Source organism: Bifidobacterium sp. LH_389 (genome assembly GCF_056357235.1).
Genome location: NZ_JBKEVR010000004.1, coordinates 1 through 57,671 on the forward strand (window position 1 = coordinate 1; position 57,671 = coordinate 57,671).

Annotated in this window: 35 protein-coding genes, 1 tRNA gene and 4 pseudogenes (1 of these 40 running past the window's edge); 26 read left to right on the forward strand and 14 right to left on the reverse strand. The window is 65.3% G+C overall.

Translation table 11 applies throughout. The annotated features are described in order from the left end of the window. The first annotated feature begins 150 nt into the window (after positions 1-150). The 9 genes from AC1AZA_RS05625 to AC1AZA_RS05665 all read left to right on the forward strand — a co-directional run bounded on the left by AC1AZA_RS05625 (position 151) and on the right by AC1AZA_RS05665 (position 8,672). Positions 151-1,149, forward strand: a complete 999-nt coding sequence (locus AC1AZA_RS05625; RefSeq protein ID WP_476513769.1) for an NAD(P)-dependent oxidoreductase — start codon at positions 151-153, stop codon at positions 1,147-1,149. A 2-nt stretch (positions 1,150-1,151) separates the two neighbouring features. Further along, positions 1,152-1,856, forward strand: a complete 705-nt coding sequence (locus AC1AZA_RS05630; RefSeq protein ID WP_476513770.1) for an IMPACT family protein — start codon at positions 1,152-1,154, stop codon at positions 1,854-1,856. 41 nt (positions 1,857-1,897) lie between these two features. Next, positions 1,898-2,560 (forward strand): AbrB family transcriptional regulator, encoded by a 663-nt coding sequence (locus AC1AZA_RS05635; RefSeq protein ID WP_476513771.1) that lies wholly within the window; start codon positions 1,898-1,900, stop codon positions 2,558-2,560. A gap of 71 nt (positions 2,561-2,631) precedes the next feature. Then, positions 2,632-4,797, forward strand: a complete 2,166-nt coding sequence (malQ, locus tag AC1AZA_RS05640; RefSeq protein WP_476513772.1) for a 4-alpha-glucanotransferase — start codon at positions 2,632-2,634, stop codon at positions 4,795-4,797. A 288-nt stretch (positions 4,798-5,085) separates the two neighbouring features. Next, positions 5,086-5,535: a 50S ribosomal protein L13 gene (gene rplM / locus AC1AZA_RS05645; protein ID WP_476513773.1), complete on the forward strand. Its 450-nt coding sequence runs from the start codon at positions 5,086-5,088 to the stop codon at positions 5,533-5,535. A 23-nt stretch (positions 5,536-5,558) separates the two neighbouring features. Further along, positions 5,559-6,050 carry a 30S ribosomal protein S9 gene (gene rpsI / locus AC1AZA_RS05650; RefSeq protein ID WP_476513774.1) on the forward strand — a complete coding sequence of 164 codons (492 nt, stop codon included), beginning with the start codon at positions 5,559-5,561 and terminating at the stop codon, positions 6,048-6,050. A gap of 323 nt (positions 6,051-6,373) precedes the next feature. Then, positions 6,374-6,805, forward strand: coding sequence for a 50S ribosomal protein L11 (gene rplK / locus AC1AZA_RS05655; RefSeq protein WP_152349708.1), 432 nt, complete (start codon positions 6,374-6,376; stop codon positions 6,803-6,805). Between the two features lie 16 nt (positions 6,806-6,821). Next, positions 6,822-7,514 (forward strand): 50S ribosomal protein L1, encoded by a 693-nt coding sequence (rplA, locus tag AC1AZA_RS05660; protein ID WP_476513775.1) that lies wholly within the window; start codon positions 6,822-6,824, stop codon positions 7,512-7,514. A gap of 141 nt (positions 7,515-7,655) precedes the next feature. Further along, complete coding sequence (locus AC1AZA_RS05665) at positions 7,656-8,672, forward strand: LacI family DNA-binding transcriptional regulator (RefSeq protein ID WP_476513776.1); 1,017 nt, start codon at positions 7,656-7,658, stop codon at positions 8,670-8,672. 6 nt (positions 8,673-8,678) lie between these two features. Here the strand turns inward: AC1AZA_RS05665 and AC1AZA_RS05670 are convergent, their stop codons facing one another. Next, complete coding sequence (locus AC1AZA_RS05670; protein ID WP_476513777.1) at positions 8,679-9,380, reverse strand: SGNH/GDSL hydrolase family protein; 702 nt, start codon at positions 9,378-9,380, stop codon at positions 8,679-8,681. A 339-nt stretch (positions 9,381-9,719) separates the two neighbouring features. Here AC1AZA_RS05670 and AC1AZA_RS05675 point away from each other — a divergent pair, with 339 nt between their 5' ends. The 3 genes from AC1AZA_RS05675 (at position 9,720) to AC1AZA_RS05685 (ending at position 14,416) form a co-directional block, all read left to right on the forward strand. After that, on the forward strand, positions 9,720-11,006 hold the full coding sequence (locus AC1AZA_RS05675) for an ABC transporter substrate-binding protein (protein WP_476513778.1): 1,287 nt from the start codon (positions 9,720-9,722) through the stop codon (positions 11,004-11,006). 50 nt (positions 11,007-11,056) lie between these two features. Continuing rightward, complete coding sequence (locus tag AC1AZA_RS05680; protein WP_476513779.1) at positions 11,057-13,267, forward strand: hypothetical protein; 2,211 nt, start codon at positions 11,057-11,059, stop codon at positions 13,265-13,267. A 108-nt stretch (positions 13,268-13,375) separates the two neighbouring features. Beyond that, positions 13,376-14,416, forward strand: coding sequence for a LacI family DNA-binding transcriptional regulator (locus AC1AZA_RS05685; RefSeq protein ID WP_476513780.1), 1,041 nt, complete (start codon positions 13,376-13,378; stop codon positions 14,414-14,416). A 4-nt stretch (positions 14,417-14,420) separates the two neighbouring features. On the opposite strand, the gene AC1AZA_RS05690 is transcribed toward AC1AZA_RS05685, so the two are convergent. The 7 genes and pseudogenes from AC1AZA_RS05690 to AC1AZA_RS05720 form a co-directional block, all read right to left on the reverse strand. Then, a complete protein-coding gene (locus tag AC1AZA_RS05690; protein WP_476513781.1) occupies positions 14,421-16,982 on the reverse strand; it encodes a family 78 glycoside hydrolase catalytic domain in 2,562 nt (853 codons plus the stop codon). 108 nt (positions 16,983-17,090) lie between these two features. Beyond that, positions 17,091-17,456 (reverse strand): hypothetical protein, encoded by a 366-nt coding sequence (locus AC1AZA_RS05695; protein WP_476513782.1) that lies wholly within the window; start codon positions 17,454-17,456, stop codon positions 17,091-17,093. Then, entirely contained in the window at positions 17,449-17,832 is a 384-nt protein-coding gene (locus tag AC1AZA_RS05700; RefSeq protein WP_476513783.1) for a hypothetical protein, read from the reverse strand. The genes AC1AZA_RS05695 and AC1AZA_RS05700 overlap by 8 nt, the downstream gene beginning before the upstream one ends. Further along, on the reverse strand, positions 17,832-17,990 hold the full coding sequence (locus AC1AZA_RS05705; RefSeq protein WP_476513784.1) for a hypothetical protein: 159 nt from the start codon (positions 17,988-17,990) through the stop codon (positions 17,832-17,834). Before AC1AZA_RS05705 ends, AC1AZA_RS05700 begins: the two co-directional genes overlap by 1 nt. Positions 17,991-18,498: 508 nt before the next feature. Continuing rightward, positions 18,499-18,906 (reverse strand): annotated as a pseudogene (locus AC1AZA_RS05710) (helix-turn-helix domain-containing protein); the annotation flags it as partial. Positions 18,907-18,954: 48 nt separating this feature from the next. Beyond that, positions 18,955-20,103, reverse strand: a pseudogene (locus tag AC1AZA_RS05715) (hypothetical protein); the annotation flags it as partial. A gap of 102 nt (positions 20,104-20,205) precedes the next feature. Next, positions 20,206-20,889 carry a biotin transporter BioY gene (locus AC1AZA_RS05720; protein WP_476513785.1) on the reverse strand — a complete coding sequence of 228 codons (684 nt, stop codon included), beginning with the start codon at positions 20,887-20,889 and terminating at the stop codon, positions 20,206-20,208. Positions 20,890-21,163: 274 nt separating this feature from the next. Between AC1AZA_RS05720 and AC1AZA_RS05725 the strand changes: the two genes are divergently transcribed. From AC1AZA_RS05725 to AC1AZA_RS05745, 5 genes and pseudogenes are all read left to right on the forward strand, one after another. Then, positions 21,164-22,384 carry a biotin--[acetyl-CoA-carboxylase] ligase gene (locus AC1AZA_RS05725; RefSeq protein ID WP_476513786.1) on the forward strand — a complete coding sequence of 407 codons (1,221 nt, stop codon included), beginning with the start codon at positions 21,164-21,166 and terminating at the stop codon, positions 22,382-22,384. Between the two features lie 38 nt (positions 22,385-22,422). Then, positions 22,423-24,303: an acetyl/propionyl/methylcrotonyl-CoA carboxylase subunit alpha gene (locus AC1AZA_RS05730; protein ID WP_476513787.1), complete on the forward strand. Its 1,881-nt coding sequence runs from the start codon at positions 22,423-22,425 to the stop codon at positions 24,301-24,303. Beyond that, on the forward strand, positions 24,300-25,961 hold the full coding sequence (locus AC1AZA_RS05735) for an acyl-CoA carboxylase subunit beta (protein WP_476513788.1): 1,662 nt from the start codon (positions 24,300-24,302) through the stop codon (positions 25,959-25,961). The genes AC1AZA_RS05730 and AC1AZA_RS05735 overlap by 4 nt, the downstream gene beginning before the upstream one ends. A gap of 95 nt (positions 25,962-26,056) precedes the next feature. Further along, positions 26,057-29,080 (forward strand): annotated as a pseudogene (locus AC1AZA_RS05740) (fatty acid synthase subunit beta domain-containing protein); the annotation flags it as partial. Positions 29,081-29,698: 618 nt separating this feature from the next. Then, positions 29,699-35,563 (forward strand): annotated as a pseudogene (locus AC1AZA_RS05745) (acyltransferase domain-containing protein); the annotation flags it as partial. 281 nt (positions 35,564-35,844) lie between these two features. Here AC1AZA_RS05745 and AC1AZA_RS05750 read toward each other — a convergent pair. The 5 genes from AC1AZA_RS05750 to AC1AZA_RS05770 form a co-directional block, all read right to left on the reverse strand. Beyond that, a complete protein-coding gene (locus AC1AZA_RS05750; RefSeq protein ID WP_476513789.1) occupies positions 35,845-37,776 on the reverse strand; it encodes a glycoside hydrolase family protein in 1,932 nt (643 codons plus the stop codon). Between the two features lie 330 nt (positions 37,777-38,106). Then, positions 38,107-39,045: a carbohydrate ABC transporter permease gene (locus tag AC1AZA_RS05755; RefSeq protein ID WP_476513790.1), complete on the reverse strand. Its 939-nt coding sequence runs from the start codon at positions 39,043-39,045 to the stop codon at positions 38,107-38,109. A 60-nt stretch (positions 39,046-39,105) separates the two neighbouring features. Next, positions 39,106-40,020, reverse strand: a complete 915-nt coding sequence (locus tag AC1AZA_RS05760; protein WP_476513791.1) for a carbohydrate ABC transporter permease — start codon at positions 40,018-40,020, stop codon at positions 39,106-39,108. A 12-nt stretch (positions 40,021-40,032) separates the two neighbouring features. Then, positions 40,033-41,358, reverse strand: a complete 1,326-nt coding sequence (locus AC1AZA_RS05765) for a sugar ABC transporter substrate-binding protein (protein WP_476513792.1) — start codon at positions 41,356-41,358, stop codon at positions 40,033-40,035. Between the two features lie 154 nt (positions 41,359-41,512). Then, positions 41,513-42,619 (reverse strand): LacI family DNA-binding transcriptional regulator, encoded by a 1,107-nt coding sequence (locus tag AC1AZA_RS05770; protein WP_476513793.1) that lies wholly within the window; start codon positions 42,617-42,619, stop codon positions 41,513-41,515. A 288-nt stretch (positions 42,620-42,907) separates the two neighbouring features. On the opposite strand from AC1AZA_RS05770, the gene AC1AZA_RS05775 reads away from it, so the two are divergent. Next, positions 42,908-43,423 (forward strand): holo-ACP synthase, encoded by a 516-nt coding sequence (locus AC1AZA_RS05775; protein WP_476513867.1) that lies wholly within the window; start codon positions 42,908-42,910, stop codon positions 43,421-43,423. A gap of 56 nt (positions 43,424-43,479) precedes the next feature. Here AC1AZA_RS05775 and AC1AZA_RS05780 read toward each other — a convergent pair whose 3' ends face one another. Further along, complete coding sequence (locus tag AC1AZA_RS05780) at positions 43,480-44,799, reverse strand: MalY/PatB family protein (protein ID WP_476513794.1); 1,320 nt, start codon at positions 44,797-44,799, stop codon at positions 43,480-43,482. A 207-nt stretch (positions 44,800-45,006) separates the two neighbouring features. Here AC1AZA_RS05780 and AC1AZA_RS05785 point away from each other — a divergent pair. From AC1AZA_RS05785 to AC1AZA_RS05820, 8 genes are all read left to right on the forward strand, one after another. Beyond that, positions 45,007-45,080: transfer RNA gene (locus AC1AZA_RS05785), tRNA-Gly, on the forward strand. Positions 45,081-45,450: 370 nt separating this feature from the next. Next, positions 45,451-49,512 carry a SpaA isopeptide-forming pilin-related protein gene (locus tag AC1AZA_RS05790; protein WP_476513795.1) on the forward strand — a complete coding sequence of 1,354 codons (4,062 nt, stop codon included), beginning with the start codon at positions 45,451-45,453 and terminating at the stop codon, positions 49,510-49,512. 116 nt (positions 49,513-49,628) lie between these two features. Next, on the forward strand, positions 49,629-51,500 hold the full coding sequence (locus AC1AZA_RS05795; RefSeq protein WP_476513796.1) for a SpaH/EbpB family LPXTG-anchored major pilin: 1,872 nt from the start codon (positions 49,629-49,631) through the stop codon (positions 51,498-51,500). A gap of 194 nt (positions 51,501-51,694) precedes the next feature. Continuing rightward, positions 51,695-53,116 carry a hypothetical protein gene (locus AC1AZA_RS05800; RefSeq protein WP_476513797.1) on the forward strand — a complete coding sequence of 474 codons (1,422 nt, stop codon included), beginning with the start codon at positions 51,695-51,697 and terminating at the stop codon, positions 53,114-53,116. Between the two features lie 315 nt (positions 53,117-53,431). Then, positions 53,432-53,989 (forward strand): HTH domain-containing protein, encoded by a 558-nt coding sequence (locus AC1AZA_RS05805; protein ID WP_476513798.1) that lies wholly within the window; start codon positions 53,432-53,434, stop codon positions 53,987-53,989. Between the two features lie 90 nt (positions 53,990-54,079). Further along, complete coding sequence (locus tag AC1AZA_RS05810) at positions 54,080-54,760, forward strand: hypothetical protein (protein ID WP_476513799.1); 681 nt, start codon at positions 54,080-54,082, stop codon at positions 54,758-54,760. Positions 54,761-54,888: 128 nt separating this feature from the next. Further along, on the forward strand, positions 54,889-55,158 hold the full coding sequence (rpsO, locus tag AC1AZA_RS05815; RefSeq protein ID WP_476513800.1) for a 30S ribosomal protein S15: 270 nt from the start codon (positions 54,889-54,891) through the stop codon (positions 55,156-55,158). A 235-nt stretch (positions 55,159-55,393) separates the two neighbouring features. After that, a protein-coding gene (locus tag AC1AZA_RS05820; RefSeq protein WP_476513801.1) for a polyribonucleotide nucleotidyltransferase crosses the window boundary here: on the forward strand, positions 55,394-57,671 show its 5' portion. The gene runs 449 nt beyond the window's last position; 2,278 of the gene's 2,727 nt are visible here — the first part of the coding sequence; the start codon lies at positions 55,394-55,396; its stop codon lies off the right edge, out of view.

Below are 57,671 nucleotides of genomic sequence, written 5' to 3' on the forward strand. Positions count from 1 at the left end.
TGCCGATCTTGCCTTCCATACGACAAGCCAAACAGGACCGGTACCGTTCGCGCTCATTCCCGATGAGGCACCACTAGCCATTACGCGCTCAAAAAACGTGAGTCACGTCGTGGGCCGGCAGGTTCGCCCGGCCCGACTAGGCTGGTGCGCATGAGCTTCATCGATCTGACTGCGGACCGCGCCGACCTGCCGTACGCCGTGCTGCCCAGCTGCGTGCCCGCCCTCGTGCCGGCCTACCGCAGGCGTCTGGTCAGTCTGCACGACGTATGCCGCGTGCGCATGTACGGCGATTCGATCACCGACGGCGAGGAATTTCTGCGCCGCATCGAGGGGGCGGACCTCGCGGTCATCGCCGGATTCCACATTGCCGACGACGTGCTGCGCCGGGCCGCCGACCATGTGCGCTGCATGGTGTTCAGCGGCACCGGCATCGCCAGTTTCGTTAACGTGCCGCTCGCCCGCGAGCTCGGCGTGACCCTGTGCAATGCGGAACGGTATGGGGATGCCTCCGTGGCCGAGCACACCGTGGCACTCCTGTTCGAGATCGCCCGGCGCGTGGGCCGGCAGAACGCGAGCCTGCACGCCGGCGACTGGTTCGACGAGGGCGGCATGCTCCAGCTCGAAGGACTGACGATCGGGCTGGCGGGCTTCGGCGGTGTGGCCCGGGCGGTGGCGCGCATCGCGCACGGGCTCGGCATGCAGGTGAAGGTCTGGTGCCGCCGGCCCGATCCGGCGCTGCTTGTGGCCTTCCATGCCGAGGCGGTGGATTCGCTCGACGACCTGTTTGCCGGCTGCGACGTGGTAAGTCTGCATCTGGCGCTCAACGAGCAGACGCGCGGCATGATCGGTCCGCGCGAGCTTGATCTGCTGCGTCCCGGGTCGATCCTCCTGAATACGGCCCGCGCGGAACTCATCGCCCCCGGAGCGCTCGTGGCGCGTCTGGAACGCGGCGACATTCAGGCCGGCGTGGACGTGTACGACCACGAGCCGCTTGACCCGCATGACCCGATCCTCGCGTTCGGCAACGTGGTCGCCACCCCGCACACCGCATGGAAGACGAGCCGTGCGCTGGACAACGTGGCCGCCCAGAACGCCGAGACGATCCGCGCGTTCTATGCCGGCGCGCCGAAGCACGTGGTGGTGGCCTGACCGTGGCGGCACAGAACAACGCCCAGAACGCCGCCGGTCAGGGTGCCGACCGGCAGGTCTTCACACTGCTCGACGATCCCGCCGCGCCCGCCCATGATGCGCTGGTGGAGAAGAAATCCGAATTCATCGGCGACGCCTGCCATGTCGATTCGCTGGACGAGGCGATCGCCTTCGTGCAGTCCGTGCGCGACCGGCATCCCAAGGCGCGGCACGTGGCGTACGCAGCGATCTGCGGCGGGGCGGACGGCCGGCAGTCCGAGCGCATGAGCGACGACGGCGAACCCTCCGGCACCGCGGGCAAGCCGATTCTCGACGTGCTGCGCCAGAGCGGGCTGACGGATACGGCCATCGCCGTCACGCGGTACTTCGGCGGCATTCTGCTCGGCTCGGGCGGGCTCATCCGCGCGTATTCGTCGGCCGCATCGCTGGCGGTGAAGGCTGGTCGGCTTGCGCGCATCGAGGCGTGCCGGCGCTACCGGGTGGCCGTCTCCTACCCGCAGCTCGGCGGACTGCAGCAGATTCTGGCCTCCGTGGACGCCCGTACCGCCGACGAGACCTACACGGACACGGTGAGCATGGTGGCTGAGGTGCCGGCCGGGCAGTGCGAACGGTTCGAGTTGCGCGTGCGGGAGGCGTTCAACGCGGCCGTGACGCCGGAGCCGCTCGACATGGTCAACCGGCCCGTGCCCTTGGAGTCTGCGGGCTGAGTCTGCGGGCTGAGCGGGCGGCGGGTGCTATGTTGGGTGGCATGACCGATTCCGATGCTTCCGCCAACGCAGCCCAGCCCGCTGCCGAGGACACCCTGCCGGACGACTTCGAGCCGCTGACCGCCACCTATGAGCGTCTGCGTCACTCCACCGACCCTGCCGAGCTGAGCGAATTCGCGCGTACGCCGCTGCCGGACCGCGCCGATCAGGCCGCGTTCTCCCGCGCCACGGCACTGCTGGAGGCGGTGGCCGGCAACGCCCACACCCCGGTGGAGGACCGCGTGTTCCTAGGCGAGACCATGCCGTTCCCGAACGTGCTCGTCAAGCTTTCGAGCGACCCGGAGGCGAGCGTGCGCCGGGCCGTGGCCGCCAACACGGCGGACAAGAACTGGCTGGTCGGCCGGCTCACCAAGGATCCGGTGCCCGAGGTGCGCGACGCGGCGCTGCTCAACCCGCGCACGTCGTGGAAGATGCGGCTCGAAGGGGCGCAGAATCCCGACGCGGACGAGCAGACCCTCGACTTCCTGTCCAAGCTGGGCGTGGAGCTGGAACCGGACGCCCCGGCCGTGCTCTCCTCCATGGTCCGCCGGGCCGTGGCCGCCAATCCGAACGCCTCCCGTGCCACGCGCGAGCGACTGGCCGGGGACGCCAGCGCCGAGGTGGCCCGTTGCGCCAGACGGCATCTGGGTGCCCAGGCGGCCTGAACGGGAATCGTTCTCGCGCTGTTCATCCTACGGGCTGGCCTGTCGCCCGCAGGTGGAGCTAGACTGGCGGTATGAGTGAACATCGTGAATCCCGCGAACGCCTGGAGCGTCCGCTCATCCGTCTCGCCAAAGCCGTCGGGGTGGCCACGTCCTATGTGGGCATGAGCAACGATTACCATGAGATCGCCGACGACGTGCTCGTCTCCGTGTTGTCCGCGCTGGGCATCGACGCCTCCAACGACATGGCCATCGACACGTCCCTCAAGACCCTGCTCGACGATCGTCACCGCCGTCTGGTCGCGCCCACCGTGCTGCACATCGAGGGCAGTGAGTCCAAGGTGCTCGTGCATGTGGGCGTGTTCGACATTCCGCACGCCACCATCACCCTGGAGGACGGCACCGAATATGCCGGCGCGATCGAACCGGACGCCGGCGACGGCTCCCCGGCCTACTGGATGGACGATACGTTCGTGACCACTGCGTCCGTAGTCATCCCCGCGGACCTGCCGATCGGCTACCACACGCTGCACGTGACCGTGGGGGAGCGCACCGAGGACGCCGTGCTCATCAGCGCGCCGAAGCGCATCGAGATGCCCGCCGCCATGAAGGAGCATCGCCTGTGGGGATGGATGGCGCAGATCTACTCCATCCGCTCGCACGAATCGTGGGGCGTGGGCGACTTCGCGGATCTGGCGACCATGCTCGCGGACGCGAAGACCAGAACCGGTGCCGACTTCATGCTCATCAACCCGGTGCACGCCGGCGAGCCGGTCACCCCGCTCACCCCCTCGCCGTACCTGCCGATCTCACGCACGTTCCTCAACTTCACGTACATCCGTCCCGAGGCGATCGCGGAATACGGCCTGCTCGGCGAGGAGTCCCGCACCCACGTGGCCCAGCTGCACGACTCGGTGCGTCCGCTCAACGAGAACGCCGACCACATCGACCGCGACGCTATGTGGGCCGCGAAGATGCAGGCCCTGTGGATCATCTTCAAGGCCGGCCGCTCGCCGGAGCGTCAGGCCGCGTTCGACGCCTACAAGCACAGCCGCGGCGAAGGGCTGGAAGCCTACGCCACGTGGTGCCTCGCCTACGACAAGTGGGGCGCTCCCGCCGACTCGCCGTCCTCGTGGTTCCGCACCACTGACCGCAATTCGCAGCAGGTGCAGGAACTGCGCGACCGCTACCCGGACACCCTGGACTTCTACCGCTGGCTCGAATGGATCGCCACCGAGCAGCTCGCCGCCGCGCAGCATGCCGCGGGCGAGGCCGGCATGGCGCTCGGCGTGATGGCGGACATGGCCGTGGGCGTGCACCCGCTCGGCGCGGACGTGTGGTGGAACCCCGACCGGTACGCCAAGGGTGCCACCGTGGGCGCCCCGCCGGACATGTTCAACCAGCAGGGGCAGGACTGGAGCCAGCCGCCGCTGAGCCCCATCTCGTTGGAGCGCACCGGCTACGAGGCGTACCGCGAGATGGTGCACGCCATGTTCGCCCAGGCCGGCGCACTGCGCATCGACCACATCCTCGGTCTGTTCCGCCTGTGGTGGGTTCCTGCCGGCAAGGGCGCCAAGAACGGCACCTACGTGACATACGATTCCGCCGTCATGCTGGGCATTCTGGCCCTCGAGGCCGCGCGCGCCCACGGCGTGGTGGTGGGCGAGGATCTGGGCGTGGTGCCCGAGCACGTGGCGTCCTCGCTCGCCTCGCACGGCGTGCTGGGCTGCGCGGTGGAATGGTTCGAGCAGCGGGACGGCTCGTTCCGCGACCCGCGCAAGTGGCGCGAGATGGCGCTCGCTTCGGTGGACGTGCACGACATGCCGCCGTGCGCCGGTTATCTGCAGTACGAGCACGTCAAGGTGCGCGCCGAGCTGAGCCTGCTGGAGGGGCCGGTCGAGGAGTTCCAGGCGTCCGCCGAACGCGAACAGAAGGCCATGCTGCGCATGCTCGTCAACGGCGGGTGGGCGTCCCCCGAATGTGCGCAGGACGTGCCGGGCCATCTGCGTGAGATCGTCGAGGGCATGTACCGCGCGCTCACGGCCTCGCCGTGCAAGCTGCTGGCCGCCGCGATCGTGGACGGCGTGGGGGAGACCCGCACGCAGAACCAGCCGGGCACCAACAACGAGTACCCGAACTGGCGAGTTCCGCTGGCGGACGGCGAAGGCAGACCGGTGCCGGTAGAGGGGCTGTTCGACCGCGAGGGCATGCAGTCGCTGGCCCGTGTGCTCAACGCGTAAGACTGGGATCGTAAGGCTCGGCCCGGACCCGTGGCTTTCCCATGCCGCGATCATGCCCATCGGCGTGTCGCGGCATGGGCCGTGTTTGCCCAATGTCAAGGGTGGCGATACAATAGACGATTGTTGTGTTTCCCTAAGGGGTCCTTCAAAGCGCTTTCCCACTCGCCATCGAGGACTTTCAGGGAGCCCACGGATAATGAGGCCGACGCCTCCCGGTCCGCACGTCCTAACCACACGTACGCCGGGCAGCCGAAGCCCGGAACACAATAGTCAAGAAAAGGTACAACAGTGAAGACTTTCACTCCGAAGCCAGCTGATCTGAGCCACGACTGGTACATCATCGACGCCACCGACGTGGTGCTGGGCCGTCTGGCCACCCAGGTCGCCACGCTGCTGCGCGGCAAGAACAAGCCGACCTTCGCCCCCCATGCCGATTCCGGCAACTTCGTCGTGGTCATCAACGCGGGCAAGATCGCGCTGACCGGCGACAAGATGGGCAAGGAACTCTACGCTCACTCCGGTCGTCCCGGCGGTCTGCGCCGCGACACCTATGCCGAGCTGCTCGCCAACAAGCCCGAGCGCATCATCATGAGCGCCGTCAAGGGCATGCTGCCGAAGAACCGCCTGTCCAAGGTCCAGCTTGGCCGCCTGCGTGTGTTCGCCGGCGAGGAGCACCCGCACACCCCGCAGAAGCCTCAGGTCTTCGAGATCGCCCAGGTCTCGCAGCAGGCCAAGTGAGAACCGAAGGGAGATAAGACATCATGGCTGAAAACACCAACGATTCCGCGGTTCTCGAGACCGAGGAGGAGCTCACCAGCTACTCCACCGAGACCAACGCCGGCGCCGGCACCGGCACCTCTGCGATCGCTCCGGGCTACGGCACCGGCCGTCGCAAGGAAGCCGTCGCCCGTGTCCGCCTGATCCCGGGCACCGGCAAGTGGACCGTCAACGGTCGCACCCTGGAAGAGTACTTCCCGTCCCGTCTGCACCAGCGCGAGGTCAACTCCCCGATCGTGCTCCTCAAGCTTGAGGGCAAGTTCGATGTGGTCGTCCTCGTTGACGGCGGCGGTGTGACCGGTCAGGCCGGCGCCATCCGCCTCGGCGTGGCCCGCGCTCTGAACCAGATCGACCGCGACGCCAACCGCGCCGCCCTGAAGAAGGCCGGCATGCTGACCCGTGACGCCCGCGTCGTCGAGCGCAAGAAGGCAGGTCTGCACAAGGCCCGTCGCGCCCCGCAGTTCTCCAAGCGTTAATGCTCGGAGCTGCACAGGCAGCAACGCATACGGCAGAACCCCGTGGAGCTTCGGCTCTGCGGGGTTCTCGTGTCTTCGGCGGCCATCCGGTGGCTCGGTGGCTCGGTGGCTCGGCGGACCGCGGCGCCATGGCCGTTGGCGGCATTGGCGTCGGCGTGTCGGGCGTGGCAATCCTGTCCGAGCGCAGGGGCATAATAGGAAAGCTTGTGTCTGGAGGGGTGACCCGCTAGCACAGCACCAGCAATGCACGTTGCGGGAGGAGCTCGCTCGCCCTTGGCGGGTGTTCGCCGTCTTACCGCTTCATAGAAAGAAGAACCAACAGCATGGCTCCCAAGAAGAAAGTCACCGCGCTGATCAAGCTGCAGATTCAGGCCGGCAAGGCCAACCCGGCCCCGCCGCTGGGTCCTGCGCTGGGTTCGCATGGCGTCAACATCATGGACTTCTGCAAGGCGTACAACGCCCAGACGCAGGACAAGATGGGCCAGGTGATCCCTGTTGAGATCACGGTGTACGAAGATCGTTCCTTCACCTTCATCCTCAAGACCCCGCCGGCAGCGGCTCTGCTGCTCAAGGCTGCGGGCATCCAGAAGGGCACCGAGAACCCGCTGACCCACAAGGTCGGCTCTGTCACCAAGGATCAGGTCCGCGAGATCGCGCAGATCAAGATGGAAGACCTGTCCGCCCGTGACATCGAGGCCGGCATGAAGATCATCGAGGGCACCGCCCGCTCCATGGGCATCACGGTTACCGACTGAGAGAGGAGAAGGACTGATGGTTAAGCGTTCCAAGAAGTACCGCGAGGCGGCCGAGAAGATCGACCGCAACAACCTGTACACCGCCTACGAGGCCATTGCCCTGCTCAAGAGCATGCCGGCCTACAACTTCGACCAGACCGTCGAAGCCGTGTACCGTCTGAACGTGGATCCGCGCAAGGCCGACCAGCTGGTCCGCGGCACGGTGAACCTGCCCCACGGCACCGGCAAGACCGTGCGCGTGGCCGTGTTCGCCCGTGGCCCGAAGGCCACCGAGGCCACCGAGGCCGGCGCCGACATCGTCGGTGATGACGACCTGATCGCCAAGGTGCAGGATGGCTTCCTCGACTTCGATGCCGTGGTCGCCACCCCGGACATGATGGGCAAGGTCGGCCGTCTGGGCCGTGTGCTCGGTCCCCGCGGCCTCATGCCGAACCCGAAGACCGGCACCGTGACCATGGACGTGGCCAAGGCCGTCGCCGACATCAAGGGCGGCAAGATCGAGTTCCGCGTGGACAAGCACGGCAACCTGAGCTTCCTCGTGGGCAAGATGTCCTTCGATGAGAAGGCTCTGGACGAGAACTTCAAGGCCGTGGCCGACGAGGTCAAGCGCCTCAAGCCCGCCACCGTGAAGGGCCGTTACATCACCAAGGTGACCGTCACCTCCACGATGAACCCCGGCGTTCCGGTCGACCCGAACACCCTCGCCTGAGTCTGATTCGCTCAGCATCTGATCTCGGCCGTTCATCGGCTTTGCAAGGAGCCCGGTTCCGCATTCCCGCGGGGCCGGGCTTTCCGCATATATGCCGGACCGTACAATGGGAAGGATGTCGGCAATGGAAAGGCGGATGGGATGGTGACGTCGGAGGAAGTGGCGCAGCGCGCCGGGGTGTCGCGTGCGACCGTATCGTACGTGATGAGCGGCAAGCGCACGATCTCCGAAAAAACGCGGCAGAGGGTGCTGCGCGCGATGGACGAGCTGGGCTACTATCCCAATGCGAACGCCCGCGCTTTGGCCGGCCATCGCTCCGGCGTGATCGGCGTGGTCTCGCGCTTCGACGAGGGCGTGCAGATGCCCGAATTCATGCCGTTCTTCTCCGCGATCCTGTCTACCGCGCGCAAACGCGGCTACGACGTGATTCTGGTGCCCGGCGACGAGGGCGTGGAGGGCATCCGGCGCATGGTCGGCCAATCGTTGGTGGACGGTGTGCTGCTGTTCGACATCCGTAAGCATGACGACCGTTTGGCACCGCTCGCCGCGATGAATGTGCCGGCCGTTCTCATCGGCACCACGGACGATGCACACGGATTGGCCTGCGTGGATGTGGATTACGTGCGGGTTGCTCGTCTGGCCGTCGACGAGGCGGCGGATTGCGGTGCCGATCGCGTGCTTCTGGTGGTCGATCGCCGCCCGATTGTCGACGAGTTCCCGTTCGCCGCCACCTTCGAGGAGGTGTGCGAGCAGCGTGCACATGAACGCGGTCTCTCGTGCGAGGTCTTCCGCCCACAGACGCTGGGATGGAAGGGCTTCCATCCGCTGGCCGGGGTGCTGAAGCGCTCCGCTGCGTCCTGTCGATGCGTCGTGGTGACGCGTACGCCGCGTCAACTGGATTGGACGTTGCAGCTTATGCTGGAGCAGGGCATCCGCCCGGGCGCGGACATGGCCGTGATCGGTGTGTCCGTGGATGCGTTCGCCACCTCGCTCAGGGTGGACGTGACCAATGTGAATCCGCATCACGAGTGTGTGGCCGCCCGGGCGACCGATGAACTGATCGACATCATCGACGGCAAGACTATCGCACAGCCAGTCGCGCTGATCGAACCGGAATTGCACCGCCGTGCCACGACGGTGGGGTTCGGGCGCCCGTAGCCCGCATCAGGCCAATGCGTTGGAGGGCGCGTCGACCGGGAACTCGGCGAACAGGTCGGGGCGACGGGCGATGGCCTCGTTGGTTAGCCGCTCAATTTCGTCGGCGATGGCGATGTACCCGTATGCGGAGAAATGACCGTTGAGCCGGTATCGCTGATCGTCGAGCGTGACTGCCGATTCGCGGGATACGTCGATGAGCACGCATCGGTCGTATGACCCGGCAATGGCTCGGATCGTGTCGCCATAGGCACCTTCGTCCGTGCGGGAGTACAGTGTGCAGCACATGATGACCGAATGCGGGGCGAAATCCCCCACGGTTTCGATGATCCGGCGGTAGTGACCGGCGAAGGTGCCGGCGGTCGGATCGTCGTCGGCGTCGCCCAGCGGGTAGCAGTCGCGGAACCGATCGTTGGTGCCGAGTGCAAGGTAGTAGCCGTCGCGCGGTATGGATTCGCCGGTAAGTTCGCCAAGGAACCGGTCAAGCCAATCGGCGCAAGTGAGTCCGCCGCTACTGAAGCATCGGTAATCAATGCCGTATTTGCGGGAAATGTGCGCCAGCCAGGAGAATCGAGGGCGATCAAGGTATGCCTTCGTGCCGTCTTCCCTGACGATTTCAATCTCGCCGGATGCGAGGCTGTCGCCGATCATACCGAGGGAGTTGAACATGCGGATCAGTCCGGAGTGAGGAATGTCGGTGGTGATAGTCATGTCGTTTCCTTGTGCTTCATGTCCCGGTCGCGTGCCTACGGGCGGATTCGGACGGTGGTCTCGTTTATGGTTCCGGCGCGCCAATGCCGATCCGGAAGTATTGGCAATTCAATAGTTTACGCGCGTCAATAATGTGTGCAATCGGACACGCCGTGCGAGGTGTTGCCCCCATTGGGTTTCGATACATCGTCGGCGTGCTGCAAAAAGGATAGTTTGTGTGACGAAAGCCTTTGTGTTACATTAGTTTACGCGCGTCAACGAAGACGTGTTCCAACAACGTAAGGAGAGACCATGAACTGCCATTCACTCCCGTCTATGTTCCGTACGGTTACCGCCGTCGTGGCTGCTGCAACGATGGTCGCCACAACGGCGGCCTGCGGCAACGCCGGTTCGGGTGGCACCGCCGCGGCATCCGACGTCAAGCCCTCGGACGGCGACGTGACCCTGCGCATCAACTGGTGGGGTTCCGACGCGCGCGTCAAGCTCACCGAACAGGCCATCGAAGGTTTCGAGAAGGCTCATCCGAATATCAAGGTGGAGACCGAATATACCGACTGGGGCGGCTACTGGGACAAGCTCGCCACCCATGCGGCCGGCGGCGACATGTCCGACGTGGTCCAGATGGACGAGATGTACCTCGCATCCTACGCCTCACAGGGGTCGCTGTACGACCTGGGCAAAGTGACCGATTACCTTGATCTGAACCAGATGTCGCCGTCGCTTAAGGGTACCGGCACGTACCAGGGCGCTCAGTATGCGGCCCCTATCTCCTCCGCGGCCTACGCGATCATCGTCAACAACGATGTGCTGGACAAGTACGGAGTCACCTTACCGGACACCAGCACGTGGACGTGGGACGACTTGGTCAAGGTATGCGAACAGATCGTGGAGCGCAGTGGCGGCGAAGTTACCGGGATCCCCGCCATGGTTGATAGCTCCGGACTGACGCAATGGGCGCGCCAGCACGGTGAGGAGCTGTTCAAGGACGGCAGAGTCGCCATCAGCGAAAAGACGCTGGCGGAGTTCCTGCAAATGGCCTACGACTGGACGCACGGCACCGAGATCTCCGGCAGTCCCGATCGCTGGTCCGAACCGGCCACGCAGGATCAAAGTGACTTCGCACAGAACAAGCAGGCCATGATTTTGGCTCAGGCGGCCATGATCACATCCAATGCGAAGATGGCCGGCACCGACAACATGTCGCTGGTACCGATCCCGTCCGTCGACCCGACTAGGAAGTCGGCGTACCTGAAGCCCAGCCAGTACTGGACGATCTCCGCCAAAACCGAACACCCGGCCGAGGCGGCCATGCTCATCGACTACCTCATCAACAACGAGGATGCGGGCAAGATCCTCGGCACCGAGCGCGGTATGCCCGGTAATGACAAGATTCGTGAGGAGCTGGCCAAGTCCGCCACCGGCACCGACAAGAAGGCCATCGAATTCCAGGACGTGATCGAAGACAAGCTCGGCAATGCCCCGGAGATCACGCCCAACGGCGGCTCCGATATCATGAACGTCACCAAGCGTTACGCCCAGCAAGTCGCCTTCGGACAGAAGACCGCCGATCGGGCCGCCAAGGACATGATCGCCGAGTTGCAGAGCAGCATCGACTCGGCCGCCTGACGTGATCGGATAACGGAAGCGATGGAATGAGGGGAAGGAAGACAACGGCGATGACAGGCAACGACATGACACTGCGATGCGGCGGTGCCGGGGCCGTGACGATCGATCGTGCGACCGGCGCCCCGGTGCGCATCGCCCGCAACGGCCGGGAATACCTGCTGGACCCTGCCTTGCCGTGTCATACGGCGTCACACTACTGGGGTGCCGGGTATGCCGTGACCGATCTCGGTGCGGCGCAGTGGGCCACGGCCGACGAGTGGTCGTTCGATGCCGGGGTGCAGATCCAGACGCTGCGGTTCGGCCTTGTCCCGACCGGCTTGTCTCTCGCGGTCGAGCGGCGCATCGGTGGCGGTGACGGTGATGGCGGTGTCGTGATGCGTGAGCGCTATGTGTGGCGCAACGTGACGGACCGGCCGGTGCGCATCACGGCGCTTGGCGTGGAAACCCCGTGGAACGATCGGTATCCGTCCGCCCGCGAAGCGCTGGACCACTGCGTCAACGCGCACGTTTTCGCCGGCGGCGAATGCGCATGGGCGTTGGCCGAACCGATGAACGGCGGCGGTGCGCGGCTCGGGCTCATCGTGCGCGAAGGTGCGGTCAACGCCTACTCCGTCGAATCGCGCAACAACAGTACGCTGTCCAACGTGCGCGGCCATCTGGCGATGCAGGTCACCGACCGGGCGCGCAACCCGGAGGCCTTCGGCGGCCAGCCGGTGATCGAACTGGGTGCGGGGGAGTCCTATGCGCTTGCCTGGGATCTGGGCTGGTACGCGGATGACGAGGTGTTCCTTGCCAACGCGATGGGCGGACTGCGGTTCGACGCCGTGACTGCACCGGTCGGCGGACGGATCGAGGTACGCTGTCCAGATTCGTCTGTTCCGGCCCGTTCAATCGATTGCGATGGCGATGGCGGTGACGGCCGCACGGGGAATATGGGGCGTGCGGGGAAGTCTGACGGGCCGTCCCCCGGTCCATCCGGGCCATGCGTCCGCCCTTTGACCGCCGGATTGCATGTGAGCGCGCCGGCGATCGAGGATGACAATAACGATGGCCGGTCCATTACGCTCGTTGCCGATAAACCGGGCATGTACCGGCTGGAGGCCACGGATGTAAACGGTCGACGTATGCGCACCGAAGTGCTGTTCCATGAGTCACTGCGGAATGTGATCGCCTCCCGCGCGCGTTACATCCTCGCACATCAGCGGGCCGTGGACCGTCCGGGCAACCTTGCAGGGGCGTTCCTGCCCGTGGACACGCGCACCGGACTGCGCATCGACGCCGGCGGCTGGTCCGACTGGTCCGACGGATCCGAGCGCATCGGCATGGCCGTCATGCTGCAGCGAGCCTGGAACGTGGGCATGCTGCCGGCCGATCTGCGTGGCGACGTGCGGCACGCCCTTGACGATTGGAGCGCATTCGCCCGAGAGTACCTCATCGACGATTCCGGGGCGATCCGCCGCGGCTCGTTCCAGCCGTCGAGTGCGTTCGGTGGCCGCATTTACGACAGTCCGTGGATGGCCTCACTGTTCTGTGCGCGGCATCGGATGACCGGCGACGCTGCGGATCTCGACATGGCCGTGCGCATCATGCGGCGGGCGAACGAACTCGGGGCGGAACGATTCCTGGCGATCGGCTATGCGGAAACGACGGAGGAACTGGTCGAACTGCTTGCCGCCGCCGGTCGGAAGACGGATGGGGATTCGTTGTGTGCCTCGCTGCTGCGCAGTGCCGAGCATTTCCTGACACTGGGCCGTGATCTTCCCGCCCACGAGGTGAGCTACGAGCAGTCCATGGTGGCGCCCTTGGTCAGCCTGCTCATCGGTGCGTGGCGGCTCACCGGCGAGATGTGCTATCTCGACGGCGTCCGAGAACGTCTGCCCTGGCTGCTGTCGTTCGGCGGGCCGCAACCTGACGCGCGCCTGTGCGGCGTGGCGATCCGCCACTGGGACGGCTACTGGTTCGGCATGCGGCGGCAATACGGCGACGTGTTCCCCCACTACTGGAGCGCGCTGACCGCAGCGGTCCTCGCCCGGCTGCCTCGCGAACTCGCCACCCCGCGCACCGACGACCTTGCCATGGCGATCATGCGCGCCAATATGGCCAACTACCACCCGGACGGCACCGCCACCTGCGCGTTCGTGTTCCCCTCCAGCGTGGACGGCATGCCCGCCCACGCCGCCGACCCGCTCGCCAACGACCAGGACTGGCATCTTGCCATCTGGCTGCATCTCGTCGCGCGCGAGGGTTTTCCGGAGGGATAGGGTGTGGGCGTTGTGGGCGCCACGGCGCTTTCCTTAAATTGCGCAAATATGAATTATGAGGTATTGCGTAGACCGTAACACACATTCTCCAGATTAAGGGTTTCAATTATGAACGCATCACAGCATCCGCAGGAGAATGGCAAATCGCCCACCATCAGGGACGTGGCCCGGGTTGCGGGGGTATCCGCGTCCGCCGTTTCGAAGGTTCTGCGCAACGCCTACGGCGTCAGCGACGACATGCGCGCCAAGGTCACTTTTGCGGCGCAAATGCTGGGATACCGTCCCAAGATTGCGGCCAGAGCTCTGCGCGGCAGATCCTATTCCATCGGCGTGCTGACTCCGGGACTTGGCCCGTTCCCCACGCAGATAGCGCAGGAGGTTGATCGTTATTTCTCCGCGACGCAGTACCAGACCATCATCGCGATTTACGGGGGCACGGGGCGCGATGAAACGGAGAAACTCGAATCGATGCTGGATCGCAATGTGGATGGTCTCATCCTCATCACCCCTCATATTGATGTTGAGCGGCTTGAACGGCTTGGCGAGACATTGCCCTTGGTCCTTGTCTCTCGCAATGGCAGGGGGTCTCACTTCGATTCGGTCACGGATGACGGATTTGCCGGTGCGACGGCGATGGTCGACTATCTGACGGGCCTCGGGCACCGTGACATCGTCTATATCTCCCAGCCAGACGGAGGGCTTGAGCCTCCGTACGTGCTGTCTTCCAGCGCAAGGGAAGAGGGGTATGTGCAGGCTATGTATGCACATGGGCTGAAGCCCAAGGTGGTGAATGCGTCATATTCCGAGGAAGGTGGGTATCGTGCGGGATGTGCAATTCTGGATGCGGGGGAGCCCGTCACCGCCGTGTTCGCAGGTGCGGATGTCGCGGCGTTCGGCGTGATGCGTGCCGCGTGGGAGCGTCGCATTGACGTTCCCGGCTCGCTCACCGTCGTCGGATATGACAACGTGTTTGCGGCTGGTCTGCATGGCGTGGACCTTACCACGATCGATCAGTCGAGCGTGGGCATGGGGGATATGGCCGCGCGTCTGCTCGCCGAACGTCTCGGCGGACGTGCGGAGGCGCGCTACGAGGTCGTTGCGCCGAGACTCGTGGTGCGGGGCACGGGTGCGGCCCCGCGTGCGGTGTAGCGCGCTACGCCGTTTCTCCATGCCAATGGAAGGTGCCTTGCCCGCTGGCCGTCGTGATGCGTCCCCCCGGCAAATGCACGGTAGCCTGAACATTCGCCGGAACGGTGGCTTCCAGATCGATGCCGCCGTTGCCGTCGCGCTTCCAGCGAACCTTGGCCAGACCGTATGGAGTCAGATGGCTGGCTTCGGCATGGTCGAGTCCGGGAAAATAAATCGGATCGATCGTGATCTCGCGCCAGCCTGGCGCGCAGGGACGCAGGCCGGCGATCGAACGCGTCATCCAGTCCGCTACCGCACCGAGCGCGTAATGGTTGAAACTGGTCATGCTGCCGGGGTTGATCGAACCGTCCGGCAGCATGGAATCCCAGCGTTCCCACATTGTCGTTGCCCCCATGGCAACTTGGTACAGCCATGAGGGGCATGCCGTTTGCGTGAGCAGTCGGAACGCCGTGTCTGCGTGCCCGGTCCGGGTCAGTGCGTCGCAGATGATCGGCGTACCGACGAAGCCGGTGGCGATCCGATGTCCTGCTTCCGTCACGAGCCTTGTGAGGCGTTCGCCCGCCAGCGCCTCGAGCCGCGTATCCTCGAGCAGATCCCACTGGATCGCCAGAGCATACACGGTCTGTGCGTCCGATGCGATGCGTCCATCCGCGTCCACGTAGGCATTGCGGAACGCCCTGCGTATTTCGGCGGCCAGCGTCCCGTAGTGTTTGGTCGTGGCCTCGTCGCCGATCGTGTGTGCAGCTTGCGAAACGATGGCGGCGCAGCGGGCGAAGCATCCGGTGGCCACTACGTCGGGATTGGCCACAGCTTGGAACGGGTTTTCTGGTGGTGCGGTCGGATCAAGCCAATCGCCGTACTGGAATCCGCCGGTCCACAAGTGGGATTGCCCGGCTATCGCGTCCATACAATCCACCCATGCGCGCATGCTGCTGATCTGTCGGCGCAAGACAGTCTCATCGCCTGTGGCAAGATACACGTTCCACGGCACGACGACCGCCGCATCCCCCCATGCGCAGGCCGGAGGGTCCACTTGTCCCGCGTTTGGCTCGGGAATCACATGGGGGACCCCTCCATCCGCGTACTGCTCCGTAGCAAGGTCACGCAGCCAGGAGATCAAGAGCCCGGATGCGTCGAACAGATACAGGGCGGTGGGGCTGAACACCTGAATGTCACCGGTCCAGCCGAGACGCTCGTCGCGTTGCGGGCAGTCGGTGGGGATGTCGGTAAAGTTCGAACGAGTGCTCCATATGACGTTGCTGAACAGTTGATTGAGTCGATCGTCCGAGCAGGAGAACCAGCCGCGGCGCTCCATGTCGGTGCCGACTACTACCGTTTCGATGTCTTCGGCACGCAGATCGGGTACGCCGTTCACTTCGGCATAGCGGAATCCGTGCAAGGTGAAAACCGGTTCGAGGGCGCATTCGTCGGGGCCAGCGAGGATGTGTTCGTCGGTGGCTTTTGCGCCGCGCAGGGGACGGACGCCGAGTTCGCCATGCTCGAGTACCTCGGCGTGGCGGACGGACACCCGTGCGCCTGCGGCTAGATCGCGTACTCGCAGACGCACCCAGCCGACCGCGTTCTGGCCGAAGTCAACCAACGTGCGTCCTCCGGGGGATGTCCATATGCGTTGCGCCGGCAGAATGCCGGTCCTGCGCATCACGGGGCCGTCCGGGGCGACCAAGTCGACGGCGCCGCCGGCATCCGCATCGCCTACGATCTCAACAGGGGCGGGATGATGGGTGATGGAGGTATGGCGCAGATCGATGGTGGTGCCGTTGTACAGCGAATTGGCTATGACGCCGCTTTCCATTGCATGCCAGGAGTCGTCCGTGGCGATGACGACACGACTTCCGTCCTTGCAGGCGACTTCCAGCTGGGCAAGCAGTGCGAGCCGATTTCCATAGCGTTCCGGAATGTTGTCCCATTTCAGGTTGCCTCGCCACCAGCCGTCGCCCAACGTTGCGGCGATGTGATTCTCTCCCTGATGCACCGCATCGGTTACATCGAATGTGCGGTAGCGGATGCGATGCCTGTAAGACGTCCACCCCGGGTCCAGCACGGAATCGCCGACGGGGCAGTCGTTGACAGTCGCACCGAACAGACCCTGCGCCGTGATGTACAGTCTGGCGCGGACGGGTTCGGATTCAAGCCGGAAATCCGTGAATACCGTGGGCGCAGGTTGCCCGAACGCGCCGATGCTTGCCGGGGAAACGAAGGCAGCTTTCCAATCCGAGCGCTCGAGCAGCCCCTCCTCTACGGTTGCCGGCTCGCTCCAGTCGCTCCACAAGCCATCGTTTCCCGCCACTCGCACGCGTACCGTGGCACGTTCCCGGGAGATGAGCGGGGTGTCTGGCCAGGAAATCAGTGCTCGTTCGGGGGAATGCGTCGCGAACGTCTGCGGACGTCCGTCTCCGCGCGCAATCTCGATGGCGTAGGCGGACTGTGCAAATCCCTCCGGTGCAGATTCGACGCGCCATGAGATCCGCGGTTCGGGGTTGCCGATGCCGAGGATCTCCGGTGCTGGATTCCAATGCTCGAATGCAATGTCGGTGACGGTGACCATGGTCGCGCTCCTTTGCGGATGGTGGGTGCGTCCTACCCTATGCTCCGTTAGTGTATAACGGTCTACACTTTTTGGCAAATCCACCGCATAACTCTGGGCATTGCGCTCCTATTCGCTCTCCTGCAGGAGTTGGTCCTTGGGCGGCAGCACCGGCAGCACATCCAGACCCTGCACATTGAGCAGTCGGCTGTGATTGACCAGTGAGGTGCGCAAGAGTGGCCAAGCCGCTGTCATGGCATCGAATTTGGTAAGTGTGCGGGCACCTGCATCCAACTCGTATGAGCAAATGAAAACCGCGTAAGGATGCTGCTGGTCTTCCTCGGGGAAACATCCTACCCTGAGCTGGACGTGGACCCGATTCGGTGATTGAGCTTTGGCTTGGAGCTGTACCTTGGCCTGAATGGCAGAATCGGGTTTAACCTTTCCTGATATCTTGCCGCTTAGCTCAACCAATTGTGCCGCAATGTCACACATTGGCATGTCCCATCTCCAAGGGATGGGCCGAAGACCACGCGCTTCCGCCATACAGCATGTCGTCCATATTGGCCATGCCATCGGTCATGTTCTCGAAGGTCATGCTGACAGTTTTCCGATCCTCAAACGGGGCATGCTCCATCTTCAGCGAATGCCCGATCAGAAACAGATACCGTTTGATCTGGTCGATGGTCGGGTTGCCATAGTAGCTTTCCAACTCCGCCAGTGCCGAGTTGTCGAGACCAAGAAACCGCTTTGCTTTTTCGACGTCCACGTGGGCGAGGCGTTCGTTAACGACGGAATCCCAGAAATCCTGCCACACATCTTCATTGCGGGCGGACAACTCCATGCGTTCCTTTTCCGTCAATCGTTCCATCACTGCCTCCCCTCGTCAGCGCCGAAAACGGTTTTATCCTGCAGGCAAAACCGACATGCAACTTGCCCATGCTTGCCATCTTGCATCTTTGTATGTCCCCATTGTATATCCGCATATTCCCGTAGCAGACGAGCCGCATCTTCGCTGACGTCGTTCATTTTCCTTTCGGCCGCATCGTGCAGTTTCCTGTTGCCGCTGTTGTGAGTGTCCTTCCATACGAACCGCAAGGCAACGAAGACAGGCAATCGCTCTGCCTGTTCCGAATAGAAAAGACGGAACTGCTCGTCGAGCGCAGTGCTACCGTCCCCTCCTTTCCAATAAATGAATCGGAGCTCCCAAATGTCCGATTCATGGCGGAACGGCGAGCAGTCCGATGGCCGCAGCCTGCCTCGTGCCGCTCTTCTGATAAGGGTGAGCAGTTGGCCCTGTGCATAAAGGCAGTCAGTCATAAGTGAGATGCAGCTTGGCCTTGATCTCGGCAGCTACCTCGTTGGCAAAGACCGGCGTCTCGTCAACGGCGAGTCCGTGGAAGTCCCTGATTGTCATCGTTGAATTGGAATTGCAGCACAGGGAATCCTCCGGTCTACGCGTGTCCACATTCATCCCCGTTCCCCGATCAGAATCTATGATCGTCTCTAATGATAATACGAGCACTCTCTCGAACTGCTAGCGTGGACGCCGCGCATCCATGATGCGGCCGATCTTGATGGCGGTAAGCAGCACGTAGGCCTCGCGCGGGGTCATCGGGTCCCAGCCGGTCATTTCCACGGACCGCTTGAGCCGGTAGCGCACGGTGTTCGGGTGCACGTTGAGTTCGCGGGCGGTGACCTCCAGGGAACTGCCGGACAGCAGGAACGTGGAGACCGTGGCGAGCAGGGGATTGCCTTCGGATACGTTTCCCGCGTTCCCGCTGCCGTTGCCTGTGCTGCTGTCGCCCGCCGAGCCGCTGCCATTTCCACCGTTGCCGTTGCCATTGTTGGGCCCGCGCAGGGAAAGATACACGCTGCGGTACAGCTCCTCGCGGGCATCCTCGTCGCCGAACAGCGCACGTTCGGGCAGTACGTCGTCCGCCCGCAGCGGCCGATGCATGTCGGTCACGGCGGGCGCCACGTCCATGGTACCGATCGCCGCGCGCACCGTCGTGGCCGCACCCTCGATACCGTGGCGCAGCGGTCCCAGACACAGCGGGCGGCTGTGGGAGAAATCGTCGTCGATCGCCGCGCAGAAGTCCTCCGGCTCGCCGCCGCGCGGATTGACCAGCACGACAGTCAACCCCTCGTTCCGGCCGATCAGGCACTCGCCGCCCAGTCCTTGCACGGCGGAACGGATGTGTCGCTGCAGACGGACGGCATGGATTGCGCCGGGCTCGTTCTGCGCGCCGCTCTGGCCACCGTCCCGACTGTCGGCGTCGCCGCCGCGGCCGTCATCCAGCGCAAGCGTGCCGACGACGGCGAAGCAGTCGTACTCGACGGGCCAGCCGAGCATGGTGAGCCTGCCGGAAACATGGTGACCGGTGTCCCCGGCGGCCAGATCCTCAATGGCCAGCGCCTCCAGCCGGGCGTCCCAGTCGGTGCGCGCCTCTGCGGCGGAGGCATACACGTTGGCGGCGGAGAACGCCACCTCGCGCGCATAGTAGAGCATGGCCATGCGCGTGGCCTCCTCGCGGCCGCGCCGGGCGAATTTGCCCACGTTGCGCTCCAGAATGTCCACGATGAGCCGGGTGACGTCGAGCGCCTGCTTGAGGCTGATGGCCTTGGCGAATTCCAGCGGCGCCACGAAGAAGATATGGTCGGTGGATGGCGGCGTGCCGGTCTTGCGTGTGGAGGATGGGCCGTTCGCGGCGAGCCATGCGATGAAATCGGCCACGGCGGTTTCGATGATGAGGTTGAGCTGGTCCCGGTCGGCCGGGTTCAACGCCTGATACCACGGCAGATCCCGGTCGAGCCGTTGCTCGGCCTTGTCCACCACGATCCACACATCATTGGGCAGCTGCGGGCGAATGTCCGTTCGGGAGACCGGTTTGAAGCGGGCGGAGGAACGACCGGCAAGCTGGCTGCCCGGAATGCTTGCCGGTTCGGGCGCCTTGGCGGCGATGCGATCCCGGGAAACGGGCACGGAGGGATCCCCGGCGGACTTGACGCCGTCGGACGGTCTGTTATTGCCTCCCCAAGGTACCCATGGACTCACAGAGTATGAGTATAACGACAAAACCGGTTCACACGATGGCATCGCTGAAAACGTGTGAACCGGCAAACGAACACGTTCGCACATCGGTACGGGCGCAGAATGGCTTGATACCGACGGCGGCGCGGGAAAACGAACAAAAAATCCGGTTCACACGATGAATTGAAAACCATCGTGTGAACCGGAAATTCAGCGACGGGCCGCCAGACGGGCCACGCCGGCGGCAACCAAGGTCGCCACGACGGCCTTGACCACGTCCCCGGCCACGAATCCCATGGATGCCAGTGCGACAGTCGCGAGCGGGACGCCGGTGAACGCGGACTGGACGATGAAGCCGAACGCATACACCACGCCCACGCAGCCGACCAGAGCTGCGGCGAACAGGCGGACGAGCCGAAGCACAACGGCCAGTGCCCGGTGCTTGGTTGCACGGCCGGAAGCGGGAGCCGTGGCCCGCCCCTTGAGCAGTGCGGTGGCTACCACGCCCGGCAGGAAGCCGATGAGGAAGCCAGCGCTCGGGCCGAGCAGCGCGGCCGTGGAAGCGCCGCCCGCGAACACCGGCAGTCCCGCTGCGCCGGCGGCCAGATACACGGCGACGGCGGCGCCGGCCTCGCGCCAGTTCAGGGTCAGCGCGGCCAGCATGACCACGAAGGTCTGCAGCGTGATCGGCACTGGCGTGCCGGGAATCGGAATCTGACCTGCGGCCGCCGCACCCCACAGCAGCACGGCGAACAGCGCCACGCGGCCTGCGGGAGCCAGGGCGCGGATGAATGCCGGGCGTTCGGCGGCATCACGCGCTACGGTGGCGGCAGCGGAAGTTGCGGCGGCCGATGCGGGAACCGCCTCGACGGTGCGGTTGCGATTGACGGACATGATGGTTTCCTTTCTATGAGACGCCAAAGCGCTGGATGCACAAGCGCTGGTGTGCAGACGCTGGGGCGCTACAGGCGGCACCGGGCAGAAGGCCCCGCGGTGTGCAGCCTTCATGGCCGGCACGGTGTACGCTACGGGCGTGCCCGCGAAGGTTACGGTCCATCGTAGGGCCGGCACGGCTACGGAGGCGTTTGTGGGAATCCACAAAACCGAAGCGCTGTTTTTGTCGGACCCCGCCATGACCGTCTTGCCGGGCCCGGTCTAGGTTGAGAACATGACCGTTTTCGTCCCTGCCATGCCGCGTACCGCGCAGGCCGTCGATGCCTTCGACGCGCTCGCCGAGGTGGATTCCACCAACGCGGAGCTGCGCCGCCGCTGCCTTGCCGCGGACCCGTTCGTGACGGGCCTTGCGGCTCAGGCATCGGCTCAGTCGGCAATGAATTGGGCTGGGACGGAACAGGGGGAAGGCATGCGGGGAGGCGTCGCGGTCGGCGCGCTCGCCGCACAGGCTCAGGTGGGCGGCCACGGGCGGTTGGGGCGCTCGTGGACCGCACGCCCGGGCGAATCGTTCGTCATGTCGTTTCTGGCGGTGTTGCCGCGAGATCTGGTGTTTGGCGAATTCTCCGGCTGGCTGACCATGGCTGCGGGCGTGGCTGCCGCGGAAGGCGTGACGACCGCGTTGCATCGGACGGGTGCGCATGCGCTGGAGGACGGCACGGCCGTGAGGCTCAAGTGGCCGAACGATGTGTTCGTCGTCAGCCCGGACCGTGGCCCGGGCGCCGGCCATGAGGACGGCGAGAATGACCGGCACGGTGAGAAGGGCGAGAAACTGGGCGGCATCCTGACCGAGGCGGCCGAGTTGCCGTTGCCCGGTAGCCTCGGGCGGCCCGGCGAATCCGCACGTACCGCACGGATTGGCTCGCTCGCCGCTCCCGCCGCCGACGGGTTTCTCCGGACCGCCGTTCCCGGCCGTTCAGCCGTGCCGGATGGAGCGGAAGATACCGGCGCGGAAGATGCCGGAGCAGGGAACGCCGCCGCAGCGAACATGGTCGCCTTCATCGTCGGCATCGGCCTGAACCTCGGCATTCCCGCCGATCGCCTGCCCACGGACCTCGCCACCTCGCTGCAGCTGCACTACGGCCCGCTGCCCGGCTTCGACGAGCTGCGCGATCTGATCGGCGAAGGCATCGCCGTGGCCCTGCGTCGCGAGCTCACCGCTCTGGCGGCTCCGCAGTCCGCCGTTCCGCAGTCCGCCGCCTCGCAAAACGCCGCGCGACGGGTCGCCGCCCGCGACCTGTACGACCGCATGGTCCCGCTGTGCTGGACGCTCGGTCGCCCGGTCGAGGCGCGGACCGTGGACGGTTCCGTGCTGCACGGCACGGCGGAACGCCTCGGATCCGATGCCTCGCTAGTCGTGAGGGACGACACGGGCCGGGAGCGCGTGGTGCATACCGGGGACGTGGGCGTGCTGGATGGGCAAACCCGGCACGCATAACAGTCCCGGCACACGCAAGGGCAACAGGAAAGGAACGCATGAAGAAACTGCTGGTCGCCAATCGCGGCGAGATCGCGTTGCGCGTGGTGCGCACGGCCCAGGAGATGGGTATCGCCACCGTGGCCGTCTACGCCGATCAGGACCGTGACGCCCAATACGTGCAGATGGCCGACGAAGCCTATCTGCTCCCCGGCGACACGTACCGCGACACGTATCTGAACGAGGATCTCCTCATCGACATCCTGCACCGCTCGGGCGCGGACGCCGTGCACCCCGGCTACGGGTTCCTCTCCGAGGTGGCGGACTTCGCCCGCAAGGTGCAGGAGGCCGGCGCGATATGGGTGGGACCGGCCCCGCAGGCGCTCACGGCGCTGGGGGACAAGATCAGCGCCAAGCATGTGGCCGCCCGCGCCAAGGTGCCGTCGATCCCCGGCATTGCGGAACCGGTGAAGGACATCCGCACGCTGCTCGACTTCGCGCACACGCACGGCTACCCGATCATGATGAAACGCACGGACGGTGGCGGAGGCCACGGCATCACCGTGGTGCGCAACGACGACGAGATGCGCGGCTTCTACCTCAACCACGATGCACTGCAGGGCGGCGACCTCAACGAGTACTTCATCGAGAAGTTCATCGACCGCTCACGCCATGTGGAGACCCAGTCGGGCCGCGACAGTCACGGCAACTTCACCGTGTACTCCACGCGCGACTGCACGGTGCAGCGGCGCAACCAGAAGCTCATCGAGGAGGCCCCTGCCCCGTTCCTCGACGGAGACACGCTGCGTCGGCTCGTCGGCTACTCGCGCCACCTGTTCGAGGAGGTGGACTACGTAGGTCTCGGCACCTGCGAGTTCATGGTCACCCCGGCCGGCAAGGTGTACTTCCTGGAGGTCAATCCGCGTCTGCAGGTGGAGCACACCGTCAGCGAGGAGGTGTCCGGGCTGGACCTGGTGCGCGAGCAGCTCACCATCGCGGACGGCGGCGAGCTCACCGAGGCGCCCGCCCCGCGCGGCCACAGCTTCGAGCTGAGGATCACGTGCGAGGATCCGGCCACGAACCTTACGCCGAGCTCCGGCACGCTCACCCGGCTCGTATGGCCGTCCGGCCCGGGCATCCGCGTCGATTCCGGCGTCGAGGAGGGGGACACGGTTTCCCCGAAGTTCGATTCCATGATGGGCAAGCTCGTCGTCACCGCACAGAACCGCGAGGCCGCCGTGGCCCGCGTGCGCCGCGCCCTGCGCGAGCTGACGGTGGAGGGCGTGCCCACCCCGGCCAACCTGTACGCGAAGATCTTCGCGGACCCGTGCTTCACCGCCGAGCGCGGTCATCCGTTCGACGTGAGCACCAAGTGGTTGGAGCGCACGTACCTCAACCGCGAGCCGCAGGCCGTGAACACCGGCCAGCCGGCCTCGCTCGCCGCCCCGTCCGCCGAGCAGGAGCGCCCCGTCACGGAGACGTTCGTGATCGAGGTGGACGACCGCCGCGTCAAGCTCACCGTGCCGCAGGAGATCGTGGACAGCTTGACCGGTTCCCCGCGCTTCCAGCACGGCGGCGAGCGCAGGCCCACGCAGCCGTTGCGCGGTTCCGGGTTGCACGGTGCGGACCCGGCGGTCCGACGCGCGGACGAGTCGAAGTCAGGCGTGATCGCCTCGCCCATGCAGGCGGTGGTCACGCGCATTCCCGTGGCGGAGGGCGAGCAGGTAGCCAAGGGCGACCTGCTGGTGGTGCTCGAATCCATGAAGATGGAGAACTACGTGTACGCCCCCGTCCGGGGCACGGTCACCAAGATCTTCGTGTCCCCGGGAGACGGCGTGGAGGCCGGGGCGACGCTCGTCACGCTGGACGTGAATGCCGCCGCCAAGCCCGGTCAGACAGCCGCCCCCGGCCCGGCAGCGGCAGGGAAGGAGCAGTCATGACGGACATCATCAGCGCCCCGGCCACGCAGCATGCGCTCGCGGACGCGGGCAGGACCGCCTCCGCCGCAGGCCCCGGTCAGGCCTCCGCATCTCCGGTGGCCTCCGCATCGCAGCGCCAGCCGCTGCGTCAGGCCGTGGTGCGCGCCGCCCAGCTCGCCCGCGACGCCGAGGAGCACGCCCGCACCCGCCAGCACGCCAAAGGCAAACACACCGCGCGCGAACGGCTCGACCTCCTGTTCGACACCGGCACGTTCGAGGAGATCGGCCGCTTCGCCGGCGGCAACATCAACGCCGGTGTGGCCGGCAGCGCGGTTATCACCGGATTCGGCGAGATCTACGGACGCAAGGTGGGCGTGTACGCGCAGGACTTCTCCGTCAAGGGCGGCACGCTCGGCACGGCGGAGGGCGCGAAGATCTGCCACCTCATGGACGTGGCGCTGAGCCTCAAGGTGCCGGTCGTGGCGATCGTGGACTCCGGCGGCGCGCGCATCCAGGAGGGCGTGGCCGCGCTCACGCAGTATGGGCGCATCTTCCGCAAGACCTGCGAGGCGAGCGGCTTCATCCCGCAGATCTCGCTCATCCTCGGCCCCTGCGCGGGCGGCGCGGTCTACTGCCCGGCGCTGACGGACCTCATCATCATGACCCGCGAGCATTCGAACATGTTCGTCACCGGGCCGGACGTGGTCAAGGCCGCCACCGGCGAGACGATCAGCATGGACGAGCTCGGCGGCGGGTACGTGCACAACGCGGTCTCCGGCGTGGCGCACTATCTGGCGCAGGACGAGGCGGACGCCATCGACTACGCGCGTACCGTGCTCGCCTACCTGCCGTCCAACAGCGACGAGCAGCCGCCCGTCTACGCGTTCGGCTCGGGCCGCACCGAGCGCGAGGCCGCCAAGAGGCTCGCCTCCATAGTGCCGGACAACGACCGCCAGCCCTACGACATGCTCGAGGTGATTCGCGCGATCGTGGACTACGGCGAGTTCGTGCAGGTGCAGGAACTGTTCGGCGCCTCCGCGGTGGTGGGCTTCGCATGCATCGACGGTCACCCGGTGGGCGTGGTGGCCAACCAGCCGAACGTGCGCGCCGGCATCCTCGACGTGGACTCCTCCGAGAAGGTGGCCCGGTTCGTGCGCCTGTGCGACGCGTTCAACCTGCCGGTCGTCACCCTGGTGGACGTGCCCGGCTACAAGCCCGGGTCCGATCAGGAGCATGCGGGCATCATCCGCCGCGGCGCCAAGGTGATCTACGCGTACGCCAACGCGCAGGTGCCCATGGTCACCGTGGTGCTGCGCAAGGCGTTCGGCGGCGCGTACATCGTGATGGGCTCCAAGGCGATCGGTGCGGACATGAACTTCGCGTGGCCCACCTCGCAGATCGCCGTGCTCGGCGCGACCGGCGCGGTGAACATCATCCACCGCAAGGACCTGCTCAAGGCCAAGGAGGCCGGCAAGGACGTGGATGCGCTGCGCCGGCAGCTGGCCGACGACTACGAGCGCACCACCGTCAACGCGAACCTTTCGCTGGAGATGGGCGAGATCGACGCGATGATCGACCCGGAGCAGACGCGCGAGGTGATCGAGGAGTCGCTGCGGCTCCTGGCCGGCAAACGCCGCGTGCGCCGCACCGGCAAGCACCACGGCAACCAGCCGCTGTAGCACGCCGTCGCCCCGCCCCCGCCCTCCCCACAACCCACGTACTCGATTTTTCTGAAGCACGCAACCAGTAGAACACAAGGAATACAAGGAACACCATGACAGACGCATTCTTCCTCACCCGTCTCGCCGGCCAGCCGCACGCGCTGGCCTTCGCCGGCCAGTCCACCCCGTGGCCGGTCGCGCTCGCGGACGAAACCGCCGACCCGACGCTGGACGCGACCCTGCGCGCCCACGCCGCCGAGGCCCGCCGCATCCTCACCCCGGTGGCCGCTGACCTGCTTGCCACCACCGGCCGGCCCGTGGACCTGTTCGGCTTCGAGCCGAACCCGGCCCGCCTCGGCGCCGCGGCAGACGCCCCCGCCAGCGTGCCCGGCATCGCGCTCGCCCAGCTCGGCGCCCTGCTCGACGCCCGCGGCCTCGGCTACGACGTGGCATCCGCCGAACCGCTCGCCGTGCTCGGCCACTCGCAGGGCATCCTTGCGGTGCACATGGTGCAGGCCGTGCGCCGGGCCGGATCCTTCGAGGCCGCGGCCGGCGCGATCGACGAGATCCTCGCCATCGCCACGCTCATCGGCGTGGCCGGCACCCGTCAGGCGCGCATGCTCGCCCTGCATTCGCGCTCCGGCGAAGCCACCCCCATGCTCAGCGTGAAGAACGCCACGCTGGGGCAGGTGAACGCGCTGATCTCCCGCGTGGTCAATCCGCGCGGACCCATCGCCATCGCCGTCACCAACTCCGCCAGCCACTACGTGCTCTCCGGCTACCCGGAGGATCTGGGCGCCTTCGAGGTGGAGACTGGCAAGGAACACGCCCGTGGAGCCAAGCTGCGCGAGGAGAAGGTGCGCGGCGGGCGCGTGTTCAACCCCACGCTCGAATATCTGGACGTGACGCTGCCGTTCCACTCGCCGCTCATGGCGGATGCCGTCGAACAGACCGTCGCATGGGCCGAGGCGTGCGGCATCGACGCCGAGCACGCGCGCGAACTGGCGAACGAGGTGCTGCTCAACCACGTGGACTGGGCGGCCCGTGTGCGCGAAACCATGCAATCCGTCGATCCGGCCACGCTGTGGGTGGTGGACTTCGGCCCCGGCACGATTGTCGGCAAGCTGCTCGCCACCGTGGCGCAGGGCACAGGCGTGGGTGTGGTGGACGCCTCCACCACGGCCGCACGCGCCGCGCTGTCCACGCTGGAGGGCGAGCCGTCCCGCGCGCAGAACTGGGCGCGCTTCGCCCCGCGCGTGGTCAGGACGCCCGCCGGAAACAAGGTGGTCACCGCGTTCAGCGATCTGACGGGAAAGCCCCCGGTGCTGCTCGCCGGCATGACGCCCACCACCGTGGAGCCGGAGATCGTGGCTGCGGCCGCCAACGCCGGCTACTGGGCCGAGCTCGCCGGCGGCGGCCAGGTGACCGCCGAGGTGTTCGACCGTCACGTGGCCGGGCTCGAGAAGGAGCTCGAGGAGGGCCGCACGGTCGAGTTCAACGCCATGTTCATGGACCGCTACCTGTGGAACCTCCAGTTCGGCTCGCAGCGCATCGTGCCGAAGAAGCGTGCGTCCGGCGCCCCGATCGACGGCGTGATCGTCTCCGCCGGCATCCCCGAGCAGGACGAGGCCGTGGAGTTGGTGCACCGGCTCAACGCGGATGGCTTCCCGTACGTGTGCTTCAAGCCCGGAACCGTGGAGCAGATCCGTGCAGTGGTGCGCATCGCCAAGGCCGTCGCCCCGGCGAAAGTGATCGTTGAGGTGGAGGGCGGTGCGGCCGGCGGCCACCACAGCTGGGAGTCGTTGGATGATCTGCTCACCTCCACGTACGCCGAGGTGCGCGAGCAGCCGAATCTGGTGCTCGTGGCCGGCGGCGGCATCGGCACCCCGGAACGCGGCGCCGACTATGTCACCGGTTCCTGGTCGCTCGCCTACGGCCTGCCCGCCATGCCGGTCGACGGCGTGCTCGTGGGCACCGCGGCTATGACCGCCAAGGAGGCGCACACCAGCCCTCAGGTCAAGCGCATGCTCGTCGAAACCCCGGGCATCGATCCGTCCGCGGCGGACAGCGATCCGTTCGCGCCGATCGGCGAACGTTGGGTGCCGTCCGGCAAGTCCGTGGGCGGCGTCGCCTCCGGCCTGAGCCACCTGCACGCGGACATCTACGAGGTGGAGAACGCCTCCGCCCGCTGCGGCCGTCTGCTCGTGCGCGTCATGAAGCATCCGGAGGAACTGGAGTCCCGCCGCGAGGAGATCATCGAGGCGCTTGACGCCACCGCCAAGCCGTACTTCGGAGACCTCGCCTCCATGACGTACCTCGACTGGGCCCGCCGCTTCGCCGCACTGGCCTTCCCGTGGGTGGACCCGACCTACGCGGACCGGTTCCTGCACCTGCTGCAGCGCATCGAGGCCCGCGTGCGCGATCAGGAGTCCGGCGAGTTCTCCTCCCTGTTCTCCGGCCGCGCGGACGTGGAAGCCGACCCATCCGCCGCGATCGACCGCCTCGCCAAGGCGTACCCGGCCGCCGGCGAGCTCAAGGTGGTGCCGGCCGACGTGGCCTGGTTCCCCGTGCTCGTGCGCGAATACCCCAAGCCTATGCCGTTCGTGCCGGTCATTGACAACGACCTACTGCGCTGGTGGGGTCAGGACCAGCTGTGGCAGTCCGAGGATCCGCGCTATTCCGCGGATTCCGTGCGCGTGATCCCCGGCCCGATCTCCGTGGCCGGCATCACTACGGTGGATGAGCCGATTGCGGACATTCTGGGCCGCTTCGAGCATGCGATGGTGGAGCGCGTGGCCGGTGCCGCGCAAACCGAGTCGGCCGAGCCTGCGCAGTCCGCCGAGGCGTTCGCCACGCTGGGCACCGCATCCGACGCAGAGGCGTTCATCCGCCGCAGCCCGAACATCTCCTGGGTCGGCCACCTCATGGCCAACCCCGCCTACGGCACGCCGGACGGCGACACGGCCTACGAAATCCGCCACGTGGAGCGCACGCCCCGCGGTGACCTGTTCGACCTCGACATCCATCTGGACACCTACTGGGACAACGATCCGGACGGCGGGCTGACCAAGCACGCCGTGCGCGACATCGTCATCCCGCTGCTGGTGCGCGGCACCGAGCCCGGCCTTGCACCGGTCGTGGACCGCGAAACCCTGCCCGAACACGTGTACGCCATGCTTGCCGCCACCGCGGGCGTGGGCAACACCGCCATCACCGGCGATCGGATCGAGGCCATGCCCGAGGTGGACACGTCCGCCGCCGGCAAGGACGGCGATCGTCCGTTCGGTACCGTGCACGCCGGCTACACCCTTGCCGCGAACCTCGGCTTCGACCACGAGGCGGCCACCGGCGGCGCACTGCCCGCCAGCCTCGTGCCCTCGCGCATCGCCCCGGACGCGCTCGTCGGCCCCGCATGGCCCGCCATCTACGCGGCCCTCGGCTCCGTGACCGTCAACGGCTTCCCGATCATCGAAGGTCTGCTCAACGCCGTCCATCTGGACCACCTCATCGCGCTCGAGGAACCCGAAAGCGAACTTCTCAAGCACGTAGGAGAGCAAGTCAGCCTCACCGGCTGGGCCGAGGACTACGCGGAATCCGCATCCGGCCGCGTGGTCACCATCCACGTGATCCACGCCGTGCAGGACGGCACCGTGCTCGCCCGCGAGACCGAGCGCTTCGCCATCCGCGGCCGCGCCTACTCGGACGCACTGCCCGCGGACGCCCCCGAATACGGCGGCATCGAGGCGGACGTGCTGCCCACCCCGCGCCGCCTGCTGCGCCGCGTCACCGTCACCGCCCCGGAGAACATGACCGCGTTCGCCCGCACCTCCGGCGATTTCAACCCGATCCACACTTCCGTGCGCGGCGCCGCCGTGAGCGGACTGTCCGCCCCGCTCGTGCACGGCATGTGGCTGTCCGCCACCGCCCAGCACGCCGCCCAGGCCACGGACGGCAAGGGCGCCCACTACGAGATCGCCGGCTGGACGTACAACATGTACGGCATGGTCCAGCTGAACGACAAGGTCGAGATCAGCGTGGAACGCGTGGGCAAGGTGCGCCACGGCGGCATGGTGCTGGAAGTCACCTGCCGCATCGCCGGCCAGCTCGTCTCCCGCGGCACCGCCGTGGTGCGCGCACCCAAGTCCGCGTTCGTCTACCCCGGCCAAGGCATCCAGAAGCAGGGCATGGTGCTCGACGAACGCGCCAAGTCGCCCGCCGCCCGCGAGGTGTGGGAGCGCGCCGACCGGCTCACTCGCTCCAAGCTCGGGTTCTCGATCCTCGCCGTCGTGCGCGACAACCCCAAGGAACTCACCGCTAACGGCGTCACCTACCGCCATCCGGAAGGACTGCTCAACCTCACGCAGTTCACGCAGGTGGCGCTCTCCACCGTGGCGTTCGCCCAGACCGCACGCCTGCGCGAGGCCGGCAGCGACATCTGGCCCGCCTACTTCGCCGGCCATTCGCTGGGCGAATACAACGCGCTGAGCTCCTTCGCCGGCATCATTCCGCTGGAGACCGTGCTCGAACTCGTGTTCCACCGCGGATCCACCATGCACCACCTCATCGAGCGCGACGCGCAGGGCCGTTCCAACTACCGCATGGGCGCCCTCAGGCCCAACCAGTTCGGCGTGGGCGACCGTGACGTCAAGGCGTACGTGGAGTCCGTGGCCAAGGCGAGCGGCGAGTTCCTGCAGATCGTCAACTACAACCTTGCGGGCGCCCAGTATGCCGTGGCCGGTACGATCGCGGGCCTCAAGGCGTTGCAGGCGGACGCGAACCGCCGTGCCAAGGAGGCTGGCGGCAAGCCGGCGTTCATGCTCGTGCCCGGCATCGACGTGCCGTTCCACTCCACGCTGTTGCGCAAGGGCGTGCCGGAGTTCCGCGACAAGCTCGACGCCCTGCTGCCCAAGCACATCGACTACCGGGGCCGTCTGGTGGGCCGCTACATTCCGAACCTCGTGGCTGCCCCGTTCGAGATGACCCGCGAGTTCGCGGCGAAGATCCTCGACGTGGTGCCTTCCGAACGCATCCGTGAGGCGCTCGAGAACCAGTCCGTGTGGGATTCCTACGCAGCGGACGACCAGAAGCTCGGCCGTCTGCTCCTGACCGAACTGCTCTCCTGGCAGTTCGCCTCCCCGGTGCGCTGGATCGAAACGCAGGCACTGCTCTTCGGCGACGAATCCCGCGGCGGACTCGGTGTGGAGGAGTACGTGGAGGTGGGTCTCGGCAACGCGCCGACGCTCGCCAACCTCGGTTCCAAGACCCTGCGCCTGCCCGACTTCAAGCACCGCCATGTGACCGTGTACAACGTGGGCCGCGACGAGGGCCGCGTCTACATGACGGATTCGGACTCGCTGGTGAGCGAGTCCGAATCCGTGGCTGAGCCGACAGGCGGACGTGACAGCGTCCGCTCCGGCGGCGCAGCCGCCGCACCTGCCCAGCCCGCCGCCGCTCCCGCCGTTGCCTCGACTCCGGCCCCCGCCGCCCAGCCCGCGCCGGCCGCCGCAGCCCCCGGCTCCGCCGTCGCCGAACTCGGCTCCGCGCCCGCCGGCCCCGTGGACGATCTGCCCTTCAAGGCATCCGACGCGATCGGCGTGCTCATGGCCTACTCCGCCAAGGTGCGTCTCGACCAGATCGGCGCAAACGACACCACCGACACGCTCACCAACGGCGTGTCCTCCCGCCGCAACCAGCTGCTCATGGACATCAGCTCCGAGCTCGGCGTGGCCAGCGTGGACGGTGCCGCCGAGGCGACGCTCGTGCAACTCGCCCAGCTCGTCAACAAGGTGGCACCGAACTACAAGCCGTTCGGCCCGGTGCTCTCCGAGGCGGTGCGTGACCGTCTGCGCGCCCTGTTCGGAGCGGCCGGCGTCAAGCCCGCGCACATCCGCGAACGCGTGACCGGCGTGTGGCAGCTCGGCGAAGGCTGGGTGGCCGCCGTCACCGCCGCGCTCCTGCTCGACACCCGCGAGGGCGCCAGCTCGCGCGGCGGCGACCTCGCCAAGCTGCCCACCGGAGCCGTGGCCAACGCGGCCGGCGCGGACAAGCTCATCGACGACGCGGTCGCGCTGGTCGGCCAGACCAAGGGCGTGGCCGTCTCCAAGCCCTCCTCCGGTGCGGGCGCGGGCGGTGCGGTGGTCGACTCCGCCGCACTCGACGCCTTCGCCGAGAAGGTCACCGGCAAGGACGGCGTGCTCGCCGCCACCGCGCGCTACGTGCTGCGCGAACTCGGCCTGAACGAGCCGGCCGTCGAGCCCGGCGAGGACGAGAACGCCGCCGTGGTGGCCGCCGTGGACGCCGAGCTCGGCTCCGACTGGCCCAAGCAGGTCGAACCCCGCTTCGACGCCAACAAGACCATCCTGTTCGACGACCGCTGGGCCTCTGCCCGCGAGGATCTGGCCCGCGCGTTCTACGGGCGCAACACGGCCGAACTCGACGGTTCGTTCCTGGGCCTCGGCAAGGCCGTCGCTGCGGAAGCGCAGTGGTACGCCGCGAAGACCGCCTCCGCTGCAGGCACCGACGCGGATCCGGACCTGTCCTCCGCCTTCGCCCGCGTGGCCGCGGAAGCGCTCGAATCCGCTGCGGACGATCCCGCCGCCAGCCGCTTCGCCGGCGAGGTGGCCGTGGTGACCGGCGTATCCGCCAACTCCATTGCCGGCGAGGTCGTGTGCGGCCTGCTGGCCGGGGGAGCGACCGTGATCGCCACCTCGCACAGCTTCCGCCCGTCCGTCAAGGCATGGGCCAAGCGCGTCTACCGCGAGCACGCGGCCGGCGAGGCCAAACTGTGGCTCGTGCCCGCCAACCTGTCCAGCTACCGCGACGTGGACGCGCTCGCCGCCTGGGTGGGCAACGTACAGAAGAAGGTCAACGGGGCCACCACCACCATCCTCAAGCCCGCCTATGAGCCGAGCCTGTTCTTCCCGTTCGCCGCCCCGCCGGTGCACGGCACGCTCGCCGACTCTGGCCAGCTGTTCGAATCGCAGGCGCGCCTCATGCTCTGGGGCGTGGAGCGTGCGATCGCCGCACTGGCCGCCATCGGCGCGGACACCGACGTGCAGCACAGGCTTCACGTGGTGCTGCCCGGCTCCCCGAACCGCGGCGTGTTTGGCGGCGACGGCGCCTACGGCGAGGTCAAGTCCGCCTTCGACGCGATCGTCAACCGCGCCCGCGCCGAGCGCAACTGGTCGTCCCGCGTCACCTTCGCCCACCCGAAGATCGGCTGGGTGCGCGGTACCGGTCTCATGGGCGGCAACGACCCGCTCGTCGCCGTCGTGGAACGCCACGGCATCCACACGTACTCCACTGCGGACATCGCCGGCAAACTGCTCGACCTGTGCACCGTGTCCGCCCGTGCGGACGCCGTCAAGGCGCCGCTCGACGTGGATCTGACCGGAGGCCTGGGCAATGAGCCGATCGACATCCGTGCGCTGAGGAAGGAAGCGCAGGAGGATGCGGCCGAGCGTGGTTCCGCCAAGGCTCTGTCCGCCGCGACGGGGGCCGCGAGCGGGAACGGGAACACGCAGGATAAGGATGGCGCTACGAAGAGTCCACTGGACTCTTCGCTCGACGCGCCCTGTGGGCAGCGGATCAAGGCGCTGCCCACACCTCACGTTCCTCACCAGCCGGGGGTGAATCTGGACGACTGGAAGTCCGTGACCGCGCGGCCCGAGGACGAGATCGTCATCGTATCCGTGGGCGAGCTGGGCCCGTGGGGCTCCGGCCGCACGCGCTTCGAGGCCGAACTGGGCATCCATCCGGACGGCACGGTCGATCTGTCCGCCGGCGCGGTGCTCGAACTCGCCTGGAACATGGGCCTGCTCACTTGGCAGGACAGCCCCAAGCCCGGCTGGTACGACACGGACGGCAATCTTGTGCCCGAGGAGGACATCGCCGAACGCTACCACGACGAGGTCGTGGCCCGCTCCGGCATCCGTCCCTTCGACGAGGGCATGGGCGGCGACTACAAGGACGGCGCGGACGAGGAGGAGGCCGAGGTCTATCTGGACCACGACGTCACCTTCACCGTGCCCAGCGAGGACGTGGCCCGCGAATACGTCAAGCTCGACGAGGCCCACACGTCCGTCGAACGCGACGAGGAATCCGGCGAATGGACCGTCGTCCGCCACGCCGGCTCCATGATCCGCGTGCCCCGCCGCGCCACCATGACCCGCACGGTCGGCGGCCAGTTCCCCAAGGGCTTCGACCCGGTCAAGTGGGGCATCCCCGCCTCCATGGTGGGCGACGTGGACGAGATCGCGCTGTGGAACATCGTCACCACCGTGGACGCCTACCTCGCCGCCGGCATCACGCCCGCGGAGATCCTCCAATCCATCCACCCCTCGCTCGTCGCCAGCACGCAGGGCACCGGCTTCGGCGGCATGCGCTCCATGCGTAAGCTGTACCTCGACCGGTTCCTCAACCACGAGATCCCTACCGACATCCTCCAGGAGGCACTGCCGAACGTGGTGGCTGCGCACGTCATGCAGTCGTACATCGGCGGCTACGGCAACATGGTCCAGCCGGTCTCCGCCTGCGCCACCGCCGCGGTCTCGCTCGAGGAGGGCTTCGACAAGATCGCCCTCGGCAAGGCCGACTTCGTGGTCACCGGTGCGATCGACGACATCGGCGTGGAATCCGTGATCGGCTTCGGCAACATGAACGCCACCGCCAACTCCGCGGAAATGTACGGCAAAGGCATCGACGCGCGGTTCTTCTCCCGTGCGAACGACCGTCGCCGCGGTGGCTTCGTGGAATCCCAAGGCGGCGGCACGATCCTGCTGACCCGCGGTGACATCGCGCTGAAGCTCGGTCTGCCGGTCGCCGGCGTGATCGGCTACGTGCACAGCTTCGCGGACGGCGCCCACACGTCCATCCCGGCCCCGGGCCTCGGCGCCCTCGCCGCCGGCATGGGCGGGCGCGACTCGAAGCTCGTGCGCGACCTTGCCCGCCTCGGCGTCACCCCGGACGACATCGCCGTGGTCTCCAAGCATGACACGTCCACCAACGCCAACGACCCCAACGAGTCCGAGCTGCACAACACGCTGGCCCATGCGATCGGCCGCACGGACGGCAACCCGCTGTTCGTCGTCTCGCAGAAGACCCTCACCGGCCACGCGAAGGGCGGCGCCGCGATCTTCCAGATCAACGGCCTCACCCAGTTGTTCGCCTCCGGCGTCATCCCGGCCAACGCATCGCTCGACTGCGTGGACCCGAAGCTCTCCCGCGACGACCACATGGTCTGGCTGCGCACGCCGCTGCACGTCGGCGCGGGTGCGGTCAAGGCAGGACTTGCCACGTCGCTCGGCTTCGGACACGTGTCCGGCTTCGTCGCGGTGGTCAACCCCGGTGCCTTCGAAGCGGCCGTAGCCCACACCGCGGGCGAGGATGCGCTGCAGGCCTGGCGCGAGCGCGCGAACGACCGTCTCGCCGCCGGCCAGCGCCGCCTCGAGGAAGGCATGATGGGCCGCGCCGCACTCTACGAGCCGATCGAGGGCCGCCGTTTCCGCGAGGACGGCACCAAGCTCGCGGACGGCTCGCGCTACAACGCGCACGAGGTGGAGAAGGCCATGCTGCTGAATCCTGACGCTCGCCTCGGCGAATCCGGCTTCTTCGAAGCCTGATTCGTTCGGCTCGCGTCAGGATTCCCTCGCGGGGCACCGGTGGCGTGCCCCGCTCGCTTCGCCTACGGGCAGTCCACTGGACTGCCCGCTTTACGGCTCAGCCCTTGCTCGCCTCGGCGAATCCGGCTTCTTCGAAGCCTGACGCCCACCGCCCGCGCGGCTTGCAATCCGCAAACTGGAAAGTTTGACCGCGAAACGGCCCCTCAGAAGGGCGTTTTCGCGGTCAAACTTTCCAGTTTGCGTTTGTGGCCGTGCGGATTGGAAAGTTTGGACGGAACGGATCAGCGGGCGGAGCGCAGTTCGCGCACGTCGGCGTTGCCGGAGAGCCCGGCAATGGCGAAACCGGCGGCGAAGTCCGGCTCGTCCGCCTCGTCGCAGTCGAACAGGATTGCGCCCGCATCCTCGCCGTCGTTGACGAACACCTCTGCCACGCCGTGATCGTAGAACACTTCCACGCGGCGGACCCCGTCGGTTGCGGACACGTAGTCGAATCCGTCCGTGGGCAGGCCTTCCGTCGTCAGATGCACGGCCTTGCCGTCGCAGGAGAGTCTCAGCGCCGCCTCGACCGCGGTACCGTCCTGCCGGGTGCGGTGCCCGGTCGCCAGCGTGGCCGAGAACCGCGAACCGGCTTCGGGCCGGATGTCCGCGTAGTACGAGCCGTGCGGCGCCTCGACCGCGATCGTGCCGGTTTCGGACGCGGACGCGGCGCTACGCACGTCCGCAAGCCGCTCGCCGACCAGCAGGTCGTAGACTTCGCCGATCGGCCGGGAGACGAGCCTGCCGTCTCTCACATGCAGCTCGCGCGGCAGGCTCATCGCACCGTTGGCGCGGTCGGCGCGTTCGATGCGCACCCCGAACCAGTCGCACAGCCAGCCGATCGCGATCCGGCGGTCCACGGCCGTGCCGTCCTCGTTCGCATGACGGTCCCGGAACGACTGCACCGCGTAATAGCAGGAGCCGAAGTCGCACCATCCGGTGTTCCGCACGCTCAGGCGCGGCGTGCCGTCCGCGTCGTCGATCGCGCCCGTGTACCAGCGGATCGGCTGGAAGCGCCCGGTCTCGTCGTGCAGCTTCATCATCGAACCGACCGCCACGGCCGTGCCGTCCAGCGAGAACGCGTCCGGGCACTCGTAGGTGTAGGTCTCGGGCAGCCCGGTCTCGAACAGCAGCGGGCCCATGTACCGCCAGGACGCCCGGTTCAGATCGCCGTCGGAGGCGCGAAACAGTGCCAGCGCCGGCGTGCGGGTCGGATCGGGGGTCTGTTCGCCGGCCGCGGCGAAGGCGCCGTCGCCGTACCAGTACGTGCCTTCGGGGCGGGGCGCGGAGCCGGCATCGCCGATCGCGGGCGCCTGACCGGACGGCAGGTTGGTGGCCACCACGATGGTGGGCGTGCCTTCGAATGCAGTGCCGTCGAGCACCGTGTCGTCGATCTTCGGGTCGCGGAAGTCCAGGCCCATGTCCTCGACGGGCCGGCGGATCACCGTGGTTTCCGGTCCGAAGACCAGACCGTCCGTGCTTTCGGCCGTGGTCTGCGTCTCGACCACGGAGGAGGCGTCGCCGCGGCGCTCCCAGTGACGGGTCAGGAAGATACGGATCGCTGTCGCCCCGTCGCCGGGAACGATCCTGCAGTTCTCGTCCACGGCGACGGCCGAACCGGAGAATGCGCCGCCGGACAGCGACGGGTCGCGCGTCAGGTCGGGCTGCGGCAGCAGGACCACCGGCAGATCGGTCCAGTGCACCATGTCGCGGCTGACTGCATGGCCCCAGTGCATGCTGTCCCAGTCCCAGCCGTACGGGTTGAACTGGTAGAACATGTGGTAGCGCCCCTGGAAGCGGCACAGTCCGTTCGGATCGTTCATCCAATGCTGGGACGGCTCGAAGTGTGCCGTGGGGCGGTGGCCGTCGCCGCGCGTGTCCGGGGTGACGATGCGGATGCCCCGGTCGATGAGATCGCTGCCGCCGGTGAGGTATGCGATGCCGAGGTCCAGCCCGTCGCAGTGGATCGCGTAGCGTTCGTCCGGGTCGATCGGCAGCGTCAGTCGTCCGCGGCGCTCGGCGGCGCCCAGACGTGCCGTGACGGGTTCCGCGTTCGGATCCGCCGGGGTCAGGCGCAGCACGCCGTCCCGGTCCGGATCGCCCGTGTGGGCGGCGAACGCCTCGAATGCGGTGTAGCCGTCCGCGGCGATGACGGCGTTGTTGAAGTCCGTGGTCATTGGTGCTCCTTGCTGGATGGGGTGAGGAAGTGGAGGTATGGGGATGCCGGATGAGTGCATAAGGGGAAAGAAAAAGCGCTCACCCGGCAAGTATGTGGTTGGGGCGTGGAGGTCTCGCCTTTCGGCGAGGCCCGGGTTCGACCTTCGCCGCCGTGGTGGCGGCTCAGGCTGAAAGCAGTCGGAAGCCCACAGGGCTCGGTGTTGTTGGCTTTCGCCTTCGGCCCTGCAATTGGGGTCTCGCCTTTCGGCGAGGCTCAGTGCGGCCTTCGCCGCCGTGGTGGCGGCTCAGGCTGAAAGCAGTCGGAAGCCCACAGGGCTTCCTTTGTGCTTTCAGCCCTTGACGCCCGAGGAGGCGATGGAGCTGACGAACTGCTTCTGGAAGATGACGAACACGATGATGATCGGCACCGTGATCAGCGAGCTGTACGCCATGATCTGGCCCCACGAGGTGGTCATCTGCTGGAAGTACTGCACGCCGATCATCACCGGGCGCAGGTTCTCGGACTGCACGGCCATGAGCGGCCAGACGTACTGGTTCCACATCGGCAGGAAGCTCAGGATCACCACGGTGGCGGTGGCGGGGCCGGACAGCGGCATGATGATGCGCGCGTAGATGCGGAACCATCCGGCGCCGTCCACGCGGGCGGCTTCGTCGAGGTCCTTCGGGATCGTCTCGAAGTACTGCATGTACAGGTAGATGGAGAAGGCGTTGGCGATGAACGGCACGATCTGCACGGGCAGCGTATCCATCCATCCGCGGGCGAAGTACAGGCCGAACTGATCCACCATCGGGCGCGGCAGCATGTTGACCCACCACAGCAGCGGAATGGCGTACGTCTCGAACGGCACCATGAGCGTGGCCAGGATGAAGGTGAAGATCACCTTCTTGCCCTTGACATCGAGGCGCTGGATGGCGAAGGCGGCCATCGAGTTGACGAACACGCCCAGCACCACGGTCACCACCGTGATGATCACCGAGTTCATGAGGAAGGTAGCGGCCGGCACGCGGCTGAAGACCTGCACGTAGTTGTCCAGCGAGACGTGGCCGACCGGCAGGAACGCCTTGAGGGATCCCAGTTCAGCCATGATTTCGTCGTCGGGCTTGAACGAGCTGACCACCATGAAGATCAGCGGGAAGGCGAACAGGCATGCGAACAGGATGCGGACGATCCATCCTCCCACGGACAGGCGGTTGTGCTTGTAGGTGACCTTGCGGGCCTCCTTCGCCGCGCGCTGGTCATGCGCGGCGGTTGCGGTTGCGTTGCTCATCGTAAAAATCCTTTTTCCTTGACGTTTCCTTGACGTTCTTTCTTGACGTTGGGCGCCATGTCACTTGTCGCGGGTCAGGTGGCGCTGGATGCCGGTGATGACCATGATGATCAGGAAGAACACGAGCGTGATCGCCGAGGCGTAGCCCATCTCCTGCTGCTGGAAGCCGGAGCGCACGGCCTCGAACACCACGGTGGTGGTGGCGTCGCGCGGGCCGCCCTGGGTCATCACGTTGATCTGGGTGAACAGGCTCATCGCGGAGATCGTGATGGTGATGAGGATCATGTTGCGCGTGGCGCGCAGGCACGGCCAGGTCACGTTCCTGAACTGCTCCCACTGGCTGCAGCCGTCCAGTTCGGCGGCTTCGTACAGCTCGCCGGGGATGGTCTGCAGGCCGGACAGCCAGATGAGCATGTGCTGGCCCACGGCCTGCCAGATGGACATGACGATGATCGCGCCCATCGCGGTGCGCGGGTCGTTGAGCCAGTCCACGGCCTGCCAGTGGCCGAAGGTGAGCTTGGAGAGGACCTGGTTGAGCATGCCGTCGTTCTGGTAGATGAACATCCACAGCAGGGAGACGACCACCATGGAGGTCACCACGGGCAGGAAGTAGACCGTGCGGAAGAACACGGAGGAGCGCACCTGCTTGTTGATGAGCACGGCGAGCAGCAGGCCGAGCCCGGCCTGGACCGGCACCACCACCACGGCGAAGACGGCCACGTTGCGCAGTGCGTACCAGAACGTCGGGTCGGAGAACAGTCGGGTGAAGTTGGACAGGCCGATGAACCGGGTGGGGTTCGGGCTGATCGTGCGGGCGTTGGTGAAGGCCAGACCGAAGGCGAGCAGCACCGGGATGCCGATGAACAGCAGCAGGAGCAGGGAGGCGGGCAGCAGCATGGCCCAGCCCACGGCGTTCTCGTGGCGTTGTTCGGAGGTGGACTTGGCCCGTGCGGGCGTTGCGGTTGCGTTGGTCATGATGGTTTCCTCTCAGTTCTTCCGGTAGCCGTCGGCGCCCTGGATGTTGCTGTCGATGTGGTTGACGGCCTTGTCGAGCCAGGTGTTCACGTCGGCCCCGTTCATGATGTCGCCGATGGTCTTGCGGAATTCGGTGGAGATGAAGTTGTAGGCCGGGGTTTCGGGGCGCATCTTCACGTACCTCTTGGAGATGTCGGTGAAGATCTGCATGTCGCCGCCGTCGGAGAATTCGGGCACGAGCCGCTGCGCGCCCTCGGTGGTCGGGATGTTCATGCCGGCCTTGGCCATGTTGGCGATGTGCTTGTCCTGCAGGGAGAAGCGGATGTAGTCCTGCGCGGCCTCCTTGTTGGCGCACGACCGGGTCATGCCCACCGTCCACGAGCCGCCGCCGGTCACCGAGCCGTGGCCGAAGTCGGTCATCGGCATGACCACGATGTCGTCGTAGTCCTTGGCGTATTTCTTGAACGTGCTCATCGACCAGATGCCGCCGTAGAGCAGCGCGGACTTGTTGTTCACGAAGTCGAGCGCCGTGTCGGAGCCGCCCTTGGAGGAGATGTAGCCTTGGGTCACGAGGTCGCGCATCCAGGTGGCGAACGCGCGACCGTCCGTCCCGTTGAGCGTGCTGTCGGCGGTCTGGTAGCCGTTGCGGTTCACGAGGTCGCCGCCGAAGGACTGCAGGATCGGGGCGAAGGCGTAGGCGTACCATTCGCTCTTGTTGTCCGCGGTGCCGATCTCGAACGGGTAGGTCCATTCGCCGGCGGCCTTGAGCCTGGCGAGCGCGTCGTCCATCTCGGCCTTGCTCCACGGCCTGTCGACCGTGGCGATGCGGATGCCGAGCCGGTTCAGCACGGCCTTGCGGGCGAACAGGGCGATCGTGGCGTCGAAGTAGCCCACGGTGTACAGGTCGCCGTTCCAGGTGCCCTTGGCGGACTGCATGAGGTCGTCGGACCGCTTGAGCAGCGCCTGGTCGGTGAGCGGGGCGAGGATGTTGGCCCACGCCCAGTACGGGGCGTTCGGCTGGTCCACGTCCACTAGGCAGGGCAGGTTGTTCGCGGACGACGCCGAGATGACGGAGTCGTTGTACGAGCTCTGCGGGAACGACTGGATCTTCACCGTGGCCTTCCGGTCCGGGCTGGCGTTGTAGTCGTCGATGATCTGCTGCACGCCGGCGAGTTCGGCTTCGCTGCCTGCGGTGTGGGTCCAGATGGTGATCTCGTTGGCGTTGGCCTTGGCGGCGGCCCGCTGCGCCTCCCCGCATCCGGACATCGCGGCGATGCCCGTGACGGCGAGGGCTGCGGCGAGGACCTTGACGGCCGTTCGCCTGATGGTGTGAGGCATGATGGTGCTCCTCCCTGATTCTGTTCTTCCTTGAATGGCGCCGCATGGGTATCGAACCGGTTCGATGCGAGGTTCGACCGATTCTCTCCCGTGCGGTGGAATAAGTTCGATGGTTAAGCGCGGTGTTCGGTTTCGGACGGTCGGCTTCGGCTGCCTAGGGCCTTTCCGCCGGGCGGTCCTGCGGCGTGACGCCCGGTTTGCCTCCCGGTCTCATCCAGGACTGCTTGATGCGCAGCTGGCAGTCCATCCTGACGGCGTGCCTGTCCAGCGGCGGCAGCGGCGCGCGCCCGATCGGATACCCGGCCCGCGGGAACGGGTCGACGACCTCGCCCTCGATCAGCGAGACGAGCTTGCCGACCGCCCAGTAGCCCATCTCGTAGTGGGGCAGCTCCACGGTGGACAGCGGCGGGTCCAGCGCCTCGGCGATCACCTGGTGGTTGTCCACGCCGACCACGGCGATGTCCTTGCCGATGACCAGACCGCGGCGGATGGCCTCCGTGTAGATGCTCCACGCGCGGGTGTCGTTGAAGCAGAAGAATCCGTCGACGTCCGGGTGTCGGTCGAAGAACGCGGGCATGCGCGCCGCGGCGTCGGTGCCGGATTCGACGTTGATCATGAGCTCCGGATCCAGTGCGATGCCGCTGGCCGCGAGGGCGTCCATGTAGCCGGACAGGCGGCCCGGCTGCGCGAGCATGTTGTGGACGGTGCCCACGTAGGCGATGCGCCGGCATCCCGCGTCGATCAGGTGGCTCGTGGCCTTGAAACCGATGCTGTGCTCGTCGGGGATGATGCTGGGGGCGCCGTCCGGGTCGGGCGTGGCGTTGGCGACCACGACCTTGCAGCCGTCCAGCGACGCCGGCAGGGCCGTGCGCTGGTTGAACATGCGCGCGTAGACGAAGCCGTCGGCCCCGTACTGGCGCAGGCTGAGGATGTCGTGGTCAGCGCTTTTGGCGTTGCCCTCGACGCTCACGGTGATCAGCAGGTAGCCCAGCGCCCGTGCGGCGTCCTGCGCGCCCTCGATCAGTCCGCCGGCGAACGGGGTGGTGGCCACTTCGTCGCTGAGCAGGCCGATGAGGCGGCTGCGGCTGGTGCGCAGGCCGCTGGCAAGGCGGTTGGCGTGGTAGCCGAGGGCGGACGCGATGTCGCGGACCCTCTCGGCCACGACGGGGCTGACCCGGCCGGCATCGCGGCCGTTGAGCACTAGGGAGACGGTGGAGATGGAGACGCCGGCGCGTCTGGCGATGTGCTTCATGGTGACCATGTCCGTTCCTCCCTGTGTCTCGTCGTTGATGCCGTTGGAGTGTGCCCCTCGTGGTTTGTGTTTACCAAGTTAAGACGTCAAACGTTTGACTTCAATGTGGCGTCATCATGGAGTGTCGCGCTTTGTTGCAACGATTTTGCCCGTTAATCGGGAAAAGTCAAAATTTGACTTCGCTTTGACGGTCAACTTGACGGGTGTCCGTGCACCCTACGCTATGCAGCCCTTACACTATGCAGATAGGTGACCGCGCGGACCGGAACCTGCCGCACGCTGAAGAAAGGAGCCGCCATGATCCTCGGTCTGGGGCACGACGTGGTGGACGTGCCCGCATTCGCGGCTCAGCTCGCCGAACCGGGCTCGGCCATGCGCAGCCTGTTCTCCTCGCGCGAGCTGCGTCAGGCCGGCATGCGCGGACAGTCCAAGCGTGACGGTGAAGCCGTGCACTTGGCCGCCAAATGGGCCGGCAAGGAGGCTGCGGTCAAGGCCTGGTGCGAGGCGCTGTCCGCAGTCGGCAGACCCGCGCCCTATACGCTGGACGACTTGCCGTGGTCCGGCATCGAAATCCTCGACGACTCCCGCGGCGTCCCGCACGTGGCGCTCCGTGCGGACGTGGAGCGGGCGCTTCGGGACTCATTTCGCGGGCCGGCAGAGAAGGCCCAGGCCCCCGCTCCCGCCCATGCCTCCGGCCGTGCCGATGCCGATTCCATGCCTGCCACCGGCATGACTCCGGTCTGGCACATCTCGCTCAGCCATGACGGTCATATCGCCTCCGCTGTGGTCATGCTGGAGCGCCGGGACGTCTGAATGCCGTGGCGGCCTTGGCGCGGCCACGGCACTCCGGCACGGCCCAGAAGGCTTGCTCAGGCCGCGGATTCGCGGGTGTCCGTAAACACGTAGCGCTCCATGCGTTCCAGCGCCTCCTCGACGCGCGATCGCGGTAGCGCGAGGTTCATACGAATCGCGCACGGGTGCTGGAACAGCCGCCCGTCCTCCCACGCCACGCCCACGTTCCAGCCGCGCTCGATGAGCTCGCCGATTCCCACGCCGTGGCGCTCGCACCATTCGGTGCAGTCGAGGAACAGCATGTACGTGCCCTGCGGCATGGCCACGTCCACGCCGGGGAAGTGCGAGCGGATGAACCCGACCGCCAGTTCGGCGTTGCCGGTGAGCACGCCGAGCAGCTGGTCGAGCCACGCGCGCCCCTCGGGCCGGTATGCGCCGATCAGCGCGTGCATGGACAGCACGTTCATGGCGTTGTAGATGGTCTTGTCGCTCACAGCGGTCAGCCGGTCGCGCAGGTAGGAGTTGTATGCGATGTGGTAGCTGCCCACGAGTCCGGCCAGCGAGAACGTCTTGCTCGGCGCGTAGAACGCGATCGTGCGGTTGCGCGCGTCGTCGTTCACCGACTGGGTGGGGATGTGCCGGTTGCCGGCAAGGATGAGGTCGGACCAGATCTCGTCGGAGATGACCACGCAGTCGTTGGCGCGGTACACGTCCATCGCGCGTTCGATCTCCCACCGCTCCCACACGCGCCCGGTGGGGTTGTGCGGACTGCAGAACACGGCCACGTGGATGCGGTTCGCCTTGAGCCTGCGATCCATGTCCTCGAAATCCATGCGCCACACGCCGTCTGAGTCGCGCTTCAGGGGGCTGTGCTCGATGCGGAAGCCGTTCGATTCGATGGTGTTGGTGAACCCGTTGTACGTGGGGGAGTGGAGGAGTACCGCGTCGCCCGGCTCGGCGAACGCCTTGAGCGCGCTGACCACGCCTCCGAGCACGCCGTTCTCGTAGCCGATGTGCTCCGGGGCGAGTCCGGTTACGCCGTTGCGGTCGCGATGCCAGGCGATGATCTCGCCGTAGTATTCGGCGCTCGGGCGGAAGTAGCCGAACATCGGGTGCTGGACGCGTTCGATGATGGCCTGCTGGATGGACGGGGCCGTGGGGAAGTTCATGTCCGCCACCCACATGGGGATCACGTCGAATCCGGGCTTGGGCGCGCGTGGCGCAAATCCGGCCAGATCGGGGTCGGCGGAGCCCACTGCGTCGATGGCGATGGCGTCCTTGCCGTGCCGGTCGATCACCGAGGTGAAGTCAAACGTGGCGGTCCGCTCCGGCTGCGTTGCCGGCGTAGTGTGGGCGGCCTGTGTGGTCTGATCGGTCTGCGTGACGGATTGCGTCATGCGTGCTGCTCCTTCCTGCCTGTTTCCGCCCGATGGGCGAACGGATGGCATTCTAGCGCGGTTACCGGCGTGCGCTTGGCAGCGGTATGGCATGTTGCTTGGAGGGGCATCCGGTTTTGTTGGGACTTACGGCGTTGACCGCCACCGTGTTGCAAAGTCCCGGGATGTATGTCATAATCGGACGTCGGAAGTTTTCGCGGCTTCCATGCGGACGTAGCTCAATGGTAGAGCCTCAGTCTTCCAAACTGATTACGCGGGTTCGATTCCCGTCGTCCGCTCCACTCGTGGGCGTTGGAATTCCAACGATTTTTGCGGCTTTTGAGCTATGTGGTTGGTGCCTGTTGCAACATCTGTGCAACGGTTTGGCTTATCAAGGTGATTCGTTGCGCTCGGCACCCGTTCGCAACACTCTTTCCATGTCCCCTGTTGTGGACGGAATCGCTGGAAATCATCACGCAGATCGTGTGGCCCACTTTCTTGTCATTCGGGCATTTGCTCGCCCCTCGGGTACTTGAACCCCACCATTCGGGGGCTCTCATCGCAGAGGCATTCCGGCTAGCTTTTCTCTTTACTGAAAGCTTTGCGGAACCGTCCGCATATAAAGAAGATGGGCTGAACGCTATGCGAGGGATTGCAGATTTGCTTTCCGCCATGCGCCCGACGACGCGGAAGTTCGTCGGTCGCATCGTCGCGGGAATCGTCGCCGTGTCCATGATCGGTGCTGGCGTGGGTGCGAGCGCCTACGCCGCGGATGGTGGCGTGACCGAGATGGCCACTGCGGATGCCGCACCGAGTATGGCGGCCAAGACCGATCCGGTCGCCACAGCCGGCGGTACTCAGGCATCCGATTCGCATGCGGATGCCGGCGTGACCCCCGCTGCGCTTGCCGACCACACCGTGGCAGGCGTCTCACCGAACGGTACCACGATCAACGCGTTCGATTATTGGCTCGACAGCCCAAAGGCGTCGGACATCAACGATCCAAGCAATTGGAGCAATATCGGCATCAACCACGACCAGCAGCTGAAGTTCTACAGTAGGCAAGATAATCTTCCGAAATTCAACACATGGACCGGAACCACTGCGCCCCGCACGGGCATGGTGCACAACACGCTGCAGGACGGTTATCCGAAGCTCAGGCAAAGCAATGCGCTGGGCATTACTCAGGATGAGTCTCTGGCATATCTGTTCAACGGCGAGGGGCACGATGGCAAGGCCGCGTACATGGATACGCAGGGCCTGCTGCAGGTGGATGACTCCGGCTATTACTACTACAACGCCAACAGCGATGCCGCGAGTGGCGGCACGTTCGAGTCGGCCAACTTTGCCACGCTCGATACCAGCACGACCAGCAAGAACAAGTGGACGCTGTACGACACGTGGGGCGTGAGGGCAACGAGCGCGGTGCGCGACTCGCAGAACGGTCAATTCTTCCCCTTCAACGCTGCCTCCGATGTTCTGCAGGAGAGCGGCAACAAGCTCACTGCCAGCGACACCACATCGGTCTCCAGCGCGATGAACCATCACTTCGGCCTGTCCATGTCATCACGCTTCGTACAGCCCGCAGGCGGCACGATCCAGCAGGGTACTGGCAAGGGCAATGCCATGCAGTACCACTTCTCCGGCGACGACGATGTGTGGGTGTACATCGACGATGTATTGGTGGGCGATCTGGGTGGCATCCATGTCGCTTCGACTCTGGACATTAACTTCAATACGGGCGAAGTGAAAGTCAACGGTGAGCGCAGCAATACGCTGAAGGGCCTGTACGAAGCCGCAGAGAAGTCGGGTGCCACGAAATGGAATGGCGACACCTTCGCGGACAACACCTATCACACGCTCAAGTTCTTCTACCTCGAGCGCGGCGGTAGCGATTCCAACATGAGCCTGAAGTTCAACCTCGTGACGATCCCGGAGAGCGAGATCTACAAGGTCGATCAGAACAACGCGGCGGTCGCCGGCGCGGAATTCACGCTGTACACCACGGATGAAAGCTATTCCGAGAGCAGCAAGGTCAAGGTCGGCTCGGGTACCACCGATACCGACGGCACGCTGGTGCTGAAGGATGAGGAGGGCAAGGTCGTCAGCTTCGACGATCTGCACTATACGACGGAGAAGAGATACAGCTACTTCATCCTTGAGGAAACCAAGGTTCCGGACGGCTACCGCAAGGCCACGCCCACGGCCGCCGGCGAAACAGCCGGCATGCACCTGCATTACGTGGAGGACCAGAGTTCCACGTCCGGCACCAAGAGCGGCGTGATCCTGTCCGTCACGGACCCGTCCGATCCCGGCAGCCTGTGGCGCACCGGCTCGCTGGCCCTGAGCAAGGTGACCACCACGGCCTCCACCACCATTGAAGACGTGAAGGGCCACACGATCGATCCGTCCCAGGGTCTGATGTTCGCCGTGGTGCTCAAGCGCGACAAGACGAAGCAGATTGGTGAGACGGACGCATGGAAAGGCGTCTACGGCGATCAGCTCCACGGCTGGAAGTATGCAGAGCAGTCCGGCATGGCAGGTGTGGTGGAAACCATCAAGGCCAATCCGTCGAACGTGTTCGCGCTCACCACGAGCGGCGGATACGAGGTCACCGTCGAGAACCTGCCCGGCAACATCGAGAAGTATTACTACATGCTGCCGGATGGGCAGAAGGATGAGGCTGAATACACCATCGCCTACTACTATGCGGATGGCGTCACGGACGTGGATGGCATCACCGCGAACAACACCGTCCGCCTGAACTTCGACGCAGACGACCCGTTCGTCCGTCAGTTCTCCGCGAACTTCTACGTGTCCAACGTGAAGAACGAGCTGTTCGTGCAGAAGGTAGACACGGACGGCAACTCGCTCGAAGGAGGCGAGTTCAGCCTGTACCGCGTGAGCGATAGCAAGAGCGGTGCGAATGTGGATTGCTCCACCATCCAGCCGTCCGGTACTCCGTACGACACGGTAAGCACGGTGAAGACCCCGGGCAAGGATGCGTCGCTGAAGATCAACGGCACCGCCACATTCCCGTCCGCCGAGAAGAAGATCCTCGAATCCGGCACCTACTGCCTCGTGGAGACCAAAGCCCCGGACGGCTATCTCAAGAGCAACGTGAAGTCCAAGGTCATCGTCAACGACTACGGCGTCTTCGTGGACGCCGGCGCGGACAACGACGGTCTCAAGGTGTTGCGCGGCGCCGGCTGGCTCGTGCGCCCGATGTCGTCCTTCGCCACGAACGATGACACCGACAACACGCTGACCTGGATCAAGAGCGCGCCCGGTTCAATCACCGGGTTCAGTGCCGATTCCGGTGCACCGACCGTGACCTCTCCGGATGACGCCTACGCCAGCCGTGTGAGTCGCAAAGCGAATGATGTCAAGGGTTCCGGTGAAGTCATCATCGATGCGTCCGCCACGAGGGACGTCATGCGCCTGAAATACGACGTCGGCGACGATGAGGGCGACGTGCAGCCGGTCCTCCAATTCGGGTACAGCCCGCGCGAGTCCGACGGCACCACGATGTTCGCCTTCGACAGAGGTTTTGGCATCATCAGTTCCACGCAGGATGCAGCCAATACCGAAGATAACGATTACAACGAGAATGCCGATCGCACTGATCTGACGGGCGTCCGCCTGAGCAACATCGTCACCGGCTCCGTCATGGCGCAGTTTACGGATGTCGCCGTTTCCACGCTGAAGATTTCCAACGCAGTTGAAGGCGAGGGCGACAATCCGGCGCCGGATGCCGCGTTTGGATTCACGGTCCAGCTCACGGCCAGGGCGAATTTGCCGGCGTTGGCGTCGAGCTACGAATATCGGGTGTGCACGATCGATGAGACGGCGTCTGGCGGCTATCGTAACTGCGGTAATGCGCAGACCATGACGATTGACGGTACCGGCTCCGGCATGCTCTCATTGAAGAACGGTCAGATCGCCGTGTTCGCCGATCTGCCGGAGACCACCGACTACACGTTGACGGAAACCACGATTCCTGCGCAGTTCTATCAGCTGCGCGTGGAGGCCAAAGACAACAACGCTACGCAGATCAATAAGGGCGTGGCCACCGGTGTGACGGCCAAGGACGCGGAGCGTCACGCGCACTTCGTGAACAGCTACGGCGTCAAGGCCACGGTCGGCGTCATCAAGCAGGTGAAGGGTGCCGACTGGACCGCTCCGGACGGCAAGAACTTCGGCTTCACGCTCAAGCGCGTGGGCGATGACACGTCCCAATCAGGCCCGGTGTTCTACGTGGATGCCAACGGCAAGGCTACGGCGTTCCCGAGTGACGGTCTTGTTGCTTCCACCTCGGGAGAGATCAAGAAGGACAAGACGCAGGACGTGAACTTCGCGGATCTGGTGTTCACCACGGCCGGAACATACGAGTTCACGGTCATGGAGAACACCGCCGACGCTGATCGGGTTCCCGGCTGGTCCTACGACGTGACGAAGCTCAACGACGGCAACAACGGGCAGGGCTACAAGATCACCGTGAGCGTGACCAAGGACAACGATTCCGGCAAGCTTGCCGCCACGGTTTCCTATGAGAACGACACCGATAAGCCCACCTTCGTGAACTCGTTCATTGCGGTGTCCGCACTGCCGTTGACGGGCGGGCCGGCGTCGGCGCGCGACTGGCTGGTCGGCGGCGGCATATTCGCCGCGATGGCCGGTCTGGCAATGGCCGCAATGCACGAATGGCGTCGCCGCAGGGGGCTGATCCTCTAGCGGATGGCGACAGCCACACAGGATTTGCGGATCGCGGAGGCCCCGGAAAGGACCTCGGCCTCCGCGATTGCAGGAAAACAGCAAACAACAACCAAAGAAGGAAGAGAGGATTTCTCATGAACATGAGGAAACTTTTCGCGGGCGTCGCCGCAGCGGCGACCCTGCTCGGCGGCCTCGCCCTCGGCGCCACCACCGCCAATGCGAAGGAAGGTGAAGTCCACGACGTCAACCAGACGGAGAACTACTCGTTGACCATCAAGGGTACCGAAGCCTCGGTCAATGGCCACGAGTTTAGTGCCATCGCATTGGGCTACTACGATCAGTGGGTGGAAGGCCGCAACGGCAAAGTCGCGAGCGTTTCGGTGGCGACTCGTGACGGCGCTTTCGTCAATACCAACGGTCCGCTTTACAATGATCTTGGCAAAATCCTGAAGAATGTTGACGAGGACGCCAACGAGCCCGGAGTGCAGAACGGCTACGAAACCAGTGAATATAAGAACAACCCGATTGGTTATGTTGCTGCGCACTATCTCGGCTATGTCGCGCGTGACAACCATGGCAATCTGGACATTACGTCCGCCAAGGCCCCGTATGAGGGTGCGCTTCGCCAATTTGTGACGCAGGTTGCGAGCTTGGCATCTACGGAGCTTAAGCAACGTGGCTGGAAGACTACCGGTGAGAACGGTGTGGCTACGTTCACGGATCTGCCGCGTCAGGGCCTGTACCTGATCGTGGATCAGACAACCGGTGATGTGATCAACGCTGCGGGCAAGTATTCCGCTTCCATCCCGATGCTGGTCGGCACGAAAATCGAGGGCCGGGACCTTGAAATGCAGACTCTCGGCGAGGTCGAGGTCAAGAACCAGCTGCCCACGATCGATAAGAAGACGAGCTCGGATGGTAAGAACTGGGCCGAATCTACCGACGCCAAGATCGGTGACAAGGTCGATTACCAGATCTCCGGTAAGGTCCCTGCGACCGCTGGCTACAGCACTTACACCTACAAGATTTCCGATACCCTCTCCAAGGGGCTGACTCTGCGGGATAAGGCAAGCGACAAAGACATCGATTACACCGGCATCGTGGTGACCGCGACCAAGGCTGACGGCGAAGCGCCTGAGGATCTGGTTGAAGGAGCCGACTATACCGTGACCGTGAGCTCGAATGAGGATGGTACGACCGGTCTCGTCGTGGATCTTTCCGCAAGCATCAAGTCGCTCGCTTACGACACTGACATCGTGGTGACCTACTCCGCAGTGCTGAACCAGAATGCGGTTGTGGGCAACGCTGGTAATGCGAACAGCGCGAAGCTGGAGTATTCCAACAACCCCGGTACCAACGGTACTGGCGAATCCACGCCGGATACGCCGAAGGTGTACACCTATCAGTTCGATTTCACCAAGACCGATGTTTCCGAGCAGGAGTTCCTTAACGGTGCCGTGTTCCAAGTGTTCGTGAAAGGCGGCAAGGAGCCGATCAAGTTCGTCAAGGATAATTCCGGCAATCCGAACGCCGTTGGCCAGTACTTTGTGGCTCAGGATCAGAATGCCACTGTAGATAACGAGACTGTGTTCGATGAGTTGACCACGCAAATGGTCGCTGGCCAGAATGGAAAACTGTGGGTTGGCGGTCTTGATGCCGGCACGTACGAAGTCAAGGAAATCAAGGCCCCGGCGGGGTACATGCAGAACGTGGTTGTTCTTCCGAAGTTCGAGGTTACCATCTCCGCTCCGGCTCCGAAGCCCGGAGAAGAGACTGCCGAAGGCAGTCCCGACGGCACTTGGAAGGTGGCATTCTCCAAGGACGGGTTGTGGAACCTTGTCGATACCAACAAGGGCGTCGTCAAGAATGCCAAAAATCTCACGCAATTGCCGCAGACCGGTGCCGCGGGCATTGCGATGTTCACGGTGATCGCCGCGCTGCTCGCCGGTGCCGCCGCCACGGTGTACGGCAAGTCCCGCAAGGCCAGCGCCGCGCTTCGTGCGTGATTGCTGAACACCGATTCCTGTAATGGGTAATGGGCCCGGGAATGGATCCGCGATCCTTCCCCGGGCCCATTCTTCATCGTGGGACATTCATTGGCTCAATGTGGCGGTCGCGGGTATGCTCAAGAACAGGTTCGAAGCTCGTCGCGTTGCCTGCCATGTGCGACGGCAACGCAATGAGGAAATAGGGGGACGGCATGGTTGCGAAGTGGGATGCCAGCAAAATATGCGCCACGCGCGAAAGCGAGATTCGCGTTGACCGACGGTGGAAGGATTATCCGCTGCACGTCTTTGATGTCTCCGACATCAATGCGCTCGTTCAGGCAATCGGGTATTTGAAGTTCATTACCGACGGCAAGGTTTACTTCCGAGGGCAGAGCAAGATATACGAGAATCAAGGGCGCATCTTCCCCCTTCCGTCGTTACTTCGCAGCTCGGTATGGGAAAAAACGCCGATCGACGAGAAGGATGCCGCGGCGGTGGACGATGCCGCAAGGGAGCGCATATATAAGATCATCTCATTGGCGGGTGAATGGCCGGCGTCGCTGAATGTGGGGAACCGCAAGGAGCGTGTTCTACTGCAGGACGACACGATGGTGGGGAATGACAATCTTGCCTGTTGGGATGTGCCGCTGTATACCGTCGAACCATTGCTTCAGCACTATGGCATGGAAACGAGATGGCTTGATCTAACCGAATCATTGCCGTATGCGCTGTTTTTCGGGCTTGTCCGGTACGGGTCGAAGATCGCAGTTTCGGATGCGGACGTGGCGGACCCCACCAATGTCCATGTGTTAGGGGCATATGAGGACGCCCGGAGAAGGTCCTGCCTCTCCCCGGTGTTCCAAAATATCCCCGTGTACATTCCCGACGTCGATGATTATCCTCAGTATGCGAATTACGTATATCTCTATGCGATTTCGCCGGGTGCTCCACTGCCGTCCCTGACGGACGAGGATACCGGGATGAGGCGCAAAGGTCTGTCGCGGTACAGCGGCGGATATGTGATCGATATGCGCGAGGCCGTGCCGTCGTTTTACCTGCGTCCGCATGCGCAGCACGGATTGCTCTGGCTTCCGGACAAATCGGTGGCGGGTGCAGAGCGGGACGACGGGATTGGCGACGTGCAGGCGTGCGTGTTCAGGATTCCAACCGAGGCGGTGCTGCGGTGGCTGCGGGCTGCGGAAATGTTTTCGCCTTCGGGCATTTATCCCCCGTTGCGTTGCCGCGCCTTGCCTTCCGCGACGGAGCATGTTTGCCTTGCGGCCGATTCCATCAGTAATATGTCGTACGAATTCGAGCGCGTATGCGTCACGGACGACGCGAAGCGATCATCGGGGCCGCGCATGCAGCTTGCGATGCAGCTCGACGCCGAGTCGTCAACAATGGAACGCTCCTTTTCCGGCGATTTGCACCTTGACGATGTCGATAGAGGGTTTCTGCAATGGGAAAAGCAGCTGTTCCTGCTGAAACATGGCATCAATGCGAGCGGCCGATCCAATAAGGACGTCAACGATGCGATCAAGTGGTTCGGACGTTTGCAGAATTACATTACGGCGGACACGCTGTTCCGTGATCTGCTTGGTGAAGCAAATTACGGCATGGAGGTGAAGCAGTGATGGCTCGGAGCTTCCTCGTCGATGCGCACGCGTCGTGAATTGCCAGGCCGAGTGGGGCTCGCCCCTTCAAATTACGGGCTGAACGTCGCGAAATCCGGGATTCTAAGTGCGAATCTATCGCTGCAGCGATCATTTGGCGCTTAGAATCGCCAGAAACGCGACGTTCAGCCCGTAATGTTGTTGGTGCCTTCCCCAATGCCGAATCCGCCCGGCCCGCCTCGGGGAAAGACACCCTAATAGGGGGTGTCCGCGTAACCCCCTGAATGACTACCATCTTCCCCTAGCGCACAGAAGCGGCTGAATGGAGGGATGACCATGGCCAGCAAAGGCGGAATGTTCAGTCCGGAGGAGATCGCATACCTCAAATCCCTGCCTGCAGTGGTGGAGGCGACCGCCAAGCGCATCACGTACTCCAACGCGTTCAAGGAACACTGCATGCGTCGTTATGCGGAAGGCGCGTCGCCGGTCAAGCTGTTCCGCGAGGCCGGGCTTGACCCGTCGCTGGTGGGCAGCAAGCGCATCGAACGGTGCTTCGCCCGATGGCGCGAGGAGGCCTCGCGACGGGGAAATGGCAACGAACGCATAATCCGCCCCCCTCAGCAAGAAATCAGGGGGGGGGGTATTCGAAGACCAATCCGCAGCCTGCACGCCAGTGACCCAGATGGCTTCGATCTGGAGCCCGGCCGCCGTGCGATCGTATTTCCCGTAGCCGATGGCTCAGACGGCGACCTGCGCGACGTGCTGATCGCCCAACAGGTGCGCCGCATCGCCGAACTGGAACGCGAAGTGGACATGCTGCATGCCATCATCAACGCAAAGCGCGAGTCGGAGCCGCCGCAGCCGGACGAGCCGCCGCGCCAGCCAGCCGACTGAAGCGCGATTGGCATTCGCCGGCAAAGAATTGTAGAATCGCCACGCAGTACGGCAAACACGGCAATGCAGGATGACTGGCGAGGGGGGACAATGGGCGAAGACGCGACGCGGCACGGGATTGGGCGAAGCCCTGTCACCCCCGCCGAGGAACGCTCCGACGAACTGTTCGAATCCGCCGCGCGCCAGCCGCAGTCCGACCTGTCCCTGGCCGACGTGGAACGCCGACGCTTCCGTCCGCTCGCATGGATCGGCTTCTTTGCGCTGGTGCTCGCCGCCATCGTGGTGCCGTACGGCGTGGGCCGCAGCCTCGCCATCAATAACACCGGCTGGGTCATGGCGCATCTGGCCATGTTCGAGCCGCGTGGCATAGCGCTGGCATCCTGGGCGGTCACCCTGTTCGCGTTCACGGGGCTCGGCATGGCGGTGGTGCAGAGCAGGCGGTGGGTGTGGCGCTTCGTGTTCGTGATCGCGCTCGCGGCCGAGCAGTTCATGGCCGGCCTGTGCCTGCTGCGCTCCAATTTTTGGTATGTCACCTATGTGGTGTACGGCCGCAACGCGCAGCTGGCCAACGCGGGCAATCTGGGCATCATCGCGGCGGCGGCCGGCGTGGCGGCGTTCGCCGTGCTGTTCGTGGCCATTCTGGTGCTCATCCGCAAGGATTCGCCTCTCAACGTGCTCACGCGCAGCTGGGCCGCATTCACCCTGTTCTTCGCACTGGAGATGGTCGCGCTCGCGGTCGTGCTCTTCGGCGGGCTGCTCACCACGGTGTGAGCCTCGGCGCGTCGCACGTCCGGCCGGACCCGTATAGTATCTCCTTGGCGTGTTTCGCCCGCGGATAGAGAGCGCCCCGGCAAGGTGTCGGGTGCACCGCGCAGCCATGGACTGAACAAGGAGGAACTGTGGCACTTTCCAACGCTGAGAAGCAGGAGATCATTACGAAGTACGCGACCCATGAGGGTGACACGGGCTCCCCGGAGGTCCAGGTGGCGCTGCTGTCCAAGCGCATTTCCGACCTGACCGAGCACCTCAAGCAGCACTCTCACGATCATCACTCCCGCCGCGGCATGCAGCTGATGATCGGTAGCCGTCGTCGTCTCCTCGACTACCTCAAGAAGAACGACATCAACCGCTACCGTGCGCTGATCGAGAAGCTGGGTCTGCGTCGATAGTAGAACTTCCGCCCGGGCGTCTAGAATGGCGCTCGGGCGTTTTGCATATCGCCGTCCAACGGCAACAGGAAGATGGACCGGGAGTATGGCCGCAAGGTGCGGTTGTGAATAGAGGGGTCCGCCGGAAGGGTTGACACGAGGGACGCGGCCAAGGGGTCGCACGGGAATGTGAAGCACGTCCGCACTAGAGGACACCGATAGTAGGTATTGATAATCAAACAAAGGAGGAACCCCGATGGAGGGTCCCGAAATCAAGGCCGTTGAGGCCGTAATCGACAATGGATCGTTCGGCAGGCGCACGCTGCGCTTCGAGACCGGCCGTCTGGCCCAGCAGGCCGACGGCGCCGTGGCCGCCTATCTCGACGACGATTCGATGGTGCTGTCCACCACCACCGCCGGCAGCAGCCCGAAGGAGAACTACGACTTCTTCCCGCTGACCGTGGACGTGGAGGAGAAGATGTACGCCGCGGGCAAGATCCCCGGCTCCTTCTTCCGCCGTGAGGGCCGCCCGAGCTCCGAGGCCATTCTGGCCTGCCGCATCATCGACCGCCCGCTGCGCCCGCTGTTCCCGCACACGCTGCGTAACGAGGTGCAGGTCGTGGAGACCATCCTCGCCGTCAACCCGGACGACGCGTACGACGTGATCGCCCTGAACGCCGCGTCCGCATCCACCATGATCTCCGGCCTGCCGTTCGAAGGCCCGGTCTCCGGCGTGCGTCTGGCGCTCATCGACGGCCAGTGGGTCGCCTTCCCGCGCTGGAGCGAGCGCGAGCGCGCCGTGTTCGAGATCGTGGTCGCCGGCCGTGTGATCGAGGGCGGCGACGTCGCCATCGCCATGATCGAGGCGGGCGCCGGCAAGAACGCCTGGCACCTCATCTACGACGAGGGCCAGACCAAGCCGGACGAGGCCGTCGTGGCCCAGGGCCTCGAGGCCGCCAAGCCGTTCATCAAGGTCATCTGCGAGGCCCAGGACGAGCTCAAGGCCAAGGCCGCCAAGGAAACCAAGGAATTCCAGCTCTTCCCGGAGTACACGGACGAGCTGTACGCCCGCATCGACGAGATCGCCCACGAGGACCTCAACGAGGCGCTGTCCATCGCGGAGAAGCTGCCGCGTCAGGACCGCATCCACGAGATCAAGGAGCACGTGCGCGAGGTCCTTGCCGACGAGTTCACCGACATGGACGACGCCGAGAAGGAGAAGGAACTCGGCAACGCGTTCAAGGAGCTGCAGCGTCAGATCGTGCGCCGCCGCATCCTCACCGAGGATTACCGCATTGACGGCCGTGGCCTCAAGGACATCCGCACCCTGTCCGCCGAAGTGGACATCGTGCCGCGCGTCCACGGCTCCGCCCTGTTCCAGCGCGGCGAAACCCAGGTGCTGGGCGTCACCACGCTGAACATGCTCAAGATGGAGCAGCAGATCGACGCGCTGTCCGGCCCGCAGTCCAAGCGCTACATGCACAACTACGAGATGCCGCCGTACTCCACCGGCGAGACCGGCCGCGTCGGCTCCCCGAAGCGCCGCGAGATCGGCCACGGCGCCCTCGCCGAGAAGGCCCTCGTGCCGGTGCTGCCCAGCCGCGAGGAGTTCCCGTACGCCATCCGTCAGGTCTCCGAGGCCATCGGCTCCAACGGCTCCACCTCCATGGGTTCCGTGTGCGCCTCCACGCTGAGCCTGCTCGCCGCCGGCGTGCCGCTCAAGGCCCCGGTCGCGGGCATCGCCATGGGCCTCGTGTCCGGCGACGTGGACGGCCAGCACGTCTACAAGACCCTCACCGACATCCTGGGCGCCGAGGACGCGTTCGGTGACATGGACTTCAAGGTGGCCGGCACCTCCGAGTTCATCACCGCCCTGCAGCTCGACACCAAGCTCGACGGCATCCCCGCCGACATTCTGGCCGCCGCCCTGCAGCAGGCCAAGGACGCCCGCGCCACGATCCTCGAGGTCATCAACGAGTGCATCGACGGCCCGGCCGAAATGAGCGAGTACGCGCCGCGCATCATCACCACCACCGTTCCGGTCGAGAAGATCGGCGAGGTCATCGGCCCCAAGGGCAAGATGATCAACCAGATCCAGGAGGACACCGGCGCCGAGATCGCGATCGAGGACGACGGCACCGTCTACATCTCCTCCGAAGGCGGCGAGGCGGCCGAGAAGGCCAAGGCGATCATCGACTCCATCGCCAACCCGCACGTGCCGCAGGCCGGCGAGACTTACAACGGCAAGGTCGTCAAGACCACGTCGTTCGGCGCGTTCGTGAACCTCACTCCGGGCACCGACGGCCTGCTGCACATCTCCCAGATCCGCAACCTCGCCAACGGCGAGCGCATCGACGCCGTGGAGGACGTGCTCAAGGAGGGCGACACCGTCGAGGTGGTCGTGCAGGGCGTGGACGATCGCGGCAAGATCTCCCTGGCCATCCCGGGCTTCGAGGATCAGGAATCCGCCGCTCCGGCCCGTGGCGGCCGTGACCGCGGCGGTCGCGACGACCGTCGTTCCGACCGCGACGACC

Excerpts from the sequence above, each read along its gene's own strand:
- AC1AZA_RS05625 (WP_476513769.1), top strand. The coding sequence starts at position 151 with ATGAGCTTCATCGATCTGACTGCGGACCGCGCCGACCTGCCGTACGCC.
- AC1AZA_RS05635 (WP_476513771.1), top strand. The coding sequence starts at position 1,898 with ATGACCGATTCCGATGCTTCCGCCAACGCAGCCCAGCCCGCTGCCGAG.
- malQ (WP_476513772.1), top strand. The coding sequence starts at position 2,632 with ATGAGTGAACATCGTGAATCCCGCGAACGCCTGGAGCGTCCGCTCATC.
- rpsI (WP_476513774.1), top strand. The coding sequence starts at position 5,559 with ATGGCTGAAAACACCAACGATTCCGCGGTTCTCGAGACCGAGGAGGAG.
- rplK (WP_152349708.1), top strand. The coding sequence starts at position 6,374 with ATGGCTCCCAAGAAGAAAGTCACCGCGCTGATCAAGCTGCAGATTCAG.
- rplA (WP_476513775.1), top strand. The coding sequence starts at position 6,822 with ATGGTTAAGCGTTCCAAGAAGTACCGCGAGGCGGCCGAGAAGATCGAC.
- AC1AZA_RS05665 (WP_476513776.1), top strand. The coding sequence starts at position 7,656 with ATGGTGACGTCGGAGGAAGTGGCGCAGCGCGCCGGGGTGTCGCGTGCG.
- AC1AZA_RS05670 (WP_476513777.1), bottom strand. The coding sequence starts at position 9,380 with ATGACTATCACCACCGACATTCCTCACTCCGGACTGATCCGCATGTTC.
- AC1AZA_RS05680 (WP_476513779.1), top strand. The coding sequence starts at position 11,057 with ATGACAGGCAACGACATGACACTGCGATGCGGCGGTGCCGGGGCCGTG.
- AC1AZA_RS05685 (WP_476513780.1), top strand. The coding sequence starts at position 13,376 with ATGAACGCATCACAGCATCCGCAGGAGAATGGCAAATCGCCCACCATC.
- AC1AZA_RS05690 (WP_476513781.1), bottom strand. The coding sequence starts at position 16,982 with ATGGTCACCGTCACCGACATTGCATTCGAGCATTGGAATCCAGCACCG.
- AC1AZA_RS05695 (WP_476513782.1), bottom strand. The coding sequence starts at position 17,456 with ATGTGTGACATTGCGGCACAATTGGTTGAGCTAAGCGGCAAGATATCA.
- AC1AZA_RS05700 (WP_476513783.1), bottom strand. The coding sequence starts at position 17,832 with ATGGAACGATTGACGGAAAAGGAACGCATGGAGTTGTCCGCCCGCAAT.
- AC1AZA_RS05705 (WP_476513784.1), bottom strand. The coding sequence starts at position 17,990 with ATGAACGACGTCAGCGAAGATGCGGCTCGTCTGCTACGGGAATATGCG.
- AC1AZA_RS05720 (WP_476513785.1), bottom strand. The coding sequence starts at position 20,889 with ATGTCCGTCAATCGCAACCGCACCGTCGAGGCGGTTCCCGCATCGGCC.
- AC1AZA_RS05725 (WP_476513786.1), top strand. The coding sequence starts at position 21,164 with ATGACCGTTTTCGTCCCTGCCATGCCGCGTACCGCGCAGGCCGTCGAT.
- AC1AZA_RS05730 (WP_476513787.1), top strand. The coding sequence starts at position 22,423 with ATGAAGAAACTGCTGGTCGCCAATCGCGGCGAGATCGCGTTGCGCGTG.
- AC1AZA_RS05735 (WP_476513788.1), top strand. The coding sequence starts at position 24,300 with ATGACGGACATCATCAGCGCCCCGGCCACGCAGCATGCGCTCGCGGAC.
- AC1AZA_RS05750 (WP_476513789.1), bottom strand. The coding sequence starts at position 37,776 with ATGACCACGGACTTCAACAACGCCGTCATCGCCGCGGACGGCTACACC.
- AC1AZA_RS05755 (WP_476513790.1), bottom strand. The coding sequence starts at position 39,045 with ATGAGCAACGCAACCGCAACCGCCGCGCATGACCAGCGCGCGGCGAAG.
- AC1AZA_RS05760 (WP_476513791.1), bottom strand. The coding sequence starts at position 40,020 with ATGACCAACGCAACCGCAACGCCCGCACGGGCCAAGTCCACCTCCGAA.
- AC1AZA_RS05765 (WP_476513792.1), bottom strand. The coding sequence starts at position 41,358 with ATGCCTCACACCATCAGGCGAACGGCCGTCAAGGTCCTCGCCGCAGCC.
- AC1AZA_RS05770 (WP_476513793.1), bottom strand. The coding sequence starts at position 42,619 with ATGGTCACCATGAAGCACATCGCCAGACGCGCCGGCGTCTCCATCTCC.
- AC1AZA_RS05775 (WP_476513867.1), top strand. The coding sequence starts at position 42,908 with ATGATCCTCGGTCTGGGGCACGACGTGGTGGACGTGCCCGCATTCGCG.
- AC1AZA_RS05780 (WP_476513794.1), bottom strand. The coding sequence starts at position 44,799 with ATGACGCAATCCGTCACGCAGACCGATCAGACCACACAGGCCGCCCAC.
- AC1AZA_RS05790 (WP_476513795.1), top strand. The coding sequence starts at position 45,451 with ATGCGCCCGACGACGCGGAAGTTCGTCGGTCGCATCGTCGCGGGAATC.
- AC1AZA_RS05795 (WP_476513796.1), top strand. The coding sequence starts at position 49,629 with ATGAACATGAGGAAACTTTTCGCGGGCGTCGCCGCAGCGGCGACCCTG.
- AC1AZA_RS05800 (WP_476513797.1), top strand. The coding sequence starts at position 51,695 with ATGGTTGCGAAGTGGGATGCCAGCAAAATATGCGCCACGCGCGAAAGC.
- AC1AZA_RS05805 (WP_476513798.1), top strand. The coding sequence starts at position 53,432 with ATGGCCAGCAAAGGCGGAATGTTCAGTCCGGAGGAGATCGCATACCTC.
- AC1AZA_RS05810 (WP_476513799.1), top strand. The coding sequence starts at position 54,080 with ATGGGCGAAGACGCGACGCGGCACGGGATTGGGCGAAGCCCTGTCACC.